This is a genomic window from Microbacterium sp. ZW T2_14, assembly GCF_044987405.1.
GTDB lineage: Bacteria > Actinomycetota > Actinomycetes > Actinomycetales > Microbacteriaceae > Microbacterium.
Genome location: NZ_JBJDRK010000002.1, coordinates 1 through 56,816 on the forward strand (window position 1 = coordinate 1; position 56,816 = coordinate 56,816).

General features: G+C 68.7%; 55 protein-coding genes and 1 tRNA gene. 40 read left to right on the forward strand and 16 right to left on the reverse strand.

Annotated elements, in window-relative coordinates; genetic code table 11:
• The 3 genes from ACI3KY_RS00925 to ACI3KY_RS00935 all read left to right on the forward strand — a co-directional run.
• The coding region (locus ACI3KY_RS00925) for a primosomal protein N' (RefSeq protein WP_404928324.1) at positions 1–1,463 on the forward strand (1,463 nt) is incomplete at its 5' end.
• Positions 1,464–1,485: 22 nt separating this feature from the next.
• A complete protein-coding gene (gene fmt, locus ACI3KY_RS00930; protein ID WP_404928325.1) occupies positions 1,486–2,406 on the forward strand; it encodes a methionyl-tRNA formyltransferase in 921 nt (306 codons plus the stop codon).
• On the forward strand, positions 2,403–3,773 hold the full coding sequence (locus tag ACI3KY_RS00935; RefSeq protein ID WP_404928326.1) for an RsmB/NOP family class I SAM-dependent RNA methyltransferase: 1,371 nt from the start codon (positions 2,403–2,405) through the stop codon (positions 3,771–3,773). Before fmt ends, ACI3KY_RS00935 begins: the two co-directional genes overlap by 4 nt.
• Positions 3,774–3,794: 21 nt before the next feature.
• Here the strand turns inward: ACI3KY_RS00935 and glsA are convergent, their stop codons facing one another.
• The gene (gene glsA, locus ACI3KY_RS00940) at positions 3,795–4,967 is read right to left on the reverse strand and encodes a glutaminase A (protein ID WP_404928327.1); all 1,173 of its coding nucleotides are present in this window, start codon (positions 4,965–4,967) and stop codon (positions 3,795–3,797) included.
• A gap of 20 nt (positions 4,968–4,987) precedes the next feature.
• Here glsA and rpe point away from each other — a divergent pair, with 20 nt between their 5' ends.
• The 16 genes from rpe to ACI3KY_RS01020 all read left to right on the forward strand — a co-directional run bounded on the left by rpe (position 4,988) and on the right by ACI3KY_RS01020 (position 21,554).
• Positions 4,988–5,680, forward strand: a complete 693-nt coding sequence (gene rpe / locus ACI3KY_RS00945; RefSeq protein WP_404928329.1) for a ribulose-phosphate 3-epimerase — start codon at positions 4,988–4,990, stop codon at positions 5,678–5,680.
• A 37-nt stretch (positions 5,681–5,717) separates the two neighbouring features.
• Positions 5,718–6,245, forward strand: coding sequence for a hypothetical protein (locus ACI3KY_RS00950; RefSeq protein WP_404928330.1), 528 nt, complete (start codon positions 5,718–5,720; stop codon positions 6,243–6,245).
• Between the two features lie 70 nt (positions 6,246–6,315).
• Positions 6,316–6,579, forward strand: coding sequence for a phosphoribosyl-ATP diphosphatase (locus ACI3KY_RS00955; RefSeq protein WP_045302883.1), 264 nt, complete (start codon positions 6,316–6,318; stop codon positions 6,577–6,579).
• Positions 6,580–6,622: 43 nt separating this feature from the next.
• Positions 6,623–7,465: an ATP phosphoribosyltransferase gene (hisG, locus tag ACI3KY_RS00960; protein WP_404928331.1), complete on the forward strand. Its 843-nt coding sequence runs from the start codon at positions 6,623–6,625 to the stop codon at positions 7,463–7,465.
• Positions 7,465–8,253 (forward strand): imidazole glycerol phosphate synthase subunit HisF, encoded by a 789-nt coding sequence (gene hisF / locus ACI3KY_RS00965; protein ID WP_404928332.1) that lies wholly within the window; start codon positions 7,465–7,467, stop codon positions 8,251–8,253. The genes hisG and hisF overlap by 1 nt, the downstream gene beginning before the upstream one ends.
• Complete coding sequence (gene hisI, locus ACI3KY_RS00970; protein WP_404928333.1) at positions 8,250–8,615, forward strand: phosphoribosyl-AMP cyclohydrolase; 366 nt, start codon at positions 8,250–8,252, stop codon at positions 8,613–8,615. The genes hisF and hisI overlap by 4 nt, the downstream gene beginning before the upstream one ends.
• The gene (locus tag ACI3KY_RS00975) at positions 8,612–9,247 is read left to right on the forward strand and encodes a Trp biosynthesis-associated membrane protein (protein WP_404928334.1); all 636 of its coding nucleotides are present in this window, start codon (positions 8,612–8,614) and stop codon (positions 9,245–9,247) included. Before hisI ends, ACI3KY_RS00975 begins: the two co-directional genes overlap by 4 nt.
• Positions 9,248–9,297: 50 nt before the next feature.
• Complete coding sequence (locus ACI3KY_RS00980; RefSeq protein WP_404928335.1) at positions 9,298–9,528, forward strand: DUF6704 family protein; 231 nt, start codon at positions 9,298–9,300, stop codon at positions 9,526–9,528.
• 2 nt (positions 9,529–9,530) lie between these two features.
• A complete protein-coding gene (gene trpC, locus ACI3KY_RS00985) occupies positions 9,531–10,340 on the forward strand; it encodes an indole-3-glycerol phosphate synthase TrpC (protein WP_404928336.1) in 810 nt (269 codons plus the stop codon).
• On the forward strand, positions 10,337–11,620 hold the full coding sequence (trpB, locus tag ACI3KY_RS00990) for a tryptophan synthase subunit beta (protein ID WP_404928337.1): 1,284 nt from the start codon (positions 10,337–10,339) through the stop codon (positions 11,618–11,620). The genes trpC and trpB overlap by 4 nt, the downstream gene beginning before the upstream one ends.
• Positions 11,617–12,411: a tryptophan synthase subunit alpha gene (trpA, locus tag ACI3KY_RS00995; protein WP_404928338.1), complete on the forward strand. Its 795-nt coding sequence runs from the start codon at positions 11,617–11,619 to the stop codon at positions 12,409–12,411. Before trpB ends, trpA begins: the two co-directional genes overlap by 4 nt.
• Before the next feature lie 64 nt (positions 12,412–12,475).
• Complete coding sequence (gene lgt / locus ACI3KY_RS01000) at positions 12,476–13,447, forward strand: prolipoprotein diacylglyceryl transferase (RefSeq protein WP_404928339.1); 972 nt, start codon at positions 12,476–12,478, stop codon at positions 13,445–13,447.
• 78 nt (positions 13,448–13,525) lie between these two features.
• The gene (gene gltB / locus ACI3KY_RS01005; RefSeq protein ID WP_404928340.1) at positions 13,526–18,133 is read left to right on the forward strand and encodes a glutamate synthase large subunit; all 4,608 of its coding nucleotides are present in this window, start codon (positions 13,526–13,528) and stop codon (positions 18,131–18,133) included.
• Positions 18,126–19,592, forward strand: a complete 1,467-nt coding sequence (locus ACI3KY_RS01010) for a glutamate synthase subunit beta (protein ID WP_404928341.1) — start codon at positions 18,126–18,128, stop codon at positions 19,590–19,592. The genes gltB and ACI3KY_RS01010 overlap by 8 nt, the downstream gene beginning before the upstream one ends.
• 47 nt (positions 19,593–19,639) lie before the next feature.
• Positions 19,640–21,088 carry a pyruvate kinase gene (gene pyk, locus ACI3KY_RS01015; RefSeq protein WP_404928343.1) on the forward strand — a complete coding sequence of 483 codons (1,449 nt, stop codon included), beginning with the start codon at positions 19,640–19,642 and terminating at the stop codon, positions 21,086–21,088.
• Between the two features lie 76 nt (positions 21,089–21,164).
• Positions 21,165–21,554 carry an SHOCT domain-containing protein gene (locus tag ACI3KY_RS01020; RefSeq protein ID WP_194415457.1) on the forward strand — a complete coding sequence of 130 codons (390 nt, stop codon included), beginning with the start codon at positions 21,165–21,167 and terminating at the stop codon, positions 21,552–21,554.
• A gap of 71 nt (positions 21,555–21,625) precedes the next feature.
• On the opposite strand, the gene ACI3KY_RS01025 is transcribed toward ACI3KY_RS01020, so the two are convergent.
• From ACI3KY_RS01025 to ACI3KY_RS01045, 5 genes are all read right to left on the reverse strand, one after another.
• Complete coding sequence (locus ACI3KY_RS01025) at positions 21,626–22,396, reverse strand: ABC transporter permease (protein WP_404928344.1); 771 nt, start codon at positions 22,394–22,396, stop codon at positions 21,626–21,628.
• Positions 22,393–23,208 carry an ABC transporter ATP-binding protein gene (locus tag ACI3KY_RS01030; RefSeq protein WP_404928345.1) on the reverse strand — a complete coding sequence of 272 codons (816 nt, stop codon included), beginning with the start codon at positions 23,206–23,208 and terminating at the stop codon, positions 22,393–22,395. Before ACI3KY_RS01030 ends, ACI3KY_RS01025 begins: the two co-directional genes overlap by 4 nt.
• Positions 23,205–23,573 (reverse strand): DUF1048 domain-containing protein, encoded by a 369-nt coding sequence (locus ACI3KY_RS01035; protein ID WP_404928346.1) that lies wholly within the window; start codon positions 23,571–23,573, stop codon positions 23,205–23,207. The genes ACI3KY_RS01030 and ACI3KY_RS01035 overlap by 4 nt, the downstream gene beginning before the upstream one ends.
• A gap of 2 nt (positions 23,574–23,575) precedes the next feature.
• On the reverse strand, positions 23,576–23,935 hold the full coding sequence (locus tag ACI3KY_RS01040) for a PadR family transcriptional regulator (protein ID WP_404928347.1): 360 nt from the start codon (positions 23,933–23,935) through the stop codon (positions 23,576–23,578).
• 163 nt (positions 23,936–24,098) lie between these two features.
• Positions 24,099–24,181, reverse strand: a tRNA-Leu gene (locus ACI3KY_RS01045).
• Between the two features lie 47 nt (positions 24,182–24,228).
• On the opposite strand from ACI3KY_RS01045, the gene ACI3KY_RS01050 reads away from it, so the two are divergent.
• Positions 24,229–24,852 (forward strand): ANTAR domain-containing response regulator, encoded by a 624-nt coding sequence (locus ACI3KY_RS01050; RefSeq protein ID WP_109209425.1) that lies wholly within the window; start codon positions 24,229–24,231, stop codon positions 24,850–24,852.
• 64 nt (positions 24,853–24,916) lie between these two features.
• Here ACI3KY_RS01050 and ACI3KY_RS01055 read toward each other — a convergent pair whose 3' ends face one another.
• Entirely contained in the window at positions 24,917–25,354 is a 438-nt protein-coding gene (locus ACI3KY_RS01055) for a PaaI family thioesterase (RefSeq protein ID WP_404928348.1), read from the reverse strand.
• 80 nt (positions 25,355–25,434) lie between these two features.
• Between ACI3KY_RS01055 and polA the strand changes: the two genes are divergently transcribed.
• Both polA and ACI3KY_RS01065 read left to right on the forward strand, forming a co-directional pair.
• Positions 25,435–28,092 carry a DNA polymerase I gene (gene polA, locus ACI3KY_RS01060; protein ID WP_404928349.1) on the forward strand — a complete coding sequence of 886 codons (2,658 nt, stop codon included), beginning with the start codon at positions 25,435–25,437 and terminating at the stop codon, positions 28,090–28,092.
• A 78-nt stretch (positions 28,093–28,170) separates the two neighbouring features.
• The gene (locus tag ACI3KY_RS01065) at positions 28,171–29,844 is read left to right on the forward strand and encodes a DUF885 domain-containing protein (RefSeq protein ID WP_404928350.1); all 1,674 of its coding nucleotides are present in this window, start codon (positions 28,171–28,173) and stop codon (positions 29,842–29,844) included.
• Between the two features lie 111 nt (positions 29,845–29,955).
• Here ACI3KY_RS01065 and ACI3KY_RS01070 read toward each other — a convergent pair whose 3' ends face one another.
• Positions 29,956–30,588, reverse strand: coding sequence for a phosphoribosyltransferase (locus ACI3KY_RS01070; RefSeq protein WP_404928351.1), 633 nt, complete (start codon positions 30,586–30,588; stop codon positions 29,956–29,958).
• A gap of 89 nt (positions 30,589–30,677) precedes the next feature.
• Between ACI3KY_RS01070 and ACI3KY_RS01075 the strand changes: the two genes are divergently transcribed.
• Genes ACI3KY_RS01075 through ACI3KY_RS01085 form a run of 3 tightly spaced genes read left to right on the forward strand, consistent with a single transcriptional unit; the run spans position 30,678 to position 33,914 of the window.
• On the forward strand, positions 30,678–31,721 hold the full coding sequence (locus tag ACI3KY_RS01075) for an LLM class flavin-dependent oxidoreductase (RefSeq protein WP_404928352.1): 1,044 nt from the start codon (positions 30,678–30,680) through the stop codon (positions 31,719–31,721).
• Positions 31,722–31,757: 36 nt separating this feature from the next.
• Positions 31,758–33,110 (forward strand): MFS transporter, encoded by a 1,353-nt coding sequence (locus ACI3KY_RS01080; protein WP_404928353.1) that lies wholly within the window; start codon positions 31,758–31,760, stop codon positions 33,108–33,110.
• Between the two features lie 42 nt (positions 33,111–33,152).
• A complete protein-coding gene (locus ACI3KY_RS01085; protein WP_404928354.1) occupies positions 33,153–33,914 on the forward strand; it encodes an SGNH/GDSL hydrolase family protein in 762 nt (253 codons plus the stop codon).
• A 22-nt stretch (positions 33,915–33,936) separates the two neighbouring features.
• Here ACI3KY_RS01085 and ACI3KY_RS01090 read toward each other — a convergent pair whose 3' ends face one another.
• Positions 33,937–34,503: a dihydrofolate reductase family protein gene (locus tag ACI3KY_RS01090; RefSeq protein ID WP_404928355.1), complete on the reverse strand. Its 567-nt coding sequence runs from the start codon at positions 34,501–34,503 to the stop codon at positions 33,937–33,939.
• Positions 34,504–34,592: 89 nt separating this feature from the next.
• Between ACI3KY_RS01090 and ACI3KY_RS01095 the strand changes: the two genes are divergently transcribed.
• Both ACI3KY_RS01095 and ACI3KY_RS01100 read left to right on the forward strand, forming a co-directional pair.
• On the forward strand, positions 34,593–34,970 hold the full coding sequence (locus ACI3KY_RS01095; RefSeq protein WP_404928356.1) for an ArsR/SmtB family transcription factor: 378 nt from the start codon (positions 34,593–34,595) through the stop codon (positions 34,968–34,970).
• Complete coding sequence (locus ACI3KY_RS01100; RefSeq protein WP_404928357.1) at positions 34,963–35,409, forward strand: SRPBCC domain-containing protein; 447 nt, start codon at positions 34,963–34,965, stop codon at positions 35,407–35,409. Before ACI3KY_RS01095 ends, ACI3KY_RS01100 begins: the two co-directional genes overlap by 8 nt.
• Before the next feature lie 22 nt (positions 35,410–35,431).
• Here ACI3KY_RS01100 and ACI3KY_RS01105 read toward each other — a convergent pair whose 3' ends face one another.
• From ACI3KY_RS01105 to ACI3KY_RS01115, 3 genes are read right to left on the reverse strand one after another with little or no spacing between them, the layout of a single operon-like run.
• Positions 35,432–36,766 (reverse strand): nitrate/nitrite transporter, encoded by a 1,335-nt coding sequence (locus tag ACI3KY_RS01105; RefSeq protein WP_404928459.1) that lies wholly within the window; start codon positions 36,764–36,766, stop codon positions 35,432–35,434.
• A gap of 45 nt (positions 36,767–36,811) precedes the next feature.
• Entirely contained in the window at positions 36,812–37,702 is an 891-nt protein-coding gene (locus ACI3KY_RS01110) for a hypothetical protein (RefSeq protein ID WP_404928358.1), read from the reverse strand.
• Positions 37,702–38,634: a hypothetical protein gene (locus tag ACI3KY_RS01115; protein WP_404928359.1), complete on the reverse strand. Its 933-nt coding sequence runs from the start codon at positions 38,632–38,634 to the stop codon at positions 37,702–37,704. The genes ACI3KY_RS01110 and ACI3KY_RS01115 overlap by 1 nt, the downstream gene beginning before the upstream one ends.
• A 215-nt stretch (positions 38,635–38,849) precedes the next feature.
• Here ACI3KY_RS01115 and ACI3KY_RS01120 point away from each other — a divergent pair, with 215 nt between their 5' ends.
• Positions 38,850–39,113, forward strand: a complete 264-nt coding sequence (locus ACI3KY_RS01120) for a DUF6458 family protein (protein ID WP_404928360.1) — start codon at positions 38,850–38,852, stop codon at positions 39,111–39,113.
• A gap of 38 nt (positions 39,114–39,151) precedes the next feature.
• Here the strand turns inward: ACI3KY_RS01120 and ACI3KY_RS01125 are convergent, their stop codons facing one another.
• Positions 39,152–39,859 (reverse strand): GNAT family N-acetyltransferase, encoded by a 708-nt coding sequence (locus tag ACI3KY_RS01125; RefSeq protein WP_404928361.1) that lies wholly within the window; start codon positions 39,857–39,859, stop codon positions 39,152–39,154.
• A 315-nt stretch (positions 39,860–40,174) separates the two neighbouring features.
• On the opposite strand from ACI3KY_RS01125, the gene ACI3KY_RS01130 reads away from it, so the two are divergent.
• The 7 genes from ACI3KY_RS01130 (at position 40,175) to ACI3KY_RS01160 (ending at position 46,044) form a co-directional block, all read left to right on the forward strand.
• A complete protein-coding gene (locus ACI3KY_RS01130; RefSeq protein WP_404928362.1) occupies positions 40,175–41,617 on the forward strand; it encodes a right-handed parallel beta-helix repeat-containing protein in 1,443 nt (480 codons plus the stop codon).
• A gap of 316 nt (positions 41,618–41,933) precedes the next feature.
• Positions 41,934–42,215 (forward strand): type II toxin-antitoxin system RelE/ParE family toxin, encoded by a 282-nt coding sequence (locus tag ACI3KY_RS01135; protein WP_404928363.1) that lies wholly within the window; start codon positions 41,934–41,936, stop codon positions 42,213–42,215.
• Between the two features lie 13 nt (positions 42,216–42,228).
• Complete coding sequence (locus ACI3KY_RS01140; RefSeq protein ID WP_404928364.1) at positions 42,229–42,525, forward strand: HigA family addiction module antitoxin; 297 nt, start codon at positions 42,229–42,231, stop codon at positions 42,523–42,525.
• A gap of 183 nt (positions 42,526–42,708) precedes the next feature.
• On the forward strand, positions 42,709–43,089 hold the full coding sequence (locus ACI3KY_RS01145; RefSeq protein ID WP_404928365.1) for a nitroreductase family deazaflavin-dependent oxidoreductase: 381 nt from the start codon (positions 42,709–42,711) through the stop codon (positions 43,087–43,089).
• 81 nt (positions 43,090–43,170) lie between these two features.
• Positions 43,171–43,728 (forward strand): DUF7010 family protein, encoded by a 558-nt coding sequence (locus tag ACI3KY_RS01150; protein ID WP_404928366.1) that lies wholly within the window; start codon positions 43,171–43,173, stop codon positions 43,726–43,728.
• A gap of 273 nt (positions 43,729–44,001) precedes the next feature.
• Positions 44,002–45,036, forward strand: a complete 1,035-nt coding sequence (locus ACI3KY_RS01155) for a DUF4037 domain-containing protein (protein WP_404928367.1) — start codon at positions 44,002–44,004, stop codon at positions 45,034–45,036.
• A 225-nt stretch (positions 45,037–45,261) separates the two neighbouring features.
• Positions 45,262–46,044, forward strand: a complete 783-nt coding sequence (locus tag ACI3KY_RS01160) for a hypothetical protein (protein WP_404928368.1) — start codon at positions 45,262–45,264, stop codon at positions 46,042–46,044.
• 420 nt (positions 46,045–46,464) lie between these two features.
• Here ACI3KY_RS01160 and ACI3KY_RS01165 read toward each other — a convergent pair whose 3' ends face one another.
• Positions 46,465–48,081 (reverse strand): hypothetical protein, encoded by a 1,617-nt coding sequence (locus tag ACI3KY_RS01165; protein WP_404928369.1) that lies wholly within the window; start codon positions 48,079–48,081, stop codon positions 46,465–46,467.
• 257 nt (positions 48,082–48,338) lie between these two features.
• On the opposite strand from ACI3KY_RS01165, the gene ACI3KY_RS01170 reads away from it, so the two are divergent.
• From ACI3KY_RS01170 to ACI3KY_RS01185, 4 genes are all read left to right on the forward strand, one after another.
• On the forward strand, positions 48,339–48,461 hold the full coding sequence (locus ACI3KY_RS01170; protein WP_404928370.1) for a LuxR C-terminal-related transcriptional regulator: 123 nt from the start codon (positions 48,339–48,341) through the stop codon (positions 48,459–48,461).
• A gap of 346 nt (positions 48,462–48,807) precedes the next feature.
• Positions 48,808–50,187: an FAD-binding oxidoreductase gene (locus tag ACI3KY_RS01175; protein ID WP_404928371.1), complete on the forward strand. Its 1,380-nt coding sequence runs from the start codon at positions 48,808–48,810 to the stop codon at positions 50,185–50,187.
• A complete protein-coding gene (locus ACI3KY_RS01180) occupies positions 50,184–51,524 on the forward strand; it encodes a class I SAM-dependent methyltransferase (RefSeq protein ID WP_404928372.1) in 1,341 nt (446 codons plus the stop codon). Before ACI3KY_RS01175 ends, ACI3KY_RS01180 begins: the two co-directional genes overlap by 4 nt.
• Before the next feature lie 408 nt (positions 51,525–51,932).
• Complete coding sequence (locus tag ACI3KY_RS01185; protein WP_404928373.1) at positions 51,933–52,622, forward strand: GNAT family N-acetyltransferase; 690 nt, start codon at positions 51,933–51,935, stop codon at positions 52,620–52,622.
• A gap of 426 nt (positions 52,623–53,048) precedes the next feature.
• On the opposite strand, the gene ACI3KY_RS01190 is transcribed toward ACI3KY_RS01185, so the two are convergent.
• Both ACI3KY_RS01190 and ACI3KY_RS01195 read right to left on the reverse strand, forming a co-directional pair.
• Complete coding sequence (locus tag ACI3KY_RS01190) at positions 53,049–53,570, reverse strand: hypothetical protein (RefSeq protein WP_404928374.1); 522 nt, start codon at positions 53,568–53,570, stop codon at positions 53,049–53,051.
• A 279-nt stretch (positions 53,571–53,849) separates the two neighbouring features.
• Positions 53,850–54,938, reverse strand: coding sequence for a helix-turn-helix transcriptional regulator (locus ACI3KY_RS01195; protein ID WP_404928375.1), 1,089 nt, complete (start codon positions 54,936–54,938; stop codon positions 53,850–53,852).
• On the opposite strand from ACI3KY_RS01195, the gene ACI3KY_RS01200 reads away from it, so the two are divergent.
• The gene (locus ACI3KY_RS01200; protein ID WP_404928376.1) at positions 54,904–56,100 is read left to right on the forward strand and encodes an epoxide hydrolase family protein; all 1,197 of its coding nucleotides are present in this window, start codon (positions 54,904–54,906) and stop codon (positions 56,098–56,100) included. The genes ACI3KY_RS01195 and ACI3KY_RS01200 overlap by 35 nt on opposite strands.
• Positions 56,101–56,816: the final 716 nt, after the last annotated feature.

Here is a 56,816-nt window from a genome sequence, read left to right on the forward strand (position 1 = left end):
GCACCGTCGTGGGTTCGTGGGCGGTCCTCCTCGCCGCCGCCGCGACCCGGGTGCTCGCGGCAGGGCGGAGCGCCGTCATCGCCGTTCCGGACCACCGTGACCGCGCGCAGCTCGAGGCCGCCCTGTCGAGCCGCATCCCGGCCGACGCCTTCGTCCGTGACGACGCGAAGCAGAGCGGTCCCGCGCGGTATGCCGCGTTCCTGCGCACCCTCGCTGATGCGCCGTGCGTGGTGATCGGCAACCGCTCCACCGTGTATGCGCCGGTCGCCGAGCTCGGCCTGATCGCACTGTGGGACGACGGCGATCCTCTCCTGGCGGAGCCGCTCAGCCCGGGCGTCCACGCCCGTGACGCGGCGCTGCTGCGTCAGGAGCTGCACGGCGGCGCGCTGGTCTTCGCAGGGCATACGCGCACCACCGATGTGGAGCGGCTCGTCGCCGTGGGCTGGGTGCGCGATCTTCCGGCCGCGCGCCGGCTGAGTCCGCGCGTGGTGCTCAGCGCGAACCGGGAGGGCGAGTCCCGCGCGGCGCGCGTGCCCTCGTCGGCCTTCGCCGCCGCACGCGCGGCTCTGGCGGAGGGTCCGGTCCTGGTCCAGGTCGCGCGTCCCGGGTACGCACCGGTGCTGGTCTGCGCGAAGTGCCGCCACCCCGCCCGGTGCCCGCATTGCGGCGGGCCCCTCCACGCCGCGCGGCAGGGTGCGGTCCCGACCTGCTCGTGGTGCGGTCGCGCGGCACACGCGTGGGCGTGCCCCGAATGCTCCTCGACCCTGCTGCGCATGGCCTCCTCGGGCAGCGAGCGGACGGCCGACGAGCTGGGCAGGGCATTCCCGGGGACCCGTGTGATCATCGCCGACGGCGATCATCCGGTGACCGAGGTGGACGCGCGTCCGGCCCTGGTGGTGGCGACGCGCGGCGCCGAGCCGCTCGCGATCGGCGGCTATCATGCGGTGATCCTGCTCGACGGCGATCGGATGCTGATGGCCGAGGACCTGCGCATCGGCGAGTCGTGCCTGCGCTGGTGGTCGAATGCGGCAGCCCTGGCCGCTCCGGGCGCCCCGGTGCACCTCGTCGGTGTCGGAGGCGAGGTCGCCCGCGCGCTGGCGACGTGGACGCAGGCGGCCTACGCGCGCGCCGAGCTCGCGGACCGCGTGCCCCTGCGGATGCCGCCCGCGGTGCGGGTCGCGGCGGTCGAAGGCCCGCGCCGGGCCGTCGACACCGCTCTGGCCGAGCTCCGCCACGCCGTACCCGAACTCGACGCCGAGGCGGTGCTCGGGCCGCTCGCCCACGGCGAGTCCGTCCGCGCTCTGGTGCGATTCGACTACGGCCTCGGGACGCGCGTGACCGAGACCCTGCGGGCGTCGGTGGTGAGCCAGGCGGTCAAGGGTCGACGGCCGGCGAAGGGGCGCACGCCGGGCGCCGCCCATACACTGAAGGTCCGGGTCGACGTGCCCGACCTCGACCTCTGACCCTCGATCGTTCAGGACCGTCATGCGCCTCGTCTTCGCCGGCACGCCCGAGCCCGCCGTGCCGTCATTGCGGCGGCTCGCCTCGGGTCACGACGTCGTCGCCGTCATCACCCGCCGGGACGCCCCGCTGGGGCGCAAGCGCGTGCTCACCCCCTCTCCCGTTGCCGCCGCCGCGGAGGAGCTCGGCATCCCGGTGATCCGCGCCGACCGGCTCGATGCGACCGCGACGTCCGAGATCGCCGCCCTCCAGCCCGAACTCGGGGTGATCGTCGCCTACGGCGGTCTGGTGCGCGAGCCGCTGCTGTCGACGCCCGCACACGGGTGGATCAACCTGCACTTCTCGCTCCTCCCGCGCTGGCGCGGCGCTGCGCCCGTGCAGCACGCGCTCATCGCGGGCGACGCCCGCACCGGCGCGAGCGTGTTCCAGCTCGTTCCCGAGCTGGATGCCGGCGACGTCTTCGGCGAACTCGCGATCGACGTGCCCGCAGACGCCACGGCGGGGTCCCTGCTCTCGGCGCTCGCCGCGGACGGCGCGGCACTGCTCGCCGACGTCGTGGACGCGATCGCGGGAGGATCCGCGGTCTCCCAGCCGCAGGTGGGCGAGCCGACCTACGCGTCGAAGCTCGGCGACGACGACGGCCGCGTGCGCTGGGACGAGCCCGCGGAGGCCGTGCTGGGGCGCATCCGCGGCGTCACGCCCGAGCCCGGCGCCCACACGACCATCGACGGCGCGCGGCTCAAGGTGCTCGCCGTCGCACCGGCGCCCGCAGGAGCGCCGCAGCTGGCGCCCGGCACCCTCGCCCTGCACGAGGGGCAGGTGCTCGCGGGCACGGCATCCGCGCCCATCCTGCTCGAGACCGTTCAGCCCGCCGGCAAGGGCGGCATGCGCGCCGCGGACTGGTGGCGCGGCCTGCGGAGCGCCGCACCGGTGGCGGGATCATGAGCCGCACCGTGGCGGCACGCCGCGTCGCCTATGAGACCCTGCGGGCGGTGCACGAGTCCGACGCCTACGCGAACCTCCTGCTGCCGACCGCGATCGCCCGCGCCGGCCTCACGACGCCCGACGCCGCCCTCGCCACCGAGCTCACCTATGGCACCCTGCGCCGCCAGGGGACGTACGACGCCGTCATCGAGATCGCCGCCGACCGGCCCATCGCCGACATCGACCCGGCCGTGCTCGACGCCCTCCGGCTGGGCGTGCACCAGCTGCTGTCGACCCGCGTGGCCTCGCACGCCGCGGTCAACGAGTCCGTCGAACTCGCGCGGTCCGCCGGCGGACGGGGCGCGGCCGGCTTCGCCAACGCCGTGCTGCGCCGGGTGTCCCGCGACACGCCGGGCGACTGGATGACGCACGTCGCCGAGAGCGCGCGCTCCGACGACGAGCAGCTCGGCCTGCTGTTCTCGCATCCGGTGTGGGTGGTGCGCGCCTTCCGGCGCGCGCTGGCCGCCGAAGGTCGCGCGGACGAGCTCGAGGCGCTGCTGATGGCTGACAACGCGTCGCCGCGGGTGACGATGGCGGCCCTCCCCGAGCTCGCCGATGTCCCCGAAGACACGCGCCGCACCCCGTTCTCGCCGATCGGGTTCCGGCTGGGCGGCGGAGACCCCGACTCGATCGTGCGGGGCTCCGGCGGCCGCATCCGGGTGCAGGACGAGGGCTCGCAGCTGGCAGCCCTGGCGCTCACGCGCGCCTATCCGGTCACGGCAGGGGAGCGATGGCTCGACCTGTGCGCGGGGCCCGGTGGCAAGACCGCGGTGCTCGCTGCGGAGGCGCTCGCGCACGGCGCGTCGCTCGAGGCGAACGAGATCTCACCGGCGCGCGCAGGGCTGGTGCGCCAGGCACTGGTCGGGGTGCCTCTCGACGTGCCGGTGTCGGAAGAAGACGGCCGGCTGCGTGCGCAGGACGCTCCCGAGACGTACGACCGCATCCTGGTCGACGCGCCCTGCACCGGCCTCGGTGCCCTCCGCCGCCGCCCCGAGGCGCGCTGGCGCAAGGCCCCGAGCGACGTCCCGGCGCTCACCCAACTGCAGCGCGAACTGCTCACCGAGGCGGTGAGCGCCCTCAAACCCGGTGGCGTGGTGGCCTACGTGACGTGCTCGCCCCATCTCGCCGAGACGTCGGGCGTCGTAGCCGACATCCGCCGCGAATGGGACGGTGCGATCGAGGAGCTCTCGGCACGGGACGTCATCACCTCGCTGTCGGATGCCGACCCCGGCCTTCCGCCGCAGGCAGACGGCAGCGGGCGCGCGCAGCTCTGGCCCCACCGCCACAACACCGACGCGATGTCGGTGTCGCTGCTGCGCCGCGTCTGAGCTGCCGCACGCGCCCCGCGCTCATTCGCGCAGGTGGATCCCGTGGGGCATCTGCTCGAACTCCGCCCGCAGCGCGACGAGCGCGGCGCTGTGCGTGCGGCCGAGGTCGCGCGCGTCGACGGTGACCTCGGCGCCCTCCGGCAGCGACTCGGCCAGATCCCGCAGCACGGCGACCACGCGCTCCGTGCCCGCGAGGCCGAGCTCGCCGCCCAACCGCAGTACACGGCCCTCGTCGGTGTCCTGCACCGTGAACGCCGGGACGGCGACGCTGTCGTGCGGCTCCAGCGTGTGCATGCCGAACCGCTCGGCGAGGGTCTCGAGCAGGGCGATGCCCCGCACCGAGTTGCCGTGGGCATCCAAGCGCGGGCTGAACGCGGCGACGCCGAACTGCGAGGGTGCGACGGCGAGGAGGCCGCCACTGACGCCGCTCTTCGCCGGCAGCCCGACGCGCAGCAGCCACTCGCCGGAGAAGTCGTACATGCCGCAGCTCGTCATGATCGACAGCACGTCACGGGCCACGACCTCGGCGACGACCCGCTCGCCGGTGACGGGGTTGACCCCGCCGAACGCGAGCGTCGCCGACATCACCGCGAGGTCGCGCACCGTCACGAGAAGCGAGCACTGCCGGAAATACGTCTCCACGGCGACGTCGACCGATCCCTCGAGGGCTCCGTGGGAGCGCAGGAGGTGAGCCAGCGCGCGGTTGCGATCGCCCGTGGCCGATTCCGACGCGTACACCTGCTCGTCGACCCACAAGGACCGCCCGGCGAAAGCCGAGAGACCCTGCGCGATACGCGACGTGCGGTCGTCGACGCTGTCGCCGGGGATGAGCGCCGACGTCGCGATCGCGCCGGCATTGACCATCGGGTTGGCCGGGCGTCCGGTGCCCGGCTCGAGGCTGATGGCGTTGAACGGCTCGCCGCTGGGCTCGGCACCGACCTTGCGCAGCACCGCCTCGCGGCCGCGATCGGCGAGCGCGAGAGCCAGGACGAACGGCTTCGAGATCGACTGGATCGTGAACTCGTGCCCGGTGTCGCCCACCGCTCTCACACGGCCGCGGGGACCGACCACGGCGAGCGCGAGATGCTCGGGGTCGGCGGCGGCGAGCTCAGGGATGTAGCCCGCGGGCGCGCCGTCGCGGAGCGGACGGATGTCGTCGAGGACCTCGTCCAGAAGCACGGTGATGGGGTCCACAGGTCGACCATAATGGACGGGTGCCCCCGATCGACGAGAACGGCCGCCAGGTCGGCATCCGCATCAATCCCAGCATCCTGGCCGCCGACTTCGTCAACATGCAGACGGAGCTCGCGCGGATCGCGACCGCGGACTTCGTTCACGTCGATGTGATGGACAACCACTTCGTCCCCAACCTCACGTTCGGGCCCCAGATGGTCGAGCGCATCCAGGCCACGAGCCCCGTGCCACTCGACGTGCATCTCATGATGACGAACCCGGACCGCTGGGCGCCCGGCTACGCGGAGCTCGGGGCGGCGTCGGTCACGTTCCATCTCGAGGCGGCGAAGGAACCGGTCGCCCTCGCGCGCCGACTCCGCGAGATCGGCGCACGCGCCGGCGTCGCCGTGAAGCCGGCGACCCCCGTGGACGGTCTCTTCGACCTCCTCGACGACTTCGATCAGATCCTGGTGATGACCGTGGAGCCCGGCTTCGGAGGGCAGTCGTTCATGCCCGAGACGATGCCGAAGCTCCGGCGCCTGGCCGACGAGGCGCGCCGGCGCGGGTCGTCGGTCTGGCTCCAGGTCGACGGCGGCATCGGCGAGTCGACGATCGCCCAGGCGGCCGAGGCGGGCGCCGACACGTTCGTCGCCGGCTCCGCCGTGTTCGGTGCGAGCGATCCGGCGAACGCCATCACCGGGCTCCGGGCGTCCGCCCGCAGTCACGCACACTGACGCCGGGACCGCGCGTCACCGAGCCGAGAGGGAGCGCATGGCCACCGACGACGAGGTTGCGCCGACTCAGCCCGTGCCACGCCGCCGACGCGACCGCCTGCTCGACGCCTACAGCGGTGAGCACGCGGTGTACGGCCTGGTCCTGGTCACGGCGCTCGTCGCGGTGGGATGGGAGGAGGACACCGACTTCGAGGTGCTGCTGTTCGTCTTCGGCACGGTGATCGTCTTCTGGCTCGCGCACATCTACGCCGCGGTCGTCGCCAGTCGCGCGGAACGCCCCGCGAAGCCGCTCGCTGCCGCGGTCCGCGATGGCGCCCGTCATTCCTCGGGGATGCTCGTCGCGATGCTCGTCCCGGCCGCACTGCTGCTCCTGGGCGCGCTGGGGCTCGTCGAGGAGTACACCGCGTACTTCCTCGCGCTGGGCAGCGGCATCGTCCTCCTCGCGGTGATCGGCTACGCGAACGCCGCGCGCAACGGCAGCTCCTGGCCCTGGCGGATCGCCGGGCTCCTGGCGACGACGCTGCTGGGCGTGCTGGTGATCGGACTGAGCATCCTGGCCCACTGAAGGCCTGGCCGGCGGGGCCCATCGCGTCACGCGGCGCCGCGGCATCCGTCTCGTTCGATACCCTGGCATGGTGAAGACGTTCGACACGCTGTACGCCGAGCTCGCTGCGAAAGCGGCTGAGCGCCCCGAGGGTTCGGGAACCGTCGCGCAGCTGGACGCGGGCGTGCACGCGATCGGCAAGAAGATCGTGGAAGAGGCCGCCGAGGTGTGGATGGCGGCCGAGTACGAGTCGACGGATGCCGCAGCCGAGGAGATCTCGCAGCTGCTGTACCACCTGCAGGTGCTCATGCTCGCGAAGGGGCTGAGCCTCGAGGATGTCTACCGACATCTCTGAGCCGGCACCCTCACCCGTCCTCGAACCCGAAAGCCACGCTGCCATGCTGCGAATCGCCGTGCCGAACAAGGGATCGCTCGCCGAGACCGCCTCAGAGATGCTCCACGAGGCGGGCTACACCGGACGCCGCGACCCCAAGGACCTCCACGTCATCGACCCTCAGAACGAGGTCGAGTTCTTCTATCTCCGTCCCAAGGACATCGCCACCTACGTCGGCTCCGGCGCACTGGATGTCGGCATCACCGGCCGCGATCTGCTGCTGGACGCCCGGATGCCCGGCGCCCGAGAGATCGAGCAGCTCGGGTTCGCGGCATCCACGTTCCGCTTCGCCGCGCCCGCCGGCCGCTTCTCGGAGGTGACCGACCTCGAGGGTGCGCGCATCGCGACCTCGTATCCGGGACTCGTCGACGCCTTCCTCGACGAGCACGGCGTCGCCGCCGACCTCGTGCCGCTCGACGGCGCGGTGGAATCCGCCGTCGAGCTCGGCGTGGCCGACGCCATCGCCGACGTCGTCGAGACCGGCACCACACTGCGCCAGGCGGGCCTGGACGTCTTCGGGCCCGTGATCCTCAGATCCGAGGCGGTGCTGATCGGCGCGCCGACGGAGGCGGAGGGCATGGAGACGCTGCTGCGGCGTCTCCGGGGCGTCATGGTGGCGCAGCGCTACGTGATGGTCGACTACGACCTGCCCGCCGAGCTCGTCGACGCGGCCGTCAAGATCGCCCCCGGCATCGAGTCGCCGACGATCTCGCCGCTGCGCGACGCCGCGTGGGTGGCCGTGCGCGTCATGGTGCCCCGCAAGGGCGTCAACCAGGTCATGGACGCGCTGTATGCCATCGGCGCGCGCGCCATCCTCGTGACCGCGATCCACAACGCGAGGCTCTGATGGCTCTCGTCTGCCGCGTCATCCCGTGCCTCGACGTCGCCGCGGGGCGGGTCGTCAAGGGCGTCAACTTCCAGAACCTGCGCGACATGGGCGATCCCGTCGAGCTCGCCCGCGAGTACTTCCACCAGGGCGCCGACGAGATCACCTTCCTCGACGTCACGGCGACCGTCGACGAGCGATCCACGACCTACGACGTCGTGCGGCGGACCGCCGAGCAGGTCTTCATCCCGCTCACCGTCGGCGGGGGAGTCCGCTCCGCCGACGACGTCGCCCGCCTGCTGTCGGTGGGGGCGGACAAGATCGGCGTGAACTCCGCGGCGATCGCCCGCCCGCCCCTCCTGGACGAGATCGCCGACCGGTTCGGCGCGCAGGTGCTCGTGCTCTCGCTCGACGTCAAGCGGGCCTCGCCGGAGCTGCGGGACCGGGTGCCCTCGGGCTTCGTCGTCACGACGCACGGCGGCCGCACCGAGACCGAGCTCGACGCGCTGGAATGGGCGCGCGAGGCCGTCGAGCGCGGCGCGGGGGAGCTCCTCGTCAACTCGATCGACGCCGACGGCACGAAGCAGGGCTTCGACCTCGAACTGGTGGCGCTGATGCGCGAGGTGGCAAGCGTGCCGGTGATCGCGTCGGGCGGGGCGGGCTCTGCCGCCGACTTCGGCCCCGCCATCGCCGCGGGCGCAGACGCGGTGCTCGCGGCATCCGTCTTCCACTCCGGCCAGCTCACCGTGGGCGACGTCAAGGCCGCGATGGCCGCAGACGGCATCGCGGTGCGGGAGGTGACGGCATGAGCGACACCGTCGAGGAGCGCATCGCCCGGGTGACCTTCACGGCTGACGGCCTGGTCGCCGCCATCATCCAGCAGTGGGACACCCGAGAGGTGCTCATGCTCGGATGGATGGATGCCGAGGCCCTCCGCCGCACGCTCACCGAGGGTCGCGTCACGTTCTGGTCGCGCTCGCGGCAGGAGTACTGGCGCAAGGGCGACACGTCCGGCAACATCCAGCTGGTGCGCGGAGCGCGTCTCGACTGCGACGGGGACGCCGTGCTCGTGCAGGTGGAACAGGTCGGACCCGCCTGCCACACCGGCACCCGGACGTGCTTCGACGCCGACGACCTCGACGCCGTGCGCGGCCCGGAGGCGGTCGCGTGATCCGCAGAGCGCGGCTGCTCGCCGTCGCGGCGATGGTGCTGTGCGGAGCGCTGGGCGTGATCTCGTCCACCCAGACCTGGCTCACCGTCGTCCTGCAGGACGGCGCCCGTCACGCGCTCGAGGTCCCCGGCGCCTCCGCGCTGCCGGTGCTGGCGCCGCTCAGCCTGGCCGTCCTTGCGCTGGGCGCTGCGCTGTCGATCGTCGGACGGGTCCTGCGCTACGTGTTCGGCGCGCTGGCCCTGCTCATCGGCGGCGTCCTCGCATGGCTCACGGCGCGCATCGTGTTCGAGCACCCGGTCTCGGCCGTCGCCTCGGTCGTCACGGAATCCACCGGCATCGCGGGGGAGTCCTCCGTCGCGAAGCTCGTCGCGTCCATCGACGCGACGGCGTGGCCGGCGGTGACGCTCGTGGTCTGGATCGTGCTGATCGCCGCCGGCTGCTTCGTGCTCGCCACCGCCCACGGCTGGTCGCGCACCGGCCGTCGCTACCGCACCGACGACGTGTCGCAGCCCTCCGCCCCTGCGGGCATGCGAAGCCGGGCGGAGGACGGTCCGCGGCCCCACGACGCCGCAGGATCCCGCGCCATCGACGACTGGGACGACCTGTCGCGTGGCGGGGATCCGACCGCCTGACCGCTAGACTGGCGGCGGCCGCGCTTCCCAGGATTCACGAGGAGACACCCATGAGCAACAACATCGGCGACCCCGGCCACGGACACTCGCCCGCCGCCTGGACGGCCGTCGTGATCATGCTGGTGGCGGTCGCACTCGGCACCCTGTTCTACTTCCTCGACATGCCTGTTCTGGTCTGGGCCTCCGCTGCCCTCCTCGTCGTCGGCGCCATCGTCGGCTGGGTGATGTCGCGCGCCGGCTACGGCGTGAACGGCTCGAAGTACGTGGCGAAAGAGCACTGATCGTGCTCGCCGACCTGACGGCCGGCGCGGTTGAGGATGCCGAGGCCCGCGCCTCGGTGCGGTCCCTGGCAGCGGTCGAGGCCGCAGCGCTGGCGCAGCGCCCCGCGATCGACGCCGTCGCCGCCCTCGCTCCCGCCGACCGGGTGAAGATCATCGCCGAGGTGAAGCGGGCGAGCCCCTCGCGCGGCGACCTCGCGGCGATCCCCGATCCCGCCCTGCAGGCCCGCCGCTACGAGGAGGGCGGGGCCTCCGCGATCTCCGTCCTCACCGAGGGCCGGCGCTTCAAGGGCAGCCTGGCCGACCTCGAGGCGGTGAAGGCCGCCGTCACCCTGCCGGTGCTCCGCAAGGACTTCATCGCGACCGAGTACCAGGTGCTCGAGGCCCGCGCCGCCGGTGCGGATCTCGTGCTCCTCATCGTCGCCGCGCTCGAGCAGGAGGTTCTCGCCCGCCTGCACACGTTCACGCGCGAGCTGGGCATGACCGCGCTCGTCGAGACGCACTCGGCCACCGAGGTCGACCGTGCCGCCGAGATCGACGCACAGCTCATCGGCGTGAACGCTCGTGACCTGTCGACGTTCCAGCTCGACCGCGACCTGTTCGGGCGACTGGCGGAGCGCATCCCCGCAGGTGCCGTCCGCATCGCCGAGTCGGCGGTGCTCGCCCCGGCCGACGTCGCCCACTACCGCGCGGCCGGCGCCGACGTCGTCCTCGTCGGCGAGGCGCTCGTCACCAACGATCCCGTATCCACGCTGCGCGCTTTCCTGGAGGCGGGCGGCGGCGATGCACTGAACGAAGGAAGGGCGAGGTCGTGAGTCTTCGCGAGGCCCCCGGGCCGCTGTTCGGCGAGTTCGGCGGGCGCTACATGCCCGAATCCCTCATCGCGGCCATCGACGAGCTGTCGGCCGAGTACGAGGCGGCGAAAGCCGATCCCGCGTTCCAGGCCGAGTTCGTCCGGCTGCTCCACTCGTACGCGGGCCGCCCCTCACCGATCACGGAGGTGGCGCGGTTCGCCGAGCACGCCGGGGGAGCGCGGGTGTTCCTCAAGCGCGAGGACCTCAACCACACCGGCTCTCACAAGATCAACAACGTGCTGGGCCAGGCGCTGCTCACCCAGCGCCTCGGCAAGACCCGCGTGATCGCCGAGACGGGCGCCGGCCAGCACGGCGTCGCCACGGCGACGGCCGCGGCCTTGTTCGGATTCGAGTGCACGATCTACATGGGCGAGGTCGACACCGAGCGCCAGGCACTCAACGTGGCGCGCATGCGGCTGCTCGGCGCCGAGGTCGTGCCGGTCAAGACCGGCTCGCGGACCCTGAAGGACGCCATCAACGAGGCGTACCGCGACTGGGTCGCCAGCGTGGAGACGACCAACTACATCTTCGGCACGGCCGCCGGACCCCACCCGTTCCCCGCCATGGTGCGCGACTTCCAGAAGGTCATCTCCGAAGAGGCGCGCGCACAGCTGCTCGAAGAGGCCGGCCGGCTTCCGGATGCCGTCATCGCATGCGTCGGCGGGGGCTCCAACGCGATCGGCATGTTCGATGCGTTCCTCGATGACGACGTGAAGCTTTACGGCGTCGAGGCGGCCGGTGACGGCGTCGACACGCCGCGCCATGCCGCATCGATCGAGCGCGGGCGCCCCGGTGTGCTGCACGGCGCCAAGACCTTCGTGCTGCAGGACGATGACGGCCAGACCGTCGAGTCGCACTCCATCTCGGCAGGACTCGACTATCCGGGCGTCGGCCCCGAGCACGCCTGGCTCGCCTCGATCGGGCGCGCCGAGTACATCCCCGCGACCGACGACGAGGCGATGCAGGCTCTCCGGCTGCTGTCCGAGACCGAGGGCATCATCCCCGCGATCGAGTCGGCGCACGCCCTCGCCGGCGCCCTGCGCCTCGGGCGCGAGCTCGGGCCGGACGCGATCCTCGCCGTGTGCCTGTCCGGCCGCGGCGACAAGGACATGGACACCGCCGCCCGCTACTTCCACCTGTACGACGCCGCCGCGGCCGCGGCCGCGGCTCCGGACGACGCCGGCGTGGTCGCGACCCCGCCGGCCGACGACGCCGCCAAGGGAGAGGGCACCAAGCTATGAGCTCGCGTGTCTCCGCCGCGATCGACGCCGCCCACGCTGCCGGGAGGGGCGCGTTCGTCGGGTACCTGCCCATCGGCTTCCCCGACCTCCGCACGAGCATCGATGCGGCCGTCGCTCTCGCCGAGAACGGGGCGGACATCCTCGAGCTCGGCCCGCCCTACTCCGACCCGGTGATGGACGGCACGGTCATCCAGGAGGCGACCCAGGCGGCTCTCGCCGGCGGCTTCCGCCTGCGCGACACGTTCACGGCGGTGCGCGAGATCACGCGCCGCACCGATGTGCCGGTGCTCGTGATGACGTACTGGAACCCCGTGCTGCAGTACGGCGTCGACCGTTTCGCCGACGACCTGGTCGCTGCAGGCGGAGCAGGCCTCATCACGCCCGACATCACGCCGGAGGCTGCGCCCGAATGGCTCGCCGCCAGCGAGCGCACCGGGCTGGACCGCGTCTTCCTCGCCGCGCCGACATCCACCGACGAGCGCCTCGAACTCATCGTGCGGAGCTCGACGGGCTTCGTGTACACGGTCTCGACGATGGGCATCACCGGCGAGCGGGCCCAGTTGGATGCCGCCGCCCGCACGCTCGTCGCCCGCCTGCGCGACCACGGGGTCGAGCACGCGTGCGTCGGCATCGGCATCTCAAGCGCGGATCAGGTGTCCGGTGTCCTCGAATATGCCGACGGCGCCATCGTCGGCACCGCGCTGGTGCGCGCGCTGCGTGACGGCGGGATCGACGGGCTCGCCGAGACCGCGCGCCACCTCGCCGCCGGCACCGCGCGCAGCGCGAACTAGACTTCTGAGGTCGGCGCGCGCGCCGGCCCCTCCCGCACGGATCCAGCAAGGACACGGTTCTCCCATGATCACCGCCGCCGCGAGCGTCGTCGCCAGCATCCCGAGCCCGTCGATCAGCTACTTCGACATCGGGCCCCTGCGGATCCACATCTACGCGCTCTGCATCATCACGGGGATCATCGTCGCCGTGCTGTGGACGAATGCCCGCCTGACCAAGCGCGGCGCCGAGCCGTGGGTCGTCATCGACATCGCCCTCCTCGCCGTGCCGCTCGCGATCATCACCGCTCGGATCTACCACGTGCTCACGCACTGGAGCTTCTACTTCGGCGAGGGCGCGAATCCGCTGTCGGCCCTGTACATCTGGGAGGGCGGCATCGCGATCTACGGCGCCCTCATCGGCGGTGCCGTCGGCGCCTGGCTGGGCTGCCGGTGGACCGGCATCCGCTTCTGGACCTTCGCGGACGCGCTCGCCCCGGGTCTGCTCCTCGCGCAGGCGATCGGCCGCTTCGGCAACTGGTTCAACCAGGAGCTGTACGGCCTGCCGACCGATGTGCCGTGGGGCCTGGAGATCGACTATCCGAACCCCGCCTGGCCCATCGGGCTCCCGGAGGGGACGCTGTTCCACCCCACGTTCCTCTACGAGGTGCTCTGGAACGCCCTGGGCGTCCTGGTGATCGTGTGGGTCGGTCGCCGCTTCCGTCTGCAGTGGGGACGGCTGTTCGCCGTCTACCTGGTCTGGTACAGCGCGGGACGCATCGTGTGGGAGTCGATCCGCATCGATCCGAGCGACATCTTCCTGGGACTGCGCACCAACGTGTGGGCCGCCATCCTCGGCGTCGTCCTCGGTGTCGTGATCTTCTTCGTCCAGAAGCGCCGCCACCCGGGTCTCGAGCCGTCGCCCTATGTGTCCGGCCGCGAGTGGAACGCCGGACAGGCTGTACAATCGCAGAACACCGACGACTTCGTCGACGTCAGCGAACCCCCGACGTCCGAGGTCGAAGAGGTCAGAGCCACAAGCACCCCTGCCACCAAATAACGCCGCTCAGTTCCCCGAGGAGCGTGCGCCCAGGGCCGACGTCGTCCCATCTTGACTATCAACGTGAGGACGGTAGGTATGGCTTCGAGCCCCCGTCACGACGCCTCTTCGGAGGCGGACTTCCCCGCTTCGTCCGGCCGCGCCGGCTTCCCGCAGAAGCAGGGGATGTACAACCCTGCCTTCGAGAAGGACGCCTGCGGACTGGCCATGGTCGCGACCCTCCGCGGCGAGGCGGGCCACGACATCATCGATCTGGCGCTGACCGCCCTGCGCAACCTGGAGCACCGCGGTGCCATCGGCTCGGACGCCGGCACCGGCGACGGCGCGGGCATCCTCACCCAGATGCCGGACGCCTTCCTCCGCGCGGTGGCCGGCTTCGAGCTGCCGCCGGTCGGGGAGTACGCGGCCGGGATGGTGTTCCTCCCGCGCGACGCCGACGCTCGCGCGGTGCAGAAGACGGGCATCGAGCGGATCGCGGCATCCGAGGGCCTCACCGTCCTCGGCTGGCGCGAGGTGCCGACCTCTGACGAGAACCTCGGCAAGCTGGCCTTCGCGGCCCGCCCGGTCTTCGAACAGCTCTTCGTCTCGCACCCCGCCTCCGGCGAGCGGGCGGCGCTCTCGGGCATCGCGCTCGACCGCCGCGCCTACCGCCTGCGCGCTCGCGCCCGCACCGAGCTCGACGCCTACTTCGTCTCGCTGTCGGCGCGCACCCTCGGCTACAAGGGCATGGTCACGACCCTCCAGCTCGAGCCGTTCTACCCCGACCTGCAGGACGAGCGCTTCGCCTCCGAGCTCGCGGTCGTCCACTCGCGCTACTCGACCAACACGTTCCCGTCGTGGCCGCTCGCGCAGCCGCTGCGCATGCTCGCGCACAACGGCGAGATCAACACCGTGAACGGCAACCGCAACTGGATGCGCGCACGGCAGTCGCAGCTCGAGTCCGAGCTGCTCGGCGACATCCGTCCGCTGCTGCCCATCTGCACCACGGGCGCCAGCGACTCCGCCTCGTTCGACGAGGTGCTCGAGCTCCTCACCCTCACCGGCCGCAGCCTGCCCCACGCCATCATGATGATGGTGCCGGAGGCATATGAGAAGCAGGCCGACATCGACCCGAAGCTGCGGGCCTTCTACGAGTTCCACTCCATGCAGATGGAGCCGTGGGACGGACCGGCCGCGCTGATCTTCACCGACGGCACGCTCGTCGGCGCGACCCTGGACCGCAACGGCCTGCGCCCCGGCCGCTGGACCGAGACCACCGATGGCCTCATCGTCATCGGCAGCGAGACCGGCGTGCTGGACTTCGAGCCCGAGCGGATCAAGCGTCGCGGGCGGCTGCGCCCCGGCCGCATGTTCCTCGTCGACACGGCGCAGCGCCGCATCATCGAGGACGACGAGATCAAGGCGCAGCTCGCCGACCAGGAGCCTTGGCAGGAGTGGCTCGACGCGGGCCGCGTGCGCCTGGCCGACCTTCCGGAGCGCGAGCACATCGTGCACCCCATCGCCTCGATCACCCGACGCCAGCGCACGTTCGGCTACACCGAGGAGGAGGTCAGGATCCTCCTCACCCCGATGGGGCAGAACGCGGCCGAGCCCCTCGGCGCGATGGGCTCCGACACGCCCGTCGCCGTGCTGAGCGAGCGCCCGCGTCTGCTCTTCGACTACTTCACCCAGCAGTTCGCGCAGGTGACCAACCCGCCGCTGGACTCGATCCGGGAGGAGGTCGTCACCTCGCTGAGCCTCGGCCTCGGGCCGGAACGCAACCTCCTCGAGTGGGGCGCCGAGCACACGCGCGTCGTGACGCTGGACTTCCCCGTCATCGACAACGACGAGCTGGCCAAGATCCAGCACATCGACACCGCACTCCCGGGCCGGACGTCTGTCACGATCCGCGGCCTGTACCGCGTCGAGGCCGGCCACAAGGGCATGAAGAAGCGCCTCGAGCAGATGTGCCAGGAGGTCGACCAGGCGATCGAGGACGGCGCGGAGTTCATCGTGCTCTCCGACCGCGACTCGAACAAGGATCTCGCGCCGATCCCGTCGCTGCTCATGCTGTCCGCCGTGCATCACCACCTCATCCGCAAGGAGACCCGCATGAAGTGCGGACTCGTGGTCGAGGCCGGCGACGTGCGCGAAGTGCACCACGTCGCCACGCTCATCGGGTACGGGGCATCCGCCGTCAACCCGTACCTCGCGATGGAGACCGTCGAGTATCTCGTGCGCGCGGGCTTCATCACGGGCATCTCTCCCGAGAAGGCCGTCAAGAACCTCATCTACGCGCTGGGCAAGGGCGTGCTGAAGATCATGTCGAAGATGGGCATCTCGACGGTGTCGTCCTACGCCGGCGCGCAGGTCTTCGAGGCCGTCGGCCTGTCGGAGGAACTCGTCGACGCGTACTTCACGGGCACGGAGTCCAAGCTCGGCGGCGTCGGCCTCGACGTCATCGCGGCCGAGAACGCCGCGCGTCACGCGTACGCCTACCCCGAGGATGCCGCGGTGCGCGCGCATGAGCGGCTCTGGACGGGCGGCGAGTACCAGTGGCGACGCGACGGCTCGCCCCACCTGTTCAACCCCGACACGGTGTTCCGGCTGCAGCATTCGACCCGCACGCGCCGGTACGACATCTTCCGCGAGTACACCAAGCTGGTCGACGACCAGGCGAGCGAGCTGAAGACGCTGCGCGGCCTCTTCGGGCTGAAGACCGAGGGCCGCACGCCGGTGCCGATCGACGAGGTCGAATCGGTGTCGTCGATCGTCAAGCGCTTCTCCACCGGTGCGATGAGCTACGGGTCGATCTCGCGCGAGGCTCACGAGACCCTCGCGATCGCGATGAACCGCATCGGCGGCAAGTCCAACACCGGAGAAGGCGGTGAGGACGCGGATCGCCTGCTCGACCCCGAGCGTCGCAGTTCGATCAAGCAGGTCGCCTCCGGGCGGTTCGGCGTGACGAGCCTGTACCTGACCGAGGCCGACGACATCCAGATCAAGCTCGCCCAGGGCGCGAAGCCCGGCGAGGGCGGTCAGCTGCCGCCGACCAAGGTCTACCCGTGGGTCGCTCGCACGCGCCACGCCACCGCGGGTGTCGGCCTCATCTCGCCGCCGCCGCACCACGACATCTACTCGATCGAAGACCTCAAGCAGCTCATCTACGACCTGAAGCGCGCCAACCCCGGCGCTCGCGTGCACGTCAAGCTGGTGAGCCAGTCGGGCATCGGCGCGGTCGCCGCCGGCACCGCCAAGGCGCTGGCCGACGTCATCCTCGTCTCGGGTCACGACGGCGGCACGGGCGCCAGCCCGCTCAACTCGCTCAAGCACGCCGGCACCCCCTGGGAGCTCGGCCTGGCCGAGACGCAGCAGACCCTGATGCTCAACGGCATGCGGGACCGGGTGGTGGTGCAGGTCGACGGCCAGCTCAAGACCGGACGCGACGTCATCATCGGCGCGCTGCTCGGCGCCGAGGAGTTCGGCTTCGCGACGGCCCCGCTCGTGGTATCGGGCTGCATCATGATGCGGGTGTGCCACCTCGACACCTGCCCGGTCGGCGTCGCCACGCAGAACCCCGCGCTGCGCGCGCGGTTCAACGGCAAGCCCGAGTTCGTCGTCAACTTCATGGAGTTCATCGCGGAGGAGGTGCGCGAGTACCTCGCGGCCCTCGGCTTCCGCTCTCTCGACGAGGCGATCGGCCGCAGCGACCTGCTCGACGTCAACGGTGCGGTCTCGCACTGGAAGGCGAGCGGCCTCGACCTGGCGCCGGTGCTCGAAGGACCGGTGTTCGCCGAGGACGAGCCGCGTCGCAACACCACCGGGCAGCTGCACGAGCTGGACGAGCACTTCGATGTCGCGCTCATCGAGCGCGCGCAGGACGTCATCGCCGACGGCGGTGAGATCACGATCGACCTGCCGATCCGCAACACCGAGCGGGCCGTCGGCACGCTCCTCGGTCACCACGTGACCAAGGCGCGCGGCGAGAACGGCCTGAGGTCGGGCAGCATCGTCGTCAACCTGACAGGCTCGGCGGGCCAGTCCTTCGGCGCCTTCATGCCGTCGGGCATCACGCTGCGTCTCGAGGGCGACTCGAACGACTACGTCGGCAAGGGACTCTCGGGCGGCCAGATCGTCATCCGGCCGCCGCGACGCGCGACCTTCGACGCGTCGAAGAACGTCATCGCCGGCAACGTGATCGGCTACGGCGCGACTCTCGGCACGATGTTCCTGCGGGGCGTGGTGGGCGAGCGCTTCTTCGTTCGCAACTCCGGCGCCACGGCGGTCGTCGAGGGGGTCGGAGACCACGCCCTCGAGTACATGACGGGTGGCCTCGCGGTGATCCTGGGCGCAACCGGGCGCAACCTCGGTGCCGGGATGTCCGGTGGCACGGCGTACGTGTACCGCCTCGACAGCAAGCTCGTCAACCGGGAGGCGCTGGCCTCCGGCGAGCTGGAGCTCGGCGAACTCGGCTCGGGCGACGCGGAGATCCTCCGCGACCTCCTCGAGCAGCACGTCGCCGAGACCGAATCGACCCTCGCCCAGGCTCTCCTCGATGACTTCGAGTCCGAGCTGGCGAACTTCGTCAGGGTCATGCCGCGCGACTACGCCGCGGTTCTGCAGACCCGTCAGACGGCTGTCGCCGAGGGGCTCGACCCCGACGGCGATGTCGTCTGGACCCGCATTCTGGAGGTGACGGGTGGCTGACCCGAAGGGCTTTCTCAAGGTCACCGAGCGCGAACTGCCCCCGCGGCGGCCCGTGCCGGTGCGCATCATGGACTGGAAAGAGGTCTATGAGCCGGGCGACGGCGCCGTGCTGCGCCGCCAGGCCGGCCGCTGCATGGACTGCGGCGTGCCGTTCTGCCACAAGGGCTGCCCGCTCGGCAACCTCATCCCGGAGTGGAACGACCTGACGTGGCGCGGCGAAGGCCGCGCAGCCAGCGAGCGTCTGCACGCGACGAACAACTTCCCCGAGTTCACGGGGCGCCTGTGCCCGGCACCGTGCGAGAGCGCGTGCGTGCTCGGCATCAACCAGCCCGCGGTGACGATCAAGCAGGTCGAGGTGTCGATCGCCGACGAGGCCTTCGCGAACGGCTGGATCGAGCCGGAGCCGCCGGGCCGCCTCACCGGCAAGACCGTGGCCGTGGTCGGCTCCGGTCCGGCCGGCCTCGCCGCCGCTCAGCAGCTCACCCGCGCCGGTCACACCGTCGCGGTGTTCGAGCGCGACGACCGCATCGGCGGACTCCTGCGCTACGGCATCCCGGACTTCAAGATGGAGAAGAAGCACCTCGAGTCGCGTCTTCGCCAGATGCAGGACGAGGGCACCCGCTTCCGGGCCGGCGTCGAGATCGGCCGCGACATCTCGTGGTCGGACCTCCGCGCCCGCTACGACGCGGTGGTCATCGCGACCGGCTCCACGGTGCCGCGCGAGCTTGCCATCCCGGGCCGCGACCTGGCCGGCGTGCACTTCGCGATGGAGTACCTCGTCGAGTCCAACAAGGCGGTGGCCGGCGACGCCGTTCCCCACCAGATCACGGCAGAGGGCAAGCACGTCGTCGTGATCGGCGGCGGTGACACCGGTGCCGACTGCATCGGCACCGCACACCGGCACGGCGCGCTCAGCGTCACGAACCTCGCGATCGGCCGCCGCCCTCCGGGCGAGCGTCCCGAGCACCAGCCGTGGCCGATGGACCCCCTCGTCTTCGAGATGCAGTCCGCTCACGAGGAGGGCGGCGAGCGCACCTTCCTCGCCTCGACCGTCGAGTTCCTCGCGAACGACGCGGGCGAGGTGCGCGCCCTGCGCGTCGCCGAGACCGAGTTCGTCGACGGCCGCCGCGTGCCCAAGAGCGGCACCGAGCGCGAGATCCCCGCCGACCTGGTGCTCATCGCCATGGGCTTCACCGGTCCCGAGCGCGCCTTCCTCGAGGAGCAGCTCGGCGCCCGCTTCACCGAGCGGGGCAACGTGCGCCGCGAGGACGACTACCAGACGACCGCCCCGGGCGTGTTCGTGGCCGGCGACGCCGGCCGCGGACAGTCGCTCATCGTATGGGCGATCGCCGAGGGACGTGCCGCCGCAGCCAGCGTCGACCGCTTCCTCATGGGGGAGACGGAGCTGCCTGCTCCGGTCCGCCCGACCGATGTCGCCATCGGCATGCAGCCCGCGTAGGCTTGCCGAGGCACTCGCCACCTTCAACCCACCCGGAGATACCACGGATGAGACGCGCCAAGATCGTCGCCACCCTGGGGCCCGCCACGTCGACATATGAGATGGTCCGCGCGATCATCGATGCCGGCGTCGACGTCGCCCGCTTCAATCTGAGCCACGGGGACTACTCGGTCCACGACAACAACTTCGCCAACGTGCGCAAGGCCGCCGACGACGCCGGAAGGGCGGTCGCGATCCTCGTCGACCTGCAGGGTCCGAAGATCCGCCTGGGCAAGTTCGAGAACGGACCGCACGAGCTGGCGGTCGGCGACATCTTCAAGATCACCACCGACGACATCCTCGGCTCCAAGGAGATCGTCGGCACGACGTTCAAGGGTCTCCCGCACGACGTCAAGCCGGGAGACTTCCTGCTGATCGACGACGGCAAGGTGCGCGTGGAGGTCGTCGAGACCAGCGACACCGTCGTCACCACCAAGGTGATCGTCGCGGGTGCCGTCTCGAACAACAAGGGCATCAACCTTCCCGGCGTGGCGGTGAACGTCCCCGCACTGTCGGAGAAGGACGAGGCCGACCTCCGCTGGGGTCTGCGGGCGGGCGCCGATCTCATCGCGCTGTCGTTCGTGCGCGATGCGAAGGACGTCCAGCGCGTCCACGTCATCATGGCCGAGGAGGGGGTCCACGTCCCCGTCATCGCCAAGATCGAGAAGCCGCAGGCGGTAGACAACCTCGAGGAGATCATCGACGCGTTCGACGGCATCATGGTCGCCCGTGGCGACCTCGGCGTCGAGCTGCCGCTCGAGGCGGTGCCGATCGTCCAGAAGCGCGCGGTCGAGCTCTGCCGCCGCATGGCGAAGCCCGTCATCGTCGCGACGCAGATGCTCGAGTCGATGATCGAGAACCCCGTCCCCACCCGCGCCGAGACGAGCGACGTCGCCAACGCCGTGCTCGACGGCGCGGACGCTGTCATGCTCTCGGGCGAGACCAGCGTCGGCAAGTACCCGGTCGGCGTGGTCGAGACCATGGCGCGCATCGTGGACTCCACCGAGGAGCACGGGCTCGAGCGCATCCTGCCGCTCACGACCAAGCCCCGCACGCAGGGTGGCGCGATCACGCTCGCCGCCCTCGAGGTGGCGGAGTTCGTCGACGCGAAGTACCTCTGCATCTTCACCGAATCGGGCGACACCGCACGGCGCATGTCGCGCCTGCGCCCACGCATCCCCATGATCGGCTTCGCCCCCGAGCCGGCGATCCGTCGCCGCATGGCGCTCACGTGGGGCGTGCGCTCGACGCTCGTCGAGCACGTCGCGCACACCGACCTGATGTTCATCCAGGTCGACGACTACCTGCTGTCGAACGACCTGGCCAAGGTCGGCGACAAGGTCGTCGTGATCTCGGGATCCCCTCCCGGAATCATCGGCTCCACGAACGACATCCGCATCCACAAGGTGGGCGATGCGGTGCACGGCAAGGCGCCGATCTACAAGACACGCGACTGACACATCTCTCCCCGGGACGGCTGCGACCACTACTGTGGTCGCAGCCGTCCCGGCTTTTTCGAGAAAGGTGACGCCGATGTTCTTCGGTGACTTCTGGTGGTTCCTGCTGTGGAGCTTCTACTTCATCGCCTACCTGTACGTGGTGATCGTGATCATCACGGACCTGTTCCGCGACGAGAACCTCAACGGCTGGCTCAAGGCGCTGTGGATCATCGCGCTCGTGTTCGTGCCCTTCCTCACCGCCCTCGTCTACATCATCGCCCGCGGCAAGGGCATGGCCGCTCGTGCGCAGGCCGCGCGCGGGGGAGTGGTGCCCGAGTCCGATGACTATCACCCGGCGGCGTCGTCCAGCCCCGCGGAGGACATCGCCAAGGCGAAGGCCCTGCTCGACGCCGGCTCGATCTCGCAGGGCGAGTTCGACGCCCTCAAGAGCAAGGCGCTCGGCAACCAGTACTTCGGCGCCTAGCCCCCAACACCAGAAGAGCGGATGCCTCGGGTCGAGGCATCCGCTCTTCTGTGTGTGCGGCGGGAACGGGCTCAGCTGATCTTCTTGCGATAGATCGACATCGAGATCACGTAGCCGACGATCAGGATGCCGACCAGCCACGCCATCGCCACCCAGATGTCGTTGCCGACGGGCTGACCCGCGAAGAGCGCACGCATCGAGTCGACGATCGAGGTCACCGGCTGGTTCTCGGCGAACCACTGCACGGGCCCGGGCATGCTCTCGGTCGGGACGAACGCGGAGCTGATGAAGGGAAGGAAGATGAGCGGGTACGAGAATGCACTCGCGCCGTCGACCGTCTTCGCCGACAGTCCCGCGATCACCGCGAGCCACGTGAGCGCCAGGGTGAACATGACGAGCATGCCGATGACGCCCAGCCACGCGCCGAACCCGGCACCGGTGCGGAAGCCCATGAGCAGTGCCACGCCGATCACCACGGCCAAGGACACCAGGATCGACACGAGCGAGGTGAGCACGTGCGCCCAGAGCACTCCTGATCGTGCGATCGGGAGGGACTGGAACCGCTCGAAGATGCCGCCCTGCATGTCCAGGAACAGTCGGTAGGCCGTGTAGGCGATACCGGACGCGATCGTGATGAGCAGGATGCCGGGCAGCATGTAGTCGATGTACGACCCCGTCGACAGGGTGCCCGTGTCGATCGCCCCGCCGAAGACGTAGACGAACAGCAGCATCAGGGCGATCGGCGTGACCGCGGTGGTGATGATGGTGTCGGGGCTGCGCAGGATGTGGCGCAGCGACCGGCTGGTCAGGACCGCGGTGTCGCGGATGGTGTGAGCGGTCATCGTCCTTCCTTCCGTTTCGTGGAGGCGCCGGTCTCGGCGGCTCCGGGTTCTGCGGGCTCTTCCTCGCCGGTGAGGGCGAAGAAGACGTCCTCCAGGCTCGGCTGCTTCTCGACGTACTCGACCTTGGCGGGCGGCAGCAGCTGCTTGAGCTCCTGCAGCGAGCCGTTCACAATGATCCGTCCCTTATGCAGGATCGCGATGCGGTCGGCGAGCTGCTCGGCCTCGTCGAGATACTGCGTGGTCAGCAGCACGGTGGTGCCGGCGCGGGTGAGCTCGCGAACGGCCTCCCAGACCTCGATGCGCGCGGCCGGGTCGAGACCCGTCGTGGGCTCGTCCAGGAAGATCACCGGCGGGTTGCCGATGAGGCTCATGGCGATGTCGAGCCGGCGACGCATGCCGCCGGAATAGGTCGCCGCGCGGCGCGAGCCCGCCTCGGTGAGCGAGAACCGCGCGAGGAGCGCGTCCGCGATCCCACCGGGATCCGGCAGGTGACGCAGCTGCGCGATGAGCACGAGGTTCTCCCGCCCGCTGAGCACCTCGTCCACGGCGGCGAACTGGCCCGTGAGGCTGACCGTCTCGCGCACCTTCTGCGCCTGGGTCGCGACGTCGAAGCCGCCGACGGCTGCGGTTCCGGCATCCGCTTTCAACAGCGTCGCGAGGATGCGCACGACCGTGGTCTTCCCGGCCCCGTTCGACCCGAGGAGCGCGAAGATGCTTCCGCGCGCCACCTCGAAGTCGACGCCGCGCAGCACGTGCAGGTCCTTGTAGGACTTCTCCAGCCCGTGAACCTTGATGGCGGTATCGGTGGTCATTTCTCCTCGCCCTTCTCTGCCTCGTCGATCGCCTTGTTGAGGCGCGCGCGCTCCTTGTCGATCCACTGCTTGCCGGCGTACGCGGCGGTGAACTCCTCGGCGAACGTCGACGGCTCGTCGCCGACGATGTCGCGCACCGGCGTGCCGTCGGCGGCCGCGCGCTCCCACAGGTCGGCGGAGTCGCCGAGCATCTGCATCATCGTGTCGCCGTCGGTCATCCCGCCGGAGTACATGAAGTACCGATCCAGCGCCTTCGCGGCTGCGCGGTAGGGCTCGGGGAGAGCCTCGATGCGCGCCTTGTACTGGCGGTACTGCTTCTTCTGCTCGAGCGATCCGGTGACGATTTCGTACCACTTGGCGGCCATGATCAGTCCTCTTCCTCGGGGGTGGGGTTGTTGTCTGCGTTCTGGTGGTGGAGCTGTTCGATGCGTTCTGCGAGGAAGCTCCACGTCCTCCAGAACTCCGCGAGCTGCTCGCGGCCATGCGTGTTGAGGGAGTACACCTTGCGGGGCGGTCCCTTCTCCGACGGCACCTTCTCGACGTCGACGAGGCCACGCTGCTCGACCCTGACCAGCAGGGCGTACACGGTGCCCTCGGCGATGTCGGAGAAGCCCTGGTCGCGCAGCCACGAGGTGATCTCGTACCCGTAGGCGGATCGGCCGGAGAGGATCGCGAGCACGATGCCCTCCAGCGTGCCCTTGAGCATCTCGGTCTCCTGCTTGCCCATCGCGCACCTCCTTGATCTACTCAGTGTTGTTGACTACTGGTAGACGGTAACACTAAGTACCGGTACTTAGCAACACCGAATACCGAACTTTCTCGCGGTCCCCGGAAACGCAGAAGAGCGGATGCCTCGAATCGAGGCATCCGCTCTTCTGGATGTTCATTCGTGCCGGTGGTGGGAGTCGAACCCACACGCCCTTGCGGGCAACCGAGTTTGAGTCGGTCGCGTCTGCCATTCCGCCACACCGGCCCGCGCGGCATGCCGCGCGTCCGCGAACGACCATACCGTAGGATTCAATGGTGACTGAGCAGGAGCAGACCGCCGCATCGACGGCATCCACCCCCCGTCGAGTCGTCGTTGCGGAGGACGAGTCGCTCATCCGGCTCGACATCGTCGAGATCCTCCGCGACAACGGATTCGACGTCGTGGGAGAGGCCGGAGACGGTGAGACGGCGGTGGCCCTGGCCACCGAGCTGCGTCCCGATCTCGTGATCATGGACGTGAAGATGCCGCAGCTCGACGGCATCTCCGCCGCTGAGAAGCTCAGCAAGAACCACATCGCCCCCGTCGTGCTGCTCACCGCCTTCAGCCAGAAGGAGCTCGTCGAGCGCGCCAGCGAGGCCGGCGCCCTGGCTTACGTCGTCAAGCCGTTCACGCCGAACGACCTGCTGCCCGCGATCGAGATCGCCCTCGCCCGCTATGAGCAGATCATCACGCTCGAGGCCGAGGTCGCCGACATGGTCGAGCGCTTCGAGACCCGCAAGCTCGTCGACCGTGCCAAGGGCCTCCTCAACGAGAAGATGGGCCTCTCCGAGCCCGAGGCGTTCCGCTGGATCCAGAAGGCGTCGATGGACCGTCGCCTCACCATGCAGGATGTCGCGAAGGCGATCATCGAGCAGCTGGCCCCCAAGAAGGGCTGACCGCCCTCCGACTTCCAGAAGCGGATGCCTCCACCGGAGGCATCCGCTTCTCGTTTCGGCAGGCTCAACGACCGGGCGCGGGCAGATCCTTGATGTGGTTCGTGATGCGCACCGTGGAACAGCGGCGACCCTCGTCATCGGTCACGACGATCTCGTGCACGGTGAGGCTCCGGCCGAGATGGATCGGCGTGCACACCCCCGTGACGTAGCCGGAGGTCGCCGAACGCGTATGCGTGGCATTGATGTCGACCCCCACGGCGAGCCGACCGGGGCCGGCATGGAAGTTCGCGTGCATCGAACCGAGCGACTCACCGAGCACCACATAGGCGCCGCCGTGGAACAGCCCGACCGGCTGCGTGTTGCCCTCGACCGGCATGCGGGCCACAGCGCGATCCGGTGTGAATTCGAGCCACTCGAAGCCCATCTTCTCGGCAAGAGCGCCGATCCCACGGCCCAGCGCCCACTCGATTCCTTCGACGGCCGCGGGGGAGTGGTCGGGCATGGCTCACCTTCGGATCGGGGCGGCAGTGGGGCGCTGCGACGCGGAAATCTACTGTCGTCCGCCCTGACTAGGCTTGCAGGGTGACGGACTCCGCAAAGCCTACCCTTCTCGTCGTGGACGGCCATTCGCTGGCATATCGGGCGTTCTACGCCCTCCCGGTCGACAACTTCTCGACGAAGGACGGGCAGCACACGAACGGGATCTACGGGTTCCTGGCGATGCTGATCAACCTGATCAAGGCCGAGAAGCCCACGCACCTCGCCGTGGCGTTCGACACGTCGCGCCAGTCCTTCCGCACCCGCGAGTACACCGAGTACAAGGCCAATCGCTCCGAGACGCCGTCCGAGTTCAAGGGGCAGATCCCGCTCCTGCAGGACTGCCTCGCCGCGATGAGCATCCGGGTACTCCAGCAGGAAGACATCGAGGCCGACGACATCCTCGCCACGCTCGCCGTGCAGGGCGTCGAACAGGGGTTCCGCGTGCTGGTGTGCTCGGGCGACCGTGACACCATCCAGCTGGTCAACGACGACGTCGTCCTGCTCTATCCCAACGTGCAGGGCGTCTCGCAGCTCAAGCGCTACGACCGCGCCGCTGTCATCGAGCGCTACGGGGTGCCGCCCGAGATGTACCCCGATGTGGCGGCGCTCGTCGGCGAGACGAGCGACAACCTGCCGGGCGTCCCGAAGGTCGGGGAGAAGACCGCCGTGAAGTGGCTGAACCAGTTCGGCTCGCTGGACGCCCTCCTCGACGGCGCCGACGCCATCAAGGGCGTCGTCGGCGGCAACCTGCGCGACCACGTCGAGGACGTCCGCCGCAACCGTCGCCTGAACCGGCTGATGACCGACGTCGAGCTGCCACTCGGCCCCGGAGACCTCGAAGTCCAGCCGATGGACGCGCAGGCCGTGCGCGACATCTTCTCGCGGCTCGAGTTCAAGACCCTGATCCCGCGCGTCGCCGAGCTCGCGGGGATCGAACAGCAGATGGCGGCCGTCAGCTCCGCCGCCGCCGAGCTCGCGCCGGTCGCGGCAGAGCTCGCCCCGGAAGAGTTCGCTGCCTGGATCGAGGGCCAGACCGGTGAGCTCGGCGTGACGATCGCGGTCGAGGGCGGGCTTCCCGCGCGCATCGGTGTGGCCACCGGGGCGGCGGCGGCCGAGGCATCCTGGACTCCCGAGCTCGCCGCCGCACTCGAGCCGTGGCTCGCCTCCGACGCACCGAAGGCGTTCGCCGACGCGAAGCCGCAGGTGAAGGCACTGCGCCGCGCCGGCCTGCGCGTGGGCGGGCTGGCTTTCGACGTGATCATCGCCGGCTGGCTGCTGCGTCCGAGCTTCCCCGACAAGACGCTCGCCGACCTGGTCGACCGCTACCTGGACGAGAAGCTGCCCGAGGCCGATCCGTCGCAGCTCGTGCCGGAGACGGAGGGCGCCACCACCGGCCAGCTCTCGTGGTACCTCATGCGGGTCGTCGCTGCCGTCAGGGCGGAGCTGCCCGACAGCGTCGCGGCGGTGCTCACCGACATCGAGCTGCCGACACTGCACACCCTCGCCGACATGGAGCTCGCCGGCGTCGCGGTCTCGCACGAGCGGCTGTCGCAGTTCTCCGGTGAGCTCGGCATCCGCGCGGACGCGCTGGCGCAGGCGGCGTACACGGCGATCGGCCGCGAGGTGAACCTCGGCTCGCCGAAGCAGCTGCAGGAGGTGCTGTTCGAAGAGCTGCAGCTGCCGAAGACGCGCAAGACCAAGACGGGCTACTCGACGGATGCCGCGGTCCTCGCCGATCTGCAGGAGTCCAACCCGCATCCGTTCCTCGACCTGCTGCTCCAGCACCGCGAGGCGACCAAGCTGCGTCAGATCATCGAGTCCCTCGACAGCGCCATCGGCGGCGACCGCACGAGCGGCGCCGACGGCCGCATCCACACCACGTACGTCCAGACCGGCAGCCAGACCGGGCGGCTGTCGAGCACCGATCCGAACCTGCAGAACATCCCCATCCGCACGGAGGAGAGCCGCCGCATCCGCTCCGCGTTCATGGTGGGCGAGGGCTACGAGACGCTCCTCACCGCCGACTACTCGCAGATCGAGATGCGCATCATGGCGCACCTCTCGGAGGACCCCGGTCTGATCGAGGCGTTCAACTCCGGCGAGGACACGCACCGCTTCGTCGGGTCGCGGGTGTTCGGAGTCGCTCCGGAAGACGTCACCCCCGCGATGCGCACGAAGGTCAAGGCGATGTCGTACGGCCTCGTCTACGGGCTGTCGGCGTTCGGGCTCTCCAAGCAGCTGCGCATCGATCAGGCGGAGGCGAAGCAGCTCATGATGGAGTACTTCGCCCGCTTCGGCGCCGTGCGCGACTACCTCCGCTCGTCGGTGGAGCAGGCGCGGATCGACGGCTACACCGAGACGATCTTCGGCCGCCGCCGCCCGTTCCCCGATCTGGCCAGCCCGAACCGGGTACTTCGTGAGAACGCCGAGCGTGCCGCGCTCAACGCCCCCATCCAGGGCAGCGCCGCCGACATCATGAAGATCGCGCTCTTCCACATCCACGACGACTTCGCCGCCCAGCAGCTGCGCTCGCGGGTGCTGCTGCAGATCCACGACGAGCTCGTCATCGAAGTGGCACCGGGGGAGTGGGATGCCGCGGAGCACGTCGTCCGCACCCGCATGGGCGGCGCGGCGCAGCTCTCGGTGCCCCTCGACGTCCAGATCGGCCGCGGCGACGATTGGAACGCGGCCGGCCACTGATCACGCGGGCTCGCCGGGCCCCGGCGGAACCCGGCGCCTCGTTTGTCGGCACCGCGTCTCATGCCTAGGCTCGGATCCATGACAGACGAAACCCGCACGCCCACGCAGATCGACAAGATCGCAGATGCATGGGTCGACACGCTCGCCGAACTCGAGCCGACGCTCGCGACGTACATCGGCCGGTCCGAGTACAACGATCGGTTCGGCGACTACAGCCCCGCCGGCCAGGAGGCGCTCGCCGACGAAGGCCGCAAGACGCTCGCCGCTCTCGAGGCCGCCGACACCGCCGACGACGTCGATGTCGTGACGAAGGATGACATCTCGCGCGAGATCCGCCTCGCCCTGGATCTGCACGATGCGAAGTGGCATCTGCGCGACATCAACGTGATCGCCTCCCACGCACAGGACATCCGCTCCGCGTTCGACCTCATGCCGACGGCGACCGCCGACGACTGGTCGGTCATCGCCACGCGCCTCGGTGCCGTCTCCGGCGCCGTCGACGGCTACGTCGCGACGCTGCGCGAGGGGATCTCGCAGGGCGTCGTCCCCGCGCGTCGCCAGGTGACCGAAGTCGCGACGCAGATCGCCCGCTACACGGCGGACGGCGGCTTCTTCGCGACGTTCGCCGCGGAAGCCGCGCCGGCAGAGGGTCAGCTCCCGGCCTCGCTCGCCCGCGACCTCGCCGACAACGCCAACGCGGCGCGCGTCGCCTACGACGAGCTCGCCTCGTTCCTGACCGGCGAGCTCGCGCCAGCGGCGAGTGAGGAGGACGCGGTCGGCCGCGAGCTGTACGCACTGCACTCGCGGCGGTTCCTCGGTGCCACGATCGACCTCGACGAGACCTACGACTGGGGCGTCGAAGAGCTCGCGCGCATGGTGGCGGAGCAGGAGTCGATCGCGAACGAGATCAAGGCCGGCGCCTCGGTCGAAGAGGCCGTCGCCTTCCTGGAGCAGGACACCAGTCGCAAGCTGTACGGCACCGACGCCCTCCAGAAGTGGATGCAGGAGACGAGCGACCGTGCGGTCGCCGAGCTCGGCAAGACGCACTTCGACATCGCCGAGCCCATCCGCAAGCTCGAGTGCATGATCGCGCCCACCAAGGAAGGCGGGATCTACTACACCGGCCCGACCGACGACTTCTCCCGCCCCGGCCGCATGTGGTGGTCGGTGCCTGAGGGCGTCGAGGAGTTCGACACCTGGCGCGAGCTCACCACGGTGTACCACGAGGGCGTCCCGGGCCATCACCTCCAGATCGCCCAGGCCGTGTACAACCGCGCGCAGCTGAACACCTACCGTCGCCTGCTCGGTGGCACTTCGGGTCACGCGGAGGGCTGGGCGCTGTACGCCGAGCGCCTCATGGAGCAGCTCGGCTACCTCTCCGATCCCGCCGACCGGCTCGGGATGCTGGACGGTCAGCGCATGCGCGCCGCCCGCGTCGTGCTCGACATCGGCGTGCACCTCGGCAAGCAGCGCCCCGACGGCCAGGGACCCTGGGACGCCGACTTCGCGCTGGACTTCATGCTGCGCAACGTCAACATGCCCGACGAGTTCGTGAAGTTCGAGGTCAACCGCTACCTCGGCTGGCCCGGACAGGCCCCGTCGTACAAGGTCGGCCAGCGCATCTGGGAGCAGCTGCGCGACGAGGTCGCCGAGCGCGAGGGCGACGCCTTCTCGATCAAGCAGTTCCACAAGCGCGCCCTCGACATCGGAGGCGTCGGACTGGACACCCTCCGCATGGCGCTCTCGCGCTGAGGCTGCGTCCCGGTCGTTGAGCGAGCGGGGAACGAGCGAGACGAAACGCACTACCCCCGGCGCAGCCCGTGGGCCCGATGCGCTTCGTCTCGGTCGCCGGCGCTCCCTCGCTCAACGACCGGAATCAGCGCTGCCCAGCAGCGCCATGACTTCGGCGTCGCTCGTCTGCCGGAAGTCGTCGTAGTACTCGCCGACCGCCCAGAAGTCCGATTCCCGGTGCGGGCACACGAACTCGTCGACGGCGTCCGGCGGCGGGGCGAACCTCTCCGGCGCGACCGGTACCGCCAGCACGACGCGCTCGGGGTCGCGTGCGCGCACCGCCCGGCACGCCGCCACGGCGCTGGCGCCCGTCGCGACGCCGTCGTCGACGATGAGCGCGGTGCGCCCGGTGACATCCCGTCCCCGCGAGCCGTACGCGTCCATCCGCCGCGCCAGCTCGTCACGCTCCGCCGCTTCCACCCGTTCCAGGTCCTTCGACGACATCCCGGCCCAGCGCAGCGCGTCGGGCGTCACGATGCGCACGCCGTCGGCGATCGCACCGACGGCGAACTCCTCGTGGCCGGCCGCCCCGAGCTTGCGCACCACCACCGCATCGAGCTCCAGACCGAGCGCGTCGGCCACCACGGCGGCGACCACGACGCCGCCGCGGGCGATGCCCAGGACGACGGCATCCGTCCCACGCCATTCCTGGAGCGCTGCCGCGAGCACCCGCCCGGCCGCCCGGCGATCTGCGAAGAGGGCCATCCCTCCACGCTACGCTCGCGTCGTGCCTGCGTCTGGGGAATGCCGTGACCGCCGAACGGGTTCATGCGAGTGAATAGAAGGAGCAGGCCATGACCTCGATCGACCCCGCCACTCTCGAACTGGGCCTCGACACGTTCGGCGATCTGACCCGCGACGCCGACGGCGAACTCGTCAGCGGCGCGCAGACCATCCGCAACGTCGTCGACCAGGCGGTGCTCGCGGACCGCGTCGGACTGTCGTTCTTCGGCGTGGGGGAGCACCACCGGCGCGAGTTCGCGGTCTCCAGCCCCGAGATCGTGCTGGCCGCTGCCGCCGCGCGCACGGAGCGGATCCATCTGGGAACGGCGGTCACCGTGCTGTCGAGCGATGATCCGGTGCGCGTGTTCGAGCGATTCTCGACGCTCGATGCGGTGTCGAACGGTCGCGCCGAGGTGATCCTCGGGCGCGGATCGTTCATCGAGTCCTTCCCACTGTTCGGCTATGAGCTGCGCGACTACGAGGCGCTCTTCGACGAGAAGCTGGATCTCTTCTCCCAGCTGCTGACCGAGAAGCCGGTGACGTGGAGCGGCACGATGCGCGCCTCCCTCGACGCGGCCGACGTCTTCCCGAAGACCGAGAACGGGCTCCGCGCGTGGGTCGGCGTCGGCGGGACACCGGAGTCGGCGGTGCGCGCGGCACGATACGGCTACGGGCTCATGCTCGCCATCATCGGCGGTCCTTCCGCGCGCTTCCGGCCTTTCGCCGACCTCTACCGTCGCTCGCTCGACACCTTCGACCAGCCGCCGCTTCCCGTCGGGGTGCACTCGCCCGGGCATATCGCCGAGACCGACCAGCAGGCGTGGGACGAGGCGTACGAGGGCTTCGAGGCGATGAACAACTCCATCGGCCGCGAGCGCGGCTGGCCGACCTACAACCGGCTCCGCTTCCAGCACGACGTCGGCCCCGAGGGTGCACTGTACGTGGGCTCACCGGAGACGGTCGCCCGAAAGATCGCCGACACGATCCAGACGCTGGGGGCATCGCGCTTCGACATGAAGTTCTCCACCGGCACGCTCTCGCACGAGAAGATGCTCCGATCCATCGAGCTCTTCGGCACCGAGGTGGCCCCGCGCGTCCGCGACATGCTGTCGTAGCGCCCACGGAGGCTCCGGCATCCGTAGCATGACGCTATGACGGATGCCGCCACCCGCGCGTCGACGCTCTCGGAGCGCCTCGACCGCCTGCCGTTCACCCGCATGCACCTGCGCGTGCTCACCGGCTCAGGACTCGGCTGGGCTCTGGACGCGATGGACGTGGGCCTGATCTCGTTCGTGATCGCCGCGCTGGCCGCTCAATGGGACCTGGTGCCGAGCGAGACGGCGTGGATCGCGTCGATCGGCTTCGTCGGCATGGCCGTGGGCGCGAGTGTCGGCGGGCTCCTGGCCGATCGCTTCGGGCGGCGCCAGGTCTTCGCCCTCACGCTGCTGCTGTACGGACTGGCGACGGGCGCGAGCGCGCTGGTCGGCGGGCTGGCGGCCCTCCTGGTGCTGCGCTTCCTGGTCGGACTGGGGCTGGGCGCTGAGCTGCCGGTCGCGAGCACCTACGTCAGCGAGTTCGCGCCCGCCCGCATACGCGGCCGGCTCATCGTGATCCTCGAGGCGTTCTGGGCCGTCGGCTGGACGCTTGCCGCGCTGATCGGCTACTTCGTGATCCCGGCGTCTGAGAGTGGCTGGCGCTGGGCCTTCGCGCTCGGGGCGATCCCGGCCGCCTATGCGCTCATCGTGCGGTGGGGCCTGCCCGAGTCCGCCCGTTGGCTGGAGCGACGGGGCCGCTTCGGCGAGGCCGAGGCCGTGGTCCGCACCTTCGAGGCGTCGGCAGGATCGTCCGCGGCGACGTCAGCACCGGAGCGCGCCGACGTGCCGCCCGCCGCGGCGACATCGCTCGGCCGGCGCTTAGGCGCGCTGTGGGCGCGGGAGTTCCGCGTGCGGACGGCGTGCCTCTGGCTCGTGTGGTTCTGCGTCAACTTCTCCTACTACGGCGCATTCATCTGGATCCCGTCGATCCTCGTGGCCCAGGGGTACGACCTGGTGCGCTCGTTCGGTTTCACCCTGGTGATCACGCTCGCTCAGCTGCCGGGCTACGCCGTCGCCGCGTGGCTGATCGAGGTGTGGGGCCGCCGGCTGACGCTCTCGGTCTTCCTGGTCGGCTCTGCCGTGTCGGCGGTCTTCTTCGGCACCGCCGCTGTGCCGGGCGCGATCATCGCGGCCGGCATGGCCCTGTCGTTCTTCAACCTGGGGGCGTGGGGGGCGCTGTACGCCGTCAGTCCCGAGATGTACCCGACCTCGCTGCGGGCGACCGGCACCGGATGGGCAGCGGGTGTCGGGCGCATCGCCTCGATCGTCGCGCCGTTGGTCGTGCCGGCGCTGCTGCTGGCGGGCGGAGCGCCGGTGCTCTTCGTCGTCTTCGCCGTGTTCTTCGCCATCGCCGCGGCGGCCGCCTGGGGGCTCGTCGACCGCCGCGGCGCGGCGCTCGACGACCGGTGACGGTGGCGGGACGCTCGCTGGACCGGTCGTAGGCTGGAGCCCGTGGCATCTGTTCGGTACGTCGCGATCGGCGACTCCTTCACCGAGGGCGTGGGCGACGAGCTCCCTGACGGGCACGTGCGCGGCTGGGCCGATCTCGTCGCGCAGGGCTGGGCGGATGCCCTGGGCGCGCCGATCGAGTACGCCAACCTCGCGATCCGCGGCAAGCTGGTCTGGCCCATCGTCGAACAGCAGCTCGAGCCGGCGCTGGCCCTGAATCCGACCCACCTGTCGTTCAACGGCGGCGGAAACGACATGCTGCGTCCGCGCACGAGTGTCGCGCACGTCATCACCGCCTTCGAGACCGTGCTGCGTCGCTGCGACGAAGAGGGCGTGCGCCTCATCGTGCTGTCGGGCGCGAACCCCACCGCGCAGCTGCCGCTGCGGCGCGTCATCCAGCGGCGCGGCGACCTCCTCTCGTACGCCGTAGAGGCCCGTCTCGCATCGCGCACCGACGTCGTGCAGGCGTACAACTGGTTCGACGCGGAGCTCGCCACCCCGCCCTACTGGTCGGAGGACCGTCTGCATATGAACTCGCGCGGTCATCACCGCGTCGCTGCGCGCGTGCTCGACGCGCTCGGTCTGGAGCCGCCGCCGGACTGGTGGTCACTGCCGCCGCTGCCCCCCATGGGCGCGCGCGGTGCGGCCTACTACCGCGAGCATGTCGGCCCCTGGGTGCGTCGGCGCCTCACCGGCACGTCCTCCGGCGACGGCCGTGAGCCGAAGTTCGGTCAGTGGAGCGACGTCTCTCCTGCGGCGCGATGAGCAGCGCCAAGCGGGCTTCTCGTCACGCCGCGCCGCGAACCGCGTAGGTCAGCTCGGCGAAGGCACCGGCCTGGCGCACCGCGGTCAGCTCGAGGCGGTCCGGGCCCAGGTTGCGGGGGAGCAGCGGCTTGCCCGAGGACAGGGTGGCGGGCGCAATGGACACGCGGATCTCGTCCAGCAGGCCGGCGTCGGCGAATTGACCGGCGAGGTCGCCGCCGCCGACGACCCAGACGTCGCCGTCGCCCGCCGACTCCCGGATCTGCGGCCAGACGTCACGGATGTCTCCGGCCGCGAAGCGGATGTCGACGCCCGGTACCACCGGCTGCTTCCTGCGTGAGAACACCCACGTCGGACGACTGCCGTAGTAGGCGGGCCACTTCTCGGGATGGGCCACGAGGTCTTCGTGCTCCAGCACCCATCGATACGTGGACGAGCCCTGCACCAGCACGCCGATTCCGGACAGGAAGCGCTGGAAGTCTTGGTCGCCGCCCTCTCCGCCCGGCGCGGCGAAGAGCCATTCGAGCGAGTCGTCGTCGTCTGCGAGGAAGCCGTTCAGTGTCGTGGCGGTGTAGAAGATCACACGAGGCATGCGGCTCACCGTAGTCCCCGCCTCCGACAGAGGCTTGACGCCTATTCAACCTCAGGGTATTGTACTGATCGGTTGAACATGGAGGAGAGATGACAGACGCACTGAGCCTGACATTCTCGGCCCTCGCCGATCCCACGCGCCGCGCGATCCTCGCGCGGCTCAGCGAGGGCGAGGCGACGGTCGGACAGCTTGCCGAGCCCTTCGACATGACGTTCGCCGCGGTGTCCAAGCACCTGCGGGTCCTCGAAGGGGCGGGGCTGGTCACGCGAGGCCGCAACGCCCAATTCCGGCCGGCTCGGCTCGACCCGCGACCCTTGGCCGCGGCATCCGATTGGATCGGCGGCTACGCGCAGTTCTGGGACGACAGTCTCGGCGCGCTCGACCAGTACCTCAACGCCCTGCAGCAGCTGGGCGCACCGACAGGCGGCACTGCCGCACCCCTCGAGAAGGAGAACGACCATGACTGAGTACTTCACCGTCACGCGCACCCTGCACGCACCCCGCGAACTGGTGTTCGAGGCGCTCACCAAGCCCGAGCACTTCGCCGTGTGGTTCGGCACGGCGGCCGTCGAGGTGCCGCAGGACAGCCTGACGATGGAGGTGCGCCCCGGCGGCGCCTTCCGCGCCGTCATGCTGCTGCCCGACGGCAACCGGATCGACTGGGCGGGGGAGTACCAGGTCGTCGATCCGCCGTCGCACCTCGCGATGACGCTGACCGACCAGCCCGGCGATGACACCGGCCTGCCCGTGCTGTTCGATCTCGAAGAGACGGGCGACGGCACGGTGCTCACCATCCGCCAGGACCGCAGCGACTTCACCGACGAGCAGGTCGCGGCGACGATCGCCGGCTACAACGCGTTCATCGACGACATCGAGGATGTCCTGGAGACGCTGCAGACCGCTTGACAGCCGGCCTCCCCGCGGGCGATCAGCCGCCGCGGCGGCGCGGCGCCCGCGGGGGATCCATACCGAGCCGGATGCGGGTGCGCTTGCGTTCGATCACGATGAACACGCTGCCGATGAGCCACAACGGCACCTGCATGAGGAACGCGATGCGGAACGCGTCGAGGTTGTAGGTGGCGGGCGTGCCGGCACCCTGCAGGTCGAGCGCCAGCCCGATGAGCAGGATCGCGAGCAGCGCAGCAAGGAAGCCGCCGGCGTTCGTCACCCCGGTCGCGGTGCTGAGCCGGTGGGACGGGTTGTGCGTACGCGCGTGGTCGAACGCGATCATCGACGCCGGGCCGCCGGTGGCGAGGGCGACCGCGAGCGCCAGAAGAAGCCACAGCGGCGCAGGCCCCGGATACGCGATCACGGCGAGCCAGGCGACCGCCTGCACCGCCACCGTCGGCAGCACGAGCGCACGGGAGCGGAGGTGCGGCACCCGCCGTGAGATCTCGCCCATGACCGGTCCCAGCGCCATGCCCACCACGACGTACAGCGACATGATCGACGCGGCCTGCGCGGTCGTGCGCCCCTCGCCCGCGGTGAGGAACGGCATGCCCCACAGCAGCACGAACGCGGTTCCGGCGAACGGCGTCGTGAAGTGCGACCAGAAGGCGAGACGGGTGCCGGGGTGCGCCCAGGCGGCACGGATGCCGACCCCGGTGTCGACCGAGGACGTCACGACCCGGATCGCACCGGTGTCGGTGTCGACCGACACGTCCTCGTCGCGGTCCGGCGGATGGTTGCGGATCAGGACGAACACGAGGATCCCGAACAGCACGCCGAGCCCCGCGATGCTGCCGAAGGTGATCGTCCAGGATGTCGCGTGGAGCAGTGCGGCGAGGGGGATGAGCGCGACGAGCTGGCCCGATTGGCCCACGATGCCGGTGAGCTGCACCATGATCGGTCCGCGCTGCGCCGGGAACCAGGTGGCGATGAGGCGCAGCACGCCCGGGAAGATCGCCGCGTCACCGGCGCCCAACAGCATCCGGGCGAGGATGGCGACACCGACGCTGGGCGACACGGCCATCGTGAGCTGTCCCACCGCCATCAGCAGCATCCCGACCGTCATGATCGGCCGCGCCCCGTAGCGGTCCAGAAGCACGCCGACCGGGATCTGCATGCCGCCGTAGACGGCGAGCTGCACGACGGCGAACAGCGAGAGGGTGGCTGCGTCGGCGTCGAAGCGGGCCGCCGCCTCGACGCCGACCGCACTCAGCGAGGAGCGGTTCGTGATCGCGAGGACGTATGCCGCGACGCCGACCGTCCAGATCGCCCACGCCCGCAGTCCCGGCCCCGCCGCGCGAGAGCGGGACGGAATGATCACCGTTCCACAGTAGTCACCGGGATCAGCCCCGGTTCGCGCTCAGTTCTGGAACTCGTAGCGCACGCTGCCGTCGTCGGGCATGACGATCACTCGACCGTCCCGCAGGTTCCACCCGTCGTTGAGGAAGAAGATGCGACCCCCGCTCACCACGAGCAGCCGCAGGCCGGTGTAGCGGAACAGCGGCGCCTCGGGGGTGCCCTCCGTCGCGCCGACGACGCCCCCGCCCGCGATCGAGAGTGCCGCATCGCTGTACACGGTCGCCCGCGGAAGTGTCTCGATGTTGCCCTCATAGCCGGCCGCCAGCCCTTGACCGACGGCCTCCGCGTAGTCCGCCGTCCCCCAGAAGAGCAGCAGCGTCACCAGGATGGTCACGAACGTCGTCTCCAGGACCCGCCGACGGCGCACCGGCGAAGCCGTCGCCGCCGCGCGGGCGTACCGGTGGATCCGCATTCCCCACGCGGCGAAGAGCACGCAGCCGGCGATCACATAGGGATGAAGTGGCAGCGCGGCATCCGGCGCAGTGAGGGCGATGACGAAGAGCACGACCGCACCCGTGGTGCCGGCGATGATGACGATCAGCGCCCCGCGGCGGATCGCCGGGATCGCCCTTCCGGCATCGACGGCGGCGCGAAGCATCTGGTCGAGCGCGTACCATCCGATGGCCACGATGGTGAGCAGCGTGAGGGGCAGGAAGAGCGAATTGATGCTGCGCAGCATGTAGTCCTGCGGGGAGTAGCCGAACAGGCTGACGTCAAGGCCCATGGCCTTGGCTTGCGCGTTGGAGCGCGCCCAGCCGAAGTAGAGCAGCAGCGCGGCGGCGATCGTCACCGGCGGGCCGACGGCCGAGATCGCCTTGAGCGTGCGCGACCACGGATCCAGCGCCGTATCGGGGGACTCGGGCGGCTTCCGCACCTCGTCTGTCGACGACATCAGGGCACCGTGGGTGTGGGTGTGGGCGTGGGCTCGCCGGGGTCTCCGGGCTCGGTGGGAGTCGGGTCGGCGTCGGATGGACCGCACTGGTCCTCGAGATGTTCGTAGGTCACCGTACCCACCAGGTCGCCGGCCGCGGTGCGCGCCTCGATCGTCGAGACCTCTTGTGGCTCGCGCACAGGCATCTCGAAGTACAGGTGCTCGCGCTCGCCGACGGTGAGACTCACGTCCGCACCGTCCACCGTCAGGACGGTCGTGGGCAGCAGCCGCGCGTCGAGCACGAACCACCGACTGTCGCACGACCCGCTCCCGCCCGACGGCTCCTGCTGCTGGACGCCGTAGAGCTCCTGCTTGCATGCCGTTCCCTCCTCGGGAGCGGTGCTGATGTGCTGCAGCGCAGGGTGCTGAGCGTGGAATTCGACCGCTCGCTGCAGCATCCGGTACACGGCCTCGGCGTGGCATCCGTCCGCCGGGGGTTCGGATGCCTCCCGGAGGGCTGCCACCTGCGCCTGCGCCTGCGCCCAGTCGGCGGCGTCCCCGCTCGCCACCGCCGTGCACATCGCCGCGGCCGCGGACCAGAGCGGCGCGCCGGAGCCGTCCGCGACCGCGGCGTCCAGACCGGCGCAATCACCGTCACGCAGCAGCAGATACCAGCTCTGCTGAGGCGGATCACCCGGCGAGGCGGGACCCGCCGGCACCCAGGGGAGTACCGGGTCGGATCCGCCCGCTTCATCGGGGCCCGCAGGACCCACGGGTCCGGCCGAACCGGAGCCCGGCACCCCGGTGTTCTGCTCGCTTCCGGAGTCGCTCCCGGCCGGCCCGCCCGGCCCGCAGGCGGAGAGAGCGATCGCGGCGACGAGAATCCCGGCGACGGCGATGGCACGCATGGTGCCGCGGCGTGTACGGCGCGAGACGCTGGCCCACGGTGCCACGGTCCGCTCCTGTCCGCAGGAGAGCGTCGCGCGCTCCGGGCGGTGCACGCCACGGCCTCTCGTCTCTGAGAAGGAACGAAATGCCGGCGAGGTGATACATAGGGCGTCTGTCAAGCCCCTCATCCAACACCCGGTGATGCGGAAGGGTAGCCCTGGGACCACGCGTCCCGGAACAGGGGAGGGCTGATCGCCGCGCCCCGGAAAGGACACCTCGCATGAGTATCGGAGCAGGCATCGCCCTCTTCGCGATCGGAGCGATCCTCGCGTTCGCAGTGAACGTCGAAGTCGAATGGGTGAATCTCGACATGATCGGCTACATCCTCATGGGTGCCGGAGCCGTCATCTTCATCGTCGGAATCGTTCTGCTGGCGCGCCGCCGCCGGTCGGACTCGGTGACTCGCACCGCCGTCGACCCGAATGTCAACGAGCAGGTCACGCGCCGGAGCACGAGCACGACGGACGACGCCGCCGGACTCTGACGGACACGCTGACCGCGGGCGCTATGGCGCGCCCGCGGTCAGTGCTGTGGGCCCCCAGCGTCGGCAGACGTGGGCTCGAGCTGTGCCCGAAGGCCGGCGATCCCATGAAGCTCGACATCGCCGCCCAAGCGCCGGGCGTGGTCGGACCGAACAGACTCCCAGCGCTCCCGTGACATGACGTAGCGATTGTGAGGGACGGCGACGCCTTCGCGGGCGACGTGGAACGCGCCGTCCCGGTCGTACCCCACGCGTTCCGAGACGGCGTTCGATGCGCCGTTGTCGGCGAACGCGCCCGACATCGCTTCCTGGGCATCCAGCCCCTCGAAGGCCAGATGCAGAGCCAGCATCCGCATTCTGGTTCCGATTCCGCGCCCCTGGTGCGCGCGGCCCAGCCACGATCCCGTCGTGACGTTCCGCAGCGCCGGCCAGTCCTCCGCGGTGAGTCCCTGGACTCCCACAGGTGTCCCCGCCTCCACCACCGCCAACTCGAGGACGAAGGCAGTAGGGGAGATCCGATTGCGGATTCCCCACTGGTAGGCCAACACGCTGCGCGCCACCTCGTCGGCCGAGCCGCGCGACCACGGGCGCTGGAACGGCATCATGTCGGGGTCATGGATGCCGCGTCCCGCCAGTTCCGAGAGCTCGACGAGCAGGTCGTCATCGATCCAGCGAAGTTCGAGGTCGCCGGCACGCACTCGGACGGCAGAAGCGGGCCAGAGACGGGCGAGGGCGTCGGACTGCGGCATCCCGGAAGTCTGCCAGATGCGCGTCTCTTGGCGTACCGCGACGTGACACCGGCGGCGGAGCTGCCGCCGCGCTCTGGAAAGGCACTGTTGGCCGTTGCGAAAGCGCTTTCCGACTGCTTGAATCGTTCCACCAATTGTGCGTCACCGCCGACGCGCTTCGTCACGAAGCCGTGGCGGCACCGGAATGAGAGAGAAGCGACAGTGAGAACCTTTACTCGAACGGCCATCACGAGCGCTTGTGTCTTCGGACTCGTTCTGTCAGCCGGTGCGGCCCATGCGGGCACGCAGAAGCCGGAAGAGGAGTCTGTACGATCGGTGCTCGCCGTGCTGGACGGGATGGTCGGCGAGCACTCCCACAAGTTCTTCGTGTCTCCGGCCGGCAGCGACAGCAACCCCGGTTCGAAGGGCGCGCCGTTCAAGACGCTGCTCCGAGCGCAGGAGGCGGCATCCGCCGGCGACGTCGTATACATTCGCGGCGGGGTCTACGACGAGTTCGAGATCACCGAGACGGACAACGTTCATGAAGACGTCTATCACTACGTGAACCCGATCTCCAAGAGCGATATCACCTACATGGCCTACCCCGGCGACTCGCGACCGGTGTTCGACTTCAGCAACGTGCCTACCGACCAGCGCGTCGCCGGCTTCTACATCGAGACCGACGTGACCGACGTCAACTTCGTCGGCTTCGACGTGACGGGCGTGAAGGTCGGTGCTCAGAAGCAGTCTGAGGCGTTCCGCATCGCCGGCGGTGCGAACTTCGTGAACATGGCCGCGTACGGCAACGAGGCCAACGGCTTCTACTACACACTCGAAGGCACCGGCGCCGTGATCGACTCCGACGCGTACGACAACGTCGGGCCGACCGCGACGGCGGCGTCGAACACCGATGGCTTCGGAGCGCACGCGAAGAATGTCTGGTACATCGACTCCCGGGCCTGGAACAACAGCGACGACGGCTTCGATAGCGTCAGCTCAGCAGGCCGTGTCGCGTACGTCGGATCCTGGTCGTTCGACCATCACGGCAACCAAGACCACATCGGCGATCAGAACGGCTTCAAGGTCGGCGGGTACGCGTACCGTACGACGGGCCTGCCCGACCCGATTCCCCTGCACACCGTGATCGACTCGCTGAGCGTCGACAACGGAGGCAACAACTTCTACGCGAATCACCAGCCCGGGCAGGCGGCGTACTGGATCAACAACACCGCGACCGACCCCGGCTACGGCTCGAACTACAACATGCTCGAGCGCGTGAGCCCGGCGAGCCCCGACAACATCGCCGGATTCCGCGAGGTGCTGCACGGCAACCTCGCCTACGAGGGCCTGACGACGTCGAACAACGACACCGCGCCGGAGAACGAGACGAACAACTCGTGGACGATCGGGGAAGGGCTGAGCTTCACCGATGACGACTTCGTCAGCGTCGATCGCACGCAACTGACCGCTCCTCGTCAGCTCGACGGCGGCCTGCCCGAGGTCGACTACCTCGAGCCGGTAGACGGAAGTGCGGCGGCCGAGCACGGTCTGGGATACCTCGCCAACGAGGATGCCCCGTTCGCGACGCTCAGCGAGCTCGTGACCGCGTACACGCAGTCTGGCGACATTTCGAGCGGCGTGCTCACCGACGCGCTGCAGAGCGAACTGCAGCGGCACCGCACCAGCCAGTTCGTGAAGATCGTCAACACCGCCGCGAACGACCAGATCAGCGACTACGCCGTCGACACGCTCACCCTGGTGGCGGCAGCGCTGACGTAATCCAGCCAGTGTCAGCAGCAGCTCAGCCGGTCGGCTACCTCAGTCTCCGTTGGCGTTCTCGTCACGGCGTGGTCGGCGCCGGAAGCCCGCGGCCGCAAGGGTTGCGACGCCGGCGATAGCCAGAACGAGGGCGAAGGGCCAAAGCCCGAACATCGGGAGACAGGGCTGCCACGCCTTCGATGCCCACGATCGAGGCGGCGGCCAAGCAGACGGTGGTGGCGAGAGGCGAAAGTTCGGCCGGTAGACCACCGGACACCGCACGCGCGATCATATACTCACGCTTGCCAATACTATCGACTAGCGTTAGTATGGCGACGTGATCCAGTCTTTCGCGGACGAGCCGACGCGCAAGGTCTGGGCGCGCGAGCATGTCCGGCAATTAGGGTCGGAACTGCAACGCGCCGCACAGAAGAAGCTTCGACTGCTCAACGCAGCCGAGACGATCAACGACCTGCGGATCCCGCCGGGCAACCGGCTCGAGAAGCTGGCCGGCGACCGCGACGGACAACACTCGATTCGCATCAACGACCAGTACCGCATCTGCTTCGTCTGGACATCTGCCGGTCCAACCGACGTCCAGATCATCGACTACCACTGAGGAGGGACCACCGATGACGAAGGCACACGACCCGATCACCCCGGGTGAGATTCTCCAGACCGAGTTCCTCGAGCCGCTGGGGATCACGGCCTACCGCCTTGCGCAGGCGACCGGCCTGCCGCAGACCAGGCTCAGCGAGATCATCCGCGGCAAGCGGCGGATCACCACCGACACCGCCCTACGACTCTCTCGCGCGTTCGGCCTCTCGGAGCGCTTCTGGCTCAATATCCAGATCGACTACGACATCGAGCTCGAGCATGACGAGCATGACGCCGACCTCGCACGCGTCGAGCGCCTGATCCCGGCCTGACCTTCCGAGTCCCGCGGGCCTGCGCCCGCACAAGGACCGGCTTGAGCGCGGCTGTCGAGCGCTCAACGACCCGCTGGCGACAGACTTGGCCTTGCTGCCGGGCACGTTGGCCATCAGCGATGCGTGCGGACTGTCTCACCGATCGTGTGGAATGTGTGCCGCAGCGAGATTGCTTCAACAGGTGTGAACAACGACGTCAGCACAGCCCTGCACCGAAGTCAGCTCATCGACTTGACGACGACCGGTCGCCGTAGCGGGCTACCTCGCCGCATCGAGATCTTCCTGCACGATGAGGACGGCGTGCTGTTCATCACCGGGATGCCGCGTCGAGACCGCACAAGGGACTGGATACACAACATCACCGCAGACCCCAACGTCATCGTGCATTTGAAGAAGAGCATCCAGGCCGACGTTCCTGCCACGGCGCGAGTAGTCACCGATCCCCACGAAGCTCGGCCGCTGATCGAGGCCGCCGCACGCCGATGGCGCAGAGACGATATCGACGAAATGATGGCGCACAGTCCGCTCATCGTGCTGACTCCGGCTACCGCCCTCGCCGCCTGACCGCATCCCGAGACACCGGCCGCGGTCCCCGGCGCGAAGGAGCAGAGCATTCGGCTGTGTTGGCCGTGCCAGGCTGGGCTCATGGATGTTCGCGAGGCGCAAGCTGATGTGCGTAGCGCCTACCGTGGTGGGTTCGCGGGGCCGCTCGTATCGGCGCTCATCTGGTTCTTGGCTGCGGCCGCGTATCAGTGGGCATCAACAGGGTTGGGGACGGCCATCCTCTTCCTCGGCGGGATGCTCATCTTCCCGCTCTCCGCACTTGTGTTGAAGGTCCTTGGGAGTCCTTCCTCCTTGCCCAAGGGGCATCCGTCCAATGCGCTGGCGATGCAGAGCGCATTCACTGTTCCGCTCGGACTCCTTGTCGCGATCGCGCTGGGATCGTTTCAGCCGGAACTGTTCTTTCCGGCAGCACTGATCATCGTGGGTGCGCACTACCTCACCTTCATCTCGCTATACGGGATGTGGCTCTACGGTGCTCTGGCGGGCTCGCTGGTTGCTGTCGGTGCCGCGTCGATCTTCTTGCTTCCCGGTCTCCGAGCCTTCAGCGGCTGGATCGGTGCATTGCTCTTCCTGGCCTTCACCGCCCCCCTTTACCTCACGTATCGAGCATCGGTCATTTCCGAACTGACGGTGCCCTAACCTCCCCGACAGACAAGTTGGCGGGCGATGGGCGGCGCTCAGATGGACAACTCCGGGCTCAAGCTCCTACTGAGGGGGCGCGGTCAAAGACATGGCACAGCAATCCCTACAACGGCGACCTCATCGAACAGTACGTCGATGGGACTGGGCGGGTGAGGTTCGGGGGCCACGGCAACTTTGTGCGTGCGGAGGGATCCGCTAGCGCGGCCTCAACCTCGTGCGTTGGCCGACCCACCTTCGCACGCAGTCAGTCGAGTCGTGCATGATCGAACCGTGAAGCAAACCGGCTGGAACGGCGTCGATCTTGCGCGGCGTTACCACTCGGATCTGGTGTTCCCGATACTCGCGGAGCGGTTCCCTCACCTCCCATATGCGGCAGGCCGCATCGGTTCGGGCTCCGACGTCCTTGGATTCGATGACGACGCTTCCCAAGACCATGACTGGGGTCTCCGACTGAACCTGTTCGTACCGGCGGACGCCGTTGACGAGGTAGACCGAGAACTCGAGCGACAGCTTCCCGAAACGTACGAGGGGCTCCCGACCCGCTTCGCATTCACCGGTCAGACCGAGCGCCGCCACCACGTGGACGCCACCTCAGTCTCCGAGTTTCTTGACGTACGCCTGGGCTTCGACCCGCGCACAGATCCGTCCGTCGAAGACTGGCTGTCCCTCACCGGACAAGCCGCACTCGAGGTCACCGCCGGTCCCGTGTTCATTGATACCGACGGAGCGCTCATTGCGGCCCGTCATGCACTGGCCTGGTACCCAGACGACGTTTGGCGCTACATCCTCGCGTGCGACTGGATCCGCCTGGCGCAGGAACTCCCGCTGATGAGCCGCGCCGCCGAGGTCGGCGACGAAGCCGGCTCTCGCGTCATCGCCGCCCGCCTGACTCAGATCACCATGCACCTGGCGTTCATGCTCGAACGGCGCTGGCCCCCCTACCCGAAATGGTTCGGCACGTCGTTCAACCGCCTCACACGCGCGAAGGAACTTAGCGAGCCGCTCAACAAGACACTCCACGCAGACGACGACGCCGATCGACAGTCCGGCCTCGCCCGTGCACTCGAGGTGTTGCTGCGCGAGCAGAACACTCTCGGCCTCACCACGGCGACGCAGGCCATCGTGCCCTTCTGGGATCGCCCCCACATCCACCCGAACCCATCGATCGTGAGCCAGCTACTCGGTGGCATCGTTCGCGACGAGGTGAGAACACTTCCGTATGGCCGCGGCGCCGCGGAGCAGCGAACCGACAACGTCGACATCCTCATTGACGCCCGAGCCCGCGCACGCATCGTCACCGCGTAGGCGATCTCGCCCGGAGATGGACCGGCTGCGCGCGAGCTGAGTAACGCGCTAGATACCGCATGGCTGGGTGCCGACAGCCGGATTTTGGTCGCGCTCGGTCCGAGGGGGCGGCGACGGCGAGCTCTTGCCGCGGGGCTCTCGGGGGTGGACAATGCGCCCATGGGGGCATCTTCGGATCGCCGGGGTGGTGTGTGGGGTGCGTCGCGAGTCTCCGCAGTTCTGGGCGTGATCCTGTTCGCAGGCGCCTGCCTCACGGCATGCACGGTGACGCCTGAGTCCGCCTCACCGACCGGCACGCCACTCGCCGAGCCGACGGATATGCCCGCGTTGCCGGCTGGTGCCGCTGAGCCGTTCAACGTTCCTGCCTTCGATGGCCCAGAGCCACAGCCCGTCGTGAACGGCACAACCTATGTTCTGAACAACGCGAACCCTGGCGCGTCAGACTTTCAGACCATCGAGTACACCGTCCCACCCGGGTGGGAGACCGGCGACGTGTACATCGGCAAGGATCTCGGGGAACCTGGTGAGGTGGCGATCAGCTTCTGGACGCCCTCAGGCGTCTATTCCGACCCATGCCGGCGAACCACGGACTTGAGTCCGATCGACCTCGCAGACCACACCCATGCCGATGGCCACCTCGTTCTCATGAGCTATCCGCAGATCGGACTTTCGGCGCAGAACGGCCGTGCCGCGACAGAGGCGCGTTCAGTGATCATCGACGATCCTTCGGAGGACGAAGGAACCATCGCGCTTCGACTCGAGCTCACCGTACCCGAGGATCTCGACATCGCGTCCTGCGACGAGGGCGCTTACGTGGCATGGCCGGCCACCCACGCAGGCGATCAGCCGCAGGACAACCACGTCGCAGGACAGACAGACATCATCTACCAGGTCGACGTCGACTTGGGGCCGCTCATCATCGACGCGTCGTTCCGGCCGGGATCCCCGCGGGAGAGCGTCGAGGAGCTGTATGCCGTTCTCGGATCGATTGTGATGGACCGGTACTGACCCTCGGACACGCACGACGCCACTCCCGGCGAGCACCTGCAGGTGGCGCCCCGCCCGTGACGGACCCGCAAGGGGTGCGGTCCGTCGGCAGTCGCCCGCGCACCGGCTCTGGATGTGTATGTCGCGGTGATGGATGTTGAGTCGCGGCATAAGGGACTCGGAGTTCCCGAGTGGGTCTATAGCGTTCGCCTCGAGAGGAACGAGACCTACTGCCTCGTCGAGGAAGCCGAGGGGCGCGCGGCGTCAGCGACCAGGCGTCTGACGCACGCATGTGGACCCCTTTCCGTGCCGCGCTCGCATCGGGGGACCGGTGTCGGCAGTCGATCGGTCGGCCAGCGGGTGCCTTGTCCACCGGCAGGGGTCTTCTCCTACGACGACCCTCCACGAGAGCAGGTCCTCATACGCCCGCCGCACCATTGATCAAAAGTTCACCAGGAACAGCGCGGACTCGAGAGGCCGATCTCCGCGAAGTGTCGTCGCCACCACGCGGACCTCGTTGCTCTTTAGCCAGCGGAACGCATACGTACAGGTAATCCTGAATGCTCGTTGCCCAACGTGCACCGCGAAGGTTTCGACCTGCGTAGTCAGCCCCGGTCTGATCTTCCCGAACTTGAGGAAGGTGCCATTTCGGTATAGCCGCGTTGGGACACTGGATGCGAATGCAACACTGAACCAATCTTCTTCATCGTCTCCGAATCTGATGTCGACGGCCCACCAAGACTCGACGTCGGCAGGCTTGCTATCGGACGGCGTGATTGTGACTTTCGGTGCGGTTGACCCCTTCCCTGAGCGTGATCTTTTCGGTGCTGCAAGCGCTGGAACAGCCTTCACTTCGCGACGGACGTCTGGAAGGATTTTGACACTCCCAGCTTCAAGGGAGAGAGGCACCGGGTAAGCCGAGTGCAATATGGGTCCGGTTGCAGCGGCGGAGACGTGCTGACGCGAAGCGTGGGTCTTCGCGCGCGCGAGGGATCGCTTCGATGCGCGGCTGGCGAGGGCCGCGCGCATGTAGTCGTTGAGCACCCTCCTGGGTGCTGCCAAGTCCACGGTCATGGTGATCGAACCGATGTCGTGACGGTCCAACGATTCATACTCATTTATCCGCTCGATGACTCCTGCGGCTATGTCGACACTCGCGGGGTTGTCAAGGGCGACCCTCGTGTACAGACGGAGGATCTGCTTGACCGAATACGACTTGCGGTTCCCCGTTGCGACCCCGTCCATGGCGCACAAGAATGCGAGAAGCCTTGGGTCCATCGCGACGTCGCATTCGCTGATCACTCGTAGGTCCGTCATCGCCTTGTCGGCTTCGGTGTTTGCGGCCTCGACCGCGGCCGCCGCCGCCGTCCCACGCTGGAGGTATTCGCCCAGTTGCGGAGTAAGGTGCGTTATCTGCCTAGGTGGATCGGTTACATCCAGGCCCATGCTGACGAGTGCCGCGACGAGCGCAGTTAGGCATTCGTCGTCGTCTGGTATTCGGAGATGGAGCGCGAGTAGGACCTCGGGGAAGACGCCCCCCGCCTTAGTCCGAAATTCCCTGAGAACGTCGACAGCTGCGGACCGGCCGCCGACGGCGTCTGCGAGATTTGCTGCGATCAATGCAGCACTGCAACCTATCGGCAGTTCCTCGTCGACCGCGTACCGCATGGTATCGGACAGCGCACTGACCGTAGACTCCGCATCTCCCACCGCGAGTGATGAAAGAGCCCTCAAGAGTTGTGCGGCGGGACGAAATGGAAATAGGCGGACACTCTCGGTCGCATCTCGTTGCGCTTCGACATACCAGCCGCGTTTGAAGGCAAGGTTGGCACGATCAAGCATCTCGTCCCCCGCGGTTCGCGAAGGATGCCTTAGGACATCGACGATTTCCTCGTTTGATGTCTGCAGGTGCTCGATGGAATCGATCAGCGGTGAAAGGTCCACCTTCGGCGCGCCTTCGGGCCGCATGGTTGCCTTCTTCTCATCGCGTGAATCCCCGTATGCCTTGAGCAGCAGCGTGCCTGTCTCTAGTAGGAATTCGACAGCAAGCTCAATCACGGATCACAACCTCTCATCCAGAGCGGACGTTTGACCGACGTTCGTACCCAGCGGCATAGTTCGCAAAAGTTCTGTCAGCTAGCAGGAGGGTGCCCCGGCGAGCGAGATACTCATCGCCCCCATCCTTCGGCCGGCGAGCTCTCCCGGGCGCTGGTCGGCGCATCGGCACTGTCAGGTGTTCGCCGAATGGGCAGCCGACCACCCGCTGTCGAGGGGCGCGTACGTGGCCGCCGAGGAAGCGCACCTCACCGCGTCAAGTGGTGGTGCTGAGCGTGGTCTCCCAAGGACTCGCCGCCCGTACGATCGGTCACCGTCTGGGTATCTCTAGTCGCACGATCGAGCGGCACCTGGCGAACAGCTGTGTTCGACCCGGAATGTAGGACAGCGTGACCGCGGTGCGGCTCGCAACCCTGGCAGGCGGTCTTGGCGGCGGGCAGACCGGCGCCTGACGCCTGAATCAAGCGAGGGCATTCGACCAGCCGTCGATCGTCCCCACGTGCCGACTCAGTTGAACACCGCGAAATGGCCGCGCATGCCCGGCGGACGCTCCGCTTTCGTGCGCAGCCCGCCGAGGGATCCCCTGGGGCACGCGACGTCGTGCTTCGAGCCCACACTTGCGCACTTCCGCAACGAATTCGACACGAGCGCGGGGCTGGCTGTGAAACGACCAGAGCGGCAGGGAGCGGGACCCTTCACCCGAACCCCGCCGCGGACTAGCGTGGGGTCGTGTCCGCACCCGCGACCGACGCCCGCACCGCGCACGCCGCCGGCGCGCGGCGGCTGCTCGAGAGCTACTGGGCGCTGCCGCCGGACGCGCAGGTCCGGCTCGCCAAGCGCACCTCGAACCTGTTCCGTTCGCGTTCGGCTGCTGCCGCCCCCGGCCTGGACACGTCGGGGTTGACGGGAGTCATCCGCGTCGATCCTGCGGGTCGCACGGCGGACGTCGCGGGCATGTGCACCTACGAGCATCTCGTCGCCGCGACACTGCCGCACGGGCTGGCACCCCTCGTCGTACCGCAACTGAAGACGATCACGCTCGGCGGCGCGGTCACGGGCCTGGGCATCGAGTCGACGTCGTTCCGAAGCGGGCTGCCGCATGAATCAGTGCTCGAGATGGACATCCTCACCGGCGCAGGGGAGGTGATCACGGCATCCCCGAGCGATCACGCCGACCTGTACCGGGCGTTTCCCAATTCCTACGGCACTCTCGGCTACGCGGTGCGTCTGCGCATCGAACTCGAGACGGTCCAGCCGTTCGTGGCCCTCCGGCAGGTGCGCTTTCACACGATCGCCGATCTGATGGCGGCGATGGACCGCATCGTCGCAACGCGTCGGCTGGACGACGTGCCGGTGGACTATCTCGACGGTGTGGTGTTCAGCGCCGACGAGAGCTATCTGTGCGTCGGGACCCAGAGCTCCGCGCCCGGCCCGGTCAGCGACTACACGGGGCGACACATCTACTACCGGTCCATCCAGCACGACGACGCCGGGAAAGCCGACCGGCTCACCATCCACGACTACCTCTGGCGGTGGGACACCGACTGGTTCTGGTGCTCGGCGGCGTTCGGGGCGCAGCATCCCTTCGTCCGTCGCGTGTGGCCCCGACGCTGCCTCAGCAGCGCCACGTACAGCAGGCTCATGCGGCTGGAACGCCGATTCGACATCGGCGATCGCCTCGAGAAGCTGCACGGGCGCCCCGCGCGCGAGCGCGTGATCCAGGACGTCGAAGTGCCGATCGCCCGGTGCGCCGAATTCGTCGACTGGTTCCTCGGGAACGTGCCGATCACGCCCATCTGGCTCTGTCCGCTGCGATTGCGCGACCATCACGCGTGGCCGCTTTACCCGCTGCATCCAGCCGAGACCTACGTCAACGTCGGCTTCTGGTCGACCGTTCCGGCCGGGGCGACTGATGGCGAGACGAACCGGCTGATCGAGCGGAAGGTGCGCGAGCTCGACGGGCATAAATCGCTGTACTCCGACGCGTTCTATTCGCGGGAGGACTTCGACTCGCTCTACGGCGGGGCGGACTATCGAGCGGCGAAAAGGCGATACGACCCCGACGGGCGACTGCTCGACCTCTATCAGAAGGCTGTGCAACGACGATGACCACATCCAAGGAACGGACGGATGCCTCGGCCGATGGCGCCGCCGCCGGCACGGCCGACGCGGAGTCCGGAAAGCTCACGCTCGCCGAGGTGCTTGAGATATTCACGGCCGGCCGGCTGCCGCTGCGCTTCACCGCGTATGACGGCAGCACGGCCGGCCCTCCCGACGCGCCTTTTGCCCTTGACCTGAAGACACCCCGCGGCACGACGTATCTTGTCACCGGGTTCGGCGATCTCGGGCTCGCGCGCGCCTACATCGCCGGTGATCTCGACATCCGAGGTGTGCACCCCGGCGACCCATACGAGCTGCTCAAGACGCTCGAGACCCTCGAGTTCCCGCGAGCATCGCCGCGGCTCATGGCCCGGATCGTCCGCTCGATCGGCGTCGAGCATCTGCGCCCGGTCGCGCCGCCGCCTCAGGAGGTGCCCCCGCGCTGGAGGCGCATCGCCGGTGGCCTGCGGCACAGCAAGTCGCGCGATGCCGAGGCGATCCACCACCACTACGACGTCTCGAACATCTTCTACGAGTGGGTGCTGGGCCCGTCGATGACCTACACGTGCGCGTGCTACCCGCACCTCGACGCTTCGCTGGAGGAGGCACAGGAGAACAAGTACCGGCTCGTGTTCGAGAAGCTGCGGCTGAAGCCGGGCGACCGGCTGCTCGACGTCGGCTGCGGGTGGGGCGGCATGGTGCGCTACGCCGCTCGTCGCGGCGTCCACGCCCTCGGAGTGACACTGTCGCAGGAGCAGGCTGGGTGGGCGCAGCGCGCCATCGCCGACGAAGGACTGGAGCACGCTGAGGTGCGGTACGGCGACTATCGCGACATCGCCGAGACCGGTTTCGACGCGGTGTCGTCGATCGGGCTGCTCGAGCACATCGGGGTGCGCAACTACCCGGCGTACTTCCGCTTCCTGCGCTCGCGGATACGCCCGGGAGGCCTGCTGCTCAACCACTGCATCACCCGCAGTGACAACAAGACCGAGCCCGCGGCGCAGGGGTTCATCGACCGTTACGTCTTCCCGGACGGCGAGCTGACCGGTTCCGGTCGCATCGTCACCGAGGCACAGGATGCCGGGCTCGAAGTACTGCACGAGGAGAACCTGCGCCCCCACTACGCACTGACGCTCCGTGACTGGTGCGCGAACCTCGTCGAGCACTGGGACGAAGCGGTCACCGAGATCGGACTGCCCGCTGCGAAGGTGTGGGGCCTCTACATGGCCGGATCACGGCTCGCCTTCGAATCGGGCGGGATCGAGCTGCACCACGTTCTGGCCGTCAACTCCCGGGGGAACAGCGACGATGCCGACCTTCCGCTGCGGCCGTGGTGGACGCCATAGCGGCGCGCGGCCGGAGTCGCTGCGGTTCTCATCTCAACTCCGCCACGCTCCAGGGCCGCATTGTGCGACACTGCTTTCCCTCCGTCACCCTCCGAACCTCCGGTGCTCCTCGATCACGGCCCGGAGCCCGACGGCCGCGCCCGTGAGCGTGGGGCGCCGTGAGCCGGTGGTCGTGCACGGGCGCACCTGCGTGCCTTGATGATCGAGTGTCGCCCTTTGGCTCCCGGTACCAACGGTTAATCGTCGATCGGCATGATAGAGCCCAGTTGCGCGGACATGGCCCGGCCTTCGTTCCTCGCCCGCAAGCGGACCGCCCTGCGGGCCGGGTCTGCAGTAACGAACTGAGGACGAAGGGACCCTGGACACCGCAGCGTTCCTAGGCTGGGGCGATGTCGTTATGGTGAGGACGTGGTTTCGGATGCTCCCGTCTCACTGATACCGGCAGCTGGAGTCGCCGCACGTGCGGCGAATCTGGAGTTGCGTTGGATGGACGATGACCTAGTCGTCGAGCTCGCGCGTCTGGCAGTGCGGGGCGTACATGACCCGAGTCGAATGCCGTTCAGCACGCCGTGGACGCGCGGAACGCCTGACGAGATCATGCGCGGGATGCTCGAGTACCAATGGGCGACAAGAACTGCGATCGGACCCAGTAGGTTCCGCCTGGAGTACGCCGTGCTCGTGGACGGAGTCGTCGTCGGCTCGCAGGGTGCTGGAGCCAAGGACTGGAGCGTGCTGCGCACGGTGAACACCGGGTCCTGGCTCGGTCAAGAATTCCAGAACCGAGGCATCGGCACTCGCATGCGAATGCTGATGCTGGACCTTCTTTTCGCGGGTCTAGGCGCAAACGAGGTGACCTCGAGTGCGTTTTCCGACAATCCGGCATCTATCGCGGTCTCACGCAAGGTTGGGTACCGCCCGGACGGGACCGAAGTGGTTGCTCGGGAGGGTGCACCCGCGACACTGCAGCGGTTCCGCATGTCGCACGAGCGTTGGCAAGACGTACGCGCCAGCCACCGACCACACCTCGGAGGCCCCGTAACACTCGAAGGCGTCACCGCATTGTGCGAGTACCTCGACACGGTGTCTCAGGCCCGCTGAACGGCGTCTCGACTTGTGGCCGACGCCGTAGACGCGATCACGATCCTGGGAATGCGTGCACGCCGTTCGAGGCCGTGATGCGGAATTGTCGCGGACGCGGCCCCCGCGGTTGGATATCGCCCGATGAAGGACCGTCAATCGACACCCCCTCGGTGCGATTGGTTCGCTCCTAGCCGCCCGGGCAGTCGCAGTCACCGCCGCTGTGGCAGACACAGCTTGGGGGCTCGGACGTCGTGTCGGGTGGTGGTTCCGTGCCGCCTCGCGACACGTCGTGGTAGTTCGTACCCGTGCTCAACGTGACGATGAGAGCGCGCCCACTTGCGCGGATGGCGGCTTGCTCGTGGGGCCGGTCCTCCACTTTTTCACCGTCGCTCGCGTAGTACGTCACGAGTCCTGAGCCGTCGAATTCCGCGGAAGTACGGAAGCTCAGACCGACCCGAATACCGTCCGCGCACTGTGCACCGACGCCGGGCAGGTTGTCGACGGTGTACGGGCGCCGTTGGCGTTCTCCCCTGGAATGCCATACATGGCCCAATACTGAGCGGCCATGTCGAAATCTGCCTCGTCCGGGTCGCATCCGATCGCCGTGAGGTGCGCGCGGTACGCCGCGATCAGTTCCGCTGGATCTTCGGTGTCCGTTCCCACAATCCACGACGTCACGCGCCCGCACGACCAGTAGTACGAGTCATGCGGGCCCCACACCGCGCTGTAAGTGCCGCGCTTGCAGTAGTCCTGGACACCCACCGACAACGGCTCACCCAGTGCCGCCGTCGCCAGGAGACCTTCCTGTTCCGCGGCGACCTCCTCGCGGGCTGCGACTACGTCCGGGTCGTGGGAACCCGACGGCGGAGAGACGCTGGCGGGTGCACACCCAGACAATACGACCACGACGAAACCGGACGTCACCGCCACCAGCATCGCGAGACAGCGTGCGCGGAGTGTAGACATGGCCAGAGCCTAGATCGCCCCGCATGCCCCATCAGGCATGACCCCGACGAGAACCGACTAACGGCACTGGGCTGACGGCTTCTAGCGGCCCGGTGAGCGACCGATCATCGTGCTACGCGGAGCTACGGCCGATAAATGCGTGACCGTTCGTTGCCGCGCCTGTAGTTGCCGGTGACCCGCGCCTCGAACGTGGTGCCACGAGATTGTGACTGCGCAGCGGGAGTGCGAGAAGCTGCGTCGTGGTGATCCTGACGCTCACCGTGTCACCGTGTCACCGTGTCACCGTGTCACCGATTCGACGGCGGCGCGGTAGCGTCCTGCGAGCATGTCGATGTGCGCGACGAGCTCGGGCGGATCCGTCACCGTGAAGTCGAGGCCCAGCATCCCGATGTAGACGGCGATCGTCTCATAACCGTCCGCACCTGTCGCCAGTGCCGAGGTGTGCTCATCGAGGACCTCCACAACGCCGACGGTCGGATCGATTCGTGACAATACCTCTTCGGCCGGCGCGTGCACGACGATCCTGGCATGTACCCGCCATCCGGCGCCGACGACTCCTCTCAGCACAAGAGTCGACGCATCAGCAGGCAACTCGCGAGGTGTGAATGGGCGGAAGGTGCGAGCGCTCGGCTTCATGCGGTCGAGGCGGAAGGTGCGCCAGTCGTCGCGTTCGAGGTCGAACGCGACGAGGTACCAGCGACCCCGCCAGCTGACCAGGCGATATGGCTCGACCCGACGCTTCGCGGCCTCCTCGGCGGAGCCGTTGGCGGAGAAGCGCGTGTAGCTGAATCGGAGCCACTCATGCTCCTGGATAGCCATGGCGACAGCGGTCAGCGTTTCCGCATCCACGATGGCAGGGTCTGCTCCGCGTGTCGATGGCACGGGGACCTCCGTCGCCGTGCGCAGAGCGGCGACTTTGGCGCGCACGTGGCTGGGGATGACCTGTTCAAGCTTAGCGAGCGCGCGCTGAGCGCTCTCATCCATGCCTGCCATCTGACTCGTCCCGACTGTGGCGAGTGCGATGGTCGTGGCCACAGCCTCGTCATCGTCGAAGAGCAACGGCGGCATGTTCGCCCCGGCGCTGAGCCGGTAGCCACCGGCGGAACCATGGCGGGCATCGACCGGGTATCCGAGCTGGCGGAGGCACTCGATGTCGTTGCGGACAGTGCGTGTCGACACGCGGAGCCGCTGAGCCAGCTCGGGGCCCGGCCAGTGCGGCTTGGACTGCAGGAGCGAGAGGAGGCGGAAGAGCCGCGCGGACGTTTTCAGCATCAGCTCAGCATGCCAGCACAAGCGGAAGCAGATGTTCCTATTGCCGAAATAGCCTCGCCACATGACAAACACGACAGCGTCGATGACGCAGACCACGACCTTTCGTTCCCGCGGGGCCTCGACGCACGACGAGTCCGTTCGTCCATTCAAGGTGGCGATCCCGCAGGTGGAGATCGACGATCTGAACGACAGGCTCCTCCGCACCCGGTTCGCGCCCTCGGCACCCGGCGACGACTGGGCATACGGCGTTCCCACCTCGTGGATCGCCGAGCTCGTCGAGTACTGGCGCACCGAGTTCGACTGGCGCGCACTCGAAGAGAAGATCAACGCCGTTCCCCATTTCCTCACCGAGATCGACGGACAGCAGATCCACTTCATCCACGCCCGCTCTCACGAGAAGAACGCGCTCCCCATCGTGCTCACGCACGGCTGGCCGGGATCGTTCCTCGAGTTCCTCGACATGATCGGACCGCTCACGGACCCGGTGGCACACGGCGGTCGCGCAGAAGACGCGTTCGATGTCGTCATCCCCTCGGTGCCCGGTTACGCCTTCAGCTCCCCCCTCGTCGAGGGCGGGTGGTCGTCGGCCAGAGTGGCCGCAACCTGGGACACGCTGATGAAGCGTCTCGGCTACGAGCGCTACGGCGCGCACGGCGGTGACGGCGGATCACTCATCGGTCGCCAGCTCGGACTGCTGAACCCCGTCGGCCTGGTCGGCACGCACGTGCTGCAGTTGTTCTCGTTCCCGTCCGGCGACCCTGCAGAGTTCGAGAAGCTCAGCCAAAAGGACCACGAGTCGCTCGCAACGCTCGCGAATTTCCAGGCGCGTGCGGGCTTCTCGGCGATGCAATCCACCCGCCCGCAGACCGTGGCTCATGCCCTGTCCGACTCACCGTCCGGACTCCTCGCGTGGAACGAGCTGATCGTCGGGTTCGGCGACGGCAACCTGCTCAGCCGCGACCAGGTGCTCGGGAACGTCGCGCTCTACTGGTTCAGCAACTCGGCCGGGTCAGCTGCACGCCAGTACTACGAAGACGCCAAGGTCATCGATCACAGCGCTCCAGCCCCTGTGAACGAGGCGCCGACGGGCGTGTCCGTCTTCGCGAACGACTTCCGCACGATCCGGGCGTTCGCCGATCGCGAGAACAGCAACATCGTGTACTGGTCGGAGCACGACGAAGGCGGTCACTTCGCGGCAATGGAAGTACCCCAAACACTGTCGGAGGACCTCAGAGAATTCTTCTCCGCACTCCGCTGACCACATGACTGAGGCGGGCCCGTGAACAGGGTCCGCCTCAGTCACATGCTTTGCCCCGCGGCGGTCGAAATCGGGTTCGCCCGACCGGGAAAGTGTCATGACAAAGCGAGTGTCGAATGAGAACAGCCGGAGGCATGCCCGACTGAGCCATTGGGTAAATCCGCCACTTCGCGTGGAATCTGAGTCCGGATGCGTCTGTGCGGCGACGAGTTCGTCCCCGCACCGAGGGTCACGCCGGCTACGACGTCAACGCCACGACGTCGCGCGCGGGCCGCGGATCGCCCAGCTCGGCCAGGACCGCGACAGCTTCTATTCGTGGGCACCGAAGCTGGAAGCCGGCGCTCACGACCAGCGATCCTGGTTGGCTCTACGGGGTCAGCGTCCTGGGTCGTCGCCGGGTGGCGGCGGAGTCAATGCGAGCCAGACGCGTCACTCTTCCCGGACGTGGGTACTCCTCGTATGCGGCGGTGCTGCGGGATGGGCGGTTTCGCCTGTTGATCGTCATCGGCACCGGGATGTGGCAAGACAGTCACTTCGTTGAGGTCGCAGGACACTCCATCCCCGACCCGGATCATCGGCGCCGCGCTGTAACTCGATACCTTGCGGGACTGGCGGTGGTTGTCATCAGCGCGCTTATCGGCCTCACGATGATGGCCGTCTTGGGAGGCCTCCTCGGTCTCTGGGTGATCGGCGCAGACTGAGGCAATACACGCACC

Excerpts from the sequence above, each read along its gene's own strand:
- fmt (WP_404928325.1), top strand. The coding sequence starts at position 1,486 with ATGCGCCTCGTCTTCGCCGGCACGCCCGAGCCCGCCGTGCCGTCATTG.
- ACI3KY_RS00935 (WP_404928326.1), top strand. The coding sequence starts at position 2,403 with ATGAGCCGCACCGTGGCGGCACGCCGCGTCGCCTATGAGACCCTGCGG.
- ACI3KY_RS00950 (WP_404928330.1), top strand. The coding sequence starts at position 5,718 with ATGGCCACCGACGACGAGGTTGCGCCGACTCAGCCCGTGCCACGCCGC.
- hisG (WP_404928331.1), top strand. The coding sequence starts at position 6,623 with ATGCTGCGAATCGCCGTGCCGAACAAGGGATCGCTCGCCGAGACCGCC.
- hisF (WP_404928332.1), top strand. The coding sequence starts at position 7,465 with ATGGCTCTCGTCTGCCGCGTCATCCCGTGCCTCGACGTCGCCGCGGGG.
- hisI (WP_404928333.1), top strand. The coding sequence starts at position 8,250 with ATGAGCGACACCGTCGAGGAGCGCATCGCCCGGGTGACCTTCACGGCT.
- ACI3KY_RS00980 (WP_404928335.1), top strand. The coding sequence starts at position 9,298 with ATGAGCAACAACATCGGCGACCCCGGCCACGGACACTCGCCCGCCGCC.
- trpA (WP_404928338.1), top strand. The coding sequence starts at position 11,617 with ATGAGCTCGCGTGTCTCCGCCGCGATCGACGCCGCCCACGCTGCCGGG.
- lgt (WP_404928339.1), top strand. The coding sequence starts at position 12,476 with ATGATCACCGCCGCCGCGAGCGTCGTCGCCAGCATCCCGAGCCCGTCG.
- gltB (WP_404928340.1), top strand. The coding sequence starts at position 13,526 with ATGGCTTCGAGCCCCCGTCACGACGCCTCTTCGGAGGCGGACTTCCCC.
- pyk (WP_404928343.1), top strand. The coding sequence starts at position 19,640 with ATGAGACGCGCCAAGATCGTCGCCACCCTGGGGCCCGCCACGTCGACA.
- ACI3KY_RS01020 (WP_194415457.1), top strand. The coding sequence starts at position 21,165 with ATGTTCTTCGGTGACTTCTGGTGGTTCCTGCTGTGGAGCTTCTACTTC.
- ACI3KY_RS01025 (WP_404928344.1), bottom strand. The coding sequence starts at position 22,396 with ATGACCGCTCACACCATCCGCGACACCGCGGTCCTGACCAGCCGGTCG.
- ACI3KY_RS01030 (WP_404928345.1), bottom strand. The coding sequence starts at position 23,208 with ATGACCACCGATACCGCCATCAAGGTTCACGGGCTGGAGAAGTCCTAC.
- ACI3KY_RS01035 (WP_404928346.1), bottom strand. The coding sequence starts at position 23,573 with ATGGCCGCCAAGTGGTACGAAATCGTCACCGGATCGCTCGAGCAGAAG.
- ACI3KY_RS01040 (WP_404928347.1), bottom strand. The coding sequence starts at position 23,935 with ATGGGCAAGCAGGAGACCGAGATGCTCAAGGGCACGCTGGAGGGCATC.
- ACI3KY_RS01050 (WP_109209425.1), top strand. The coding sequence starts at position 24,229 with ATGGTGACTGAGCAGGAGCAGACCGCCGCATCGACGGCATCCACCCCC.
- ACI3KY_RS01055 (WP_404928348.1), bottom strand. The coding sequence starts at position 25,354 with ATGCCCGACCACTCCCCCGCGGCCGTCGAAGGAATCGAGTGGGCGCTG.
- ACI3KY_RS01065 (WP_404928350.1), top strand. The coding sequence starts at position 28,171 with ATGACAGACGAAACCCGCACGCCCACGCAGATCGACAAGATCGCAGAT.
- ACI3KY_RS01070 (WP_404928351.1), bottom strand. The coding sequence starts at position 30,588 with ATGGCCCTCTTCGCAGATCGCCGGGCGGCCGGGCGGGTGCTCGCGGCA.
- ACI3KY_RS01075 (WP_404928352.1), top strand. The coding sequence starts at position 30,678 with ATGACCTCGATCGACCCCGCCACTCTCGAACTGGGCCTCGACACGTTC.
- ACI3KY_RS01080 (WP_404928353.1), top strand. The coding sequence starts at position 31,758 with ATGACGGATGCCGCCACCCGCGCGTCGACGCTCTCGGAGCGCCTCGAC.
- ACI3KY_RS01090 (WP_404928355.1), bottom strand. The coding sequence starts at position 34,503 with ATGCCTCGTGTGATCTTCTACACCGCCACGACACTGAACGGCTTCCTC.
- ACI3KY_RS01095 (WP_404928356.1), top strand. The coding sequence starts at position 34,593 with ATGACAGACGCACTGAGCCTGACATTCTCGGCCCTCGCCGATCCCACG.
- ACI3KY_RS01100 (WP_404928357.1), top strand. The coding sequence starts at position 34,963 with ATGACTGAGTACTTCACCGTCACGCGCACCCTGCACGCACCCCGCGAA.
- ACI3KY_RS01110 (WP_404928358.1), bottom strand. The coding sequence starts at position 37,702 with ATGTCGTCGACAGACGAGGTGCGGAAGCCGCCCGAGTCCCCCGATACG.
- ACI3KY_RS01120 (WP_404928360.1), top strand. The coding sequence starts at position 38,850 with ATGAGTATCGGAGCAGGCATCGCCCTCTTCGCGATCGGAGCGATCCTC.
- ACI3KY_RS01125 (WP_404928361.1), bottom strand. The coding sequence starts at position 39,859 with ATGCCGCAGTCCGACGCCCTCGCCCGTCTCTGGCCCGCTTCTGCCGTC.
- ACI3KY_RS01140 (WP_404928364.1), top strand. The coding sequence starts at position 42,229 with ATGACGAAGGCACACGACCCGATCACCCCGGGTGAGATTCTCCAGACC.
- ACI3KY_RS01150 (WP_404928366.1), top strand. The coding sequence starts at position 43,171 with ATGGATGTTCGCGAGGCGCAAGCTGATGTGCGTAGCGCCTACCGTGGT.
- ACI3KY_RS01180 (WP_404928372.1), top strand. The coding sequence starts at position 50,184 with ATGACCACATCCAAGGAACGGACGGATGCCTCGGCCGATGGCGCCGCC.
- ACI3KY_RS01190 (WP_404928374.1), bottom strand. The coding sequence starts at position 53,570 with ATGTCTACACTCCGCGCACGCTGTCTCGCGATGCTGGTGGCGGTGACG.
- ACI3KY_RS01200 (WP_404928376.1), top strand. The coding sequence starts at position 54,904 with ATGACAAACACGACAGCGTCGATGACGCAGACCACGACCTTTCGTTCC.